The 55,744-nt window shown below is 68.9% G+C and carries 50 protein-coding genes and 8 pseudogenes (1 of these 58 cut by a window edge); 26 read left to right on the forward strand and 32 right to left on the reverse strand.

All coding sequences use genetic code 11. The annotated features are described in order from the left end of the window. Positions 1-219: hypothetical protein (locus tag ACZ6BB_RS39975; RefSeq protein WP_471620016.1), on the reverse strand; the 219-nt coding region annotated here is incomplete at its 3' end. A gap of 95 nt (positions 220-314) precedes the next feature. Between ACZ6BB_RS39975 and ACZ6BB_RS39980 the strand changes: the two genes are divergently transcribed. Then, entirely contained in the window at positions 315-1,067 is a 753-nt protein-coding gene (locus ACZ6BB_RS39980) for an NAD-dependent epimerase/dehydratase family protein (RefSeq protein WP_471620017.1), read from the forward strand. Here ACZ6BB_RS39980 and ACZ6BB_RS39985 read toward each other — a convergent pair. The 3 genes and pseudogenes from ACZ6BB_RS39985 to ACZ6BB_RS39995 all read right to left on the reverse strand — a co-directional run bounded on the left by ACZ6BB_RS39985 (position 1,057) and on the right by ACZ6BB_RS39995 (position 3,684). Then, positions 1,057-1,566, reverse strand: coding sequence for a transposase (locus tag ACZ6BB_RS39985; protein WP_471620062.1), 510 nt, complete (start codon positions 1,564-1,566; stop codon positions 1,057-1,059). The genes ACZ6BB_RS39980 and ACZ6BB_RS39985 overlap by 11 nt on opposite strands. A 328-nt stretch (positions 1,567-1,894) precedes the next feature. Next, positions 1,895-2,344 (reverse strand): annotated as a pseudogene (locus tag ACZ6BB_RS39990) (IS110 family transposase); the annotation flags it as partial. A 455-nt stretch (positions 2,345-2,799) separates the two neighbouring features. Beyond that, a complete protein-coding gene (locus tag ACZ6BB_RS39995; protein WP_471620018.1) occupies positions 2,800-3,684 on the reverse strand; it encodes an SCO4651 family lipoprotein in 885 nt (294 codons plus the stop codon). Between the two features lie 468 nt (positions 3,685-4,152). Here ACZ6BB_RS39995 and ACZ6BB_RS40000 point away from each other — a divergent pair, with 468 nt between their 5' ends. Next, positions 4,153-4,935, forward strand: coding sequence for an IS5 family transposase (locus tag ACZ6BB_RS40000; RefSeq protein ID WP_471620063.1), 783 nt, complete (start codon positions 4,153-4,155; stop codon positions 4,933-4,935). On the opposite strand, the gene ACZ6BB_RS40005 is transcribed toward ACZ6BB_RS40000, so the two are convergent. Beyond that, complete coding sequence (locus tag ACZ6BB_RS40005) at positions 4,932-5,282, reverse strand: DUF2750 domain-containing protein (RefSeq protein WP_471620019.1); 351 nt, start codon at positions 5,280-5,282, stop codon at positions 4,932-4,934. The two genes, ACZ6BB_RS40000 and ACZ6BB_RS40005, sit on opposite strands and share 4 nt — an antisense overlap. Before the next feature lie 399 nt (positions 5,283-5,681). Here ACZ6BB_RS40005 and ACZ6BB_RS40010 point away from each other — a divergent pair. Then, positions 5,682-6,817 (forward strand): annotated as a pseudogene (locus tag ACZ6BB_RS40010) (IS30 family transposase). A gap of 191 nt (positions 6,818-7,008) precedes the next feature. Further along, positions 7,009-7,545 carry a 2'-5' RNA ligase family protein gene (locus tag ACZ6BB_RS40015; protein WP_471620020.1) on the forward strand — a complete coding sequence of 179 codons (537 nt, stop codon included), beginning with the start codon at positions 7,009-7,011 and terminating at the stop codon, positions 7,543-7,545. Between the two features lie 12 nt (positions 7,546-7,557). Here ACZ6BB_RS40015 and ACZ6BB_RS40020 read toward each other — a convergent pair whose 3' ends face one another. Beyond that, complete coding sequence (locus ACZ6BB_RS40020) at positions 7,558-8,010, reverse strand: group II intron maturase-specific domain-containing protein (protein WP_471620021.1); 453 nt, start codon at positions 8,008-8,010, stop codon at positions 7,558-7,560. Positions 8,011-8,191: 181 nt separating this feature from the next. On the opposite strand from ACZ6BB_RS40020, the gene ACZ6BB_RS40025 reads away from it, so the two are divergent. Both ACZ6BB_RS40025 and ACZ6BB_RS40030 read left to right on the forward strand, forming a co-directional pair. Then, on the forward strand, positions 8,192-8,797 hold the full coding sequence (locus ACZ6BB_RS40025; protein ID WP_471620022.1) for an ArsR/SmtB family transcription factor: 606 nt from the start codon (positions 8,192-8,194) through the stop codon (positions 8,795-8,797). Next, positions 8,794-10,107: an MFS transporter gene (locus ACZ6BB_RS40030; protein ID WP_471620023.1), complete on the forward strand. Its 1,314-nt coding sequence runs from the start codon at positions 8,794-8,796 to the stop codon at positions 10,105-10,107. The genes ACZ6BB_RS40025 and ACZ6BB_RS40030 overlap by 4 nt, the downstream gene beginning before the upstream one ends. Before the next feature lie 925 nt (positions 10,108-11,032). Here the strand turns inward: ACZ6BB_RS40030 and ACZ6BB_RS40035 are convergent. Then, a complete protein-coding gene (locus ACZ6BB_RS40035; protein ID WP_471620024.1) occupies positions 11,033-11,329 on the reverse strand; it encodes a YaaC family protein in 297 nt (98 codons plus the stop codon). A 70-nt stretch (positions 11,330-11,399) separates the two neighbouring features. Further along, a complete protein-coding gene (locus ACZ6BB_RS40040) occupies positions 11,400-11,807 on the reverse strand; it encodes a hypothetical protein (RefSeq protein WP_471620025.1) in 408 nt (135 codons plus the stop codon). 587 nt (positions 11,808-12,394) lie between these two features. On the opposite strand from ACZ6BB_RS40040, the gene ACZ6BB_RS40045 reads away from it, so the two are divergent. Both ACZ6BB_RS40045 and ACZ6BB_RS40050 read left to right on the forward strand, forming a co-directional pair. Continuing rightward, positions 12,395-13,117 carry an RNA-binding protein gene (locus tag ACZ6BB_RS40045; protein ID WP_471620026.1) on the forward strand — a complete coding sequence of 241 codons (723 nt, stop codon included), beginning with the start codon at positions 12,395-12,397 and terminating at the stop codon, positions 13,115-13,117. A 34-nt stretch (positions 13,118-13,151) separates the two neighbouring features. Continuing rightward, positions 13,152-13,346, forward strand: coding sequence for a hypothetical protein (locus ACZ6BB_RS40050; RefSeq protein WP_471620027.1), 195 nt, complete (start codon positions 13,152-13,154; stop codon positions 13,344-13,346). 46 nt (positions 13,347-13,392) lie between these two features. On the opposite strand, the gene ACZ6BB_RS40055 is transcribed toward ACZ6BB_RS40050, so the two are convergent. Next, positions 13,393-14,028 (reverse strand): hypothetical protein, encoded by a 636-nt coding sequence (locus ACZ6BB_RS40055; protein WP_471620064.1) that lies wholly within the window; start codon positions 14,026-14,028, stop codon positions 13,393-13,395. A gap of 180 nt (positions 14,029-14,208) precedes the next feature. On the opposite strand from ACZ6BB_RS40055, the pseudogene ACZ6BB_RS40060 reads away from it, so the two are divergent. Next, a pseudogene (locus ACZ6BB_RS40060) lies at positions 14,209-14,378 on the forward strand (ADP-ribosylglycohydrolase family protein); the annotation flags it as partial. A gap of 616 nt (positions 14,379-14,994) precedes the next feature. Here ACZ6BB_RS40060 and ACZ6BB_RS40065 read toward each other — a convergent pair. The 5 genes and pseudogenes from ACZ6BB_RS40065 to ACZ6BB_RS40085 form a co-directional block, all read right to left on the reverse strand. Beyond that, positions 14,995-15,253 (reverse strand): annotated as a pseudogene (locus tag ACZ6BB_RS40065) (DUF4235 domain-containing protein). 3 nt (positions 15,254-15,256) lie between these two features. Then, a complete protein-coding gene (locus ACZ6BB_RS40070) occupies positions 15,257-15,742 on the reverse strand; it encodes a DUF3618 domain-containing protein (protein WP_471620028.1) in 486 nt (161 codons plus the stop codon). Continuing rightward, a complete protein-coding gene (locus ACZ6BB_RS40075; RefSeq protein WP_471620029.1) occupies positions 15,739-16,158 on the reverse strand; it encodes a phage holin family protein in 420 nt (139 codons plus the stop codon). The genes ACZ6BB_RS40070 and ACZ6BB_RS40075 overlap by 4 nt, the downstream gene beginning before the upstream one ends. 157 nt (positions 16,159-16,315) lie before the next feature. Continuing rightward, on the reverse strand, positions 16,316-16,861 hold the full coding sequence (locus ACZ6BB_RS40080; RefSeq protein WP_471620030.1) for a phosphatase PAP2 family protein: 546 nt from the start codon (positions 16,859-16,861) through the stop codon (positions 16,316-16,318). A 48-nt stretch (positions 16,862-16,909) separates the two neighbouring features. After that, positions 16,910-17,910: pseudogene (locus ACZ6BB_RS40085) on the reverse strand (replication-relaxation family protein). 255 nt (positions 17,911-18,165) lie between these two features. On the opposite strand from ACZ6BB_RS40085, the gene ACZ6BB_RS40090 reads away from it, so the two are divergent. After that, positions 18,166-18,645: a hypothetical protein gene (locus ACZ6BB_RS40090; protein WP_471620031.1), complete on the forward strand. Its 480-nt coding sequence runs from the start codon at positions 18,166-18,168 to the stop codon at positions 18,643-18,645. A 166-nt stretch (positions 18,646-18,811) separates the two neighbouring features. Here the strand turns inward: ACZ6BB_RS40090 and ACZ6BB_RS40095 are convergent, their stop codons facing one another. The 4 genes from ACZ6BB_RS40095 to ACZ6BB_RS40110 all read right to left on the reverse strand — a co-directional run bounded on the left by ACZ6BB_RS40095 (position 18,812) and on the right by ACZ6BB_RS40110 (position 21,163). Then, complete coding sequence (locus tag ACZ6BB_RS40095; RefSeq protein WP_471620032.1) at positions 18,812-19,030, reverse strand: transposase family protein; 219 nt, start codon at positions 19,028-19,030, stop codon at positions 18,812-18,814. Next, entirely contained in the window at positions 18,993-19,811 is an 819-nt protein-coding gene (locus tag ACZ6BB_RS40100) for a transposase family protein (RefSeq protein ID WP_471620033.1), read from the reverse strand. The genes ACZ6BB_RS40095 and ACZ6BB_RS40100 overlap by 38 nt, the downstream gene beginning before the upstream one ends. Then, positions 19,747-20,778 carry a hypothetical protein gene (locus ACZ6BB_RS40105; protein WP_471620034.1) on the reverse strand — a complete coding sequence of 344 codons (1,032 nt, stop codon included), beginning with the start codon at positions 20,776-20,778 and terminating at the stop codon, positions 19,747-19,749. The genes ACZ6BB_RS40100 and ACZ6BB_RS40105 overlap by 65 nt, the downstream gene beginning before the upstream one ends. Positions 20,779-20,848: 70 nt before the next feature. Continuing rightward, positions 20,849-21,163, reverse strand: coding sequence for a hypothetical protein (locus ACZ6BB_RS40110; protein WP_471620035.1), 315 nt, complete (start codon positions 21,161-21,163; stop codon positions 20,849-20,851). Between the two features lie 391 nt (positions 21,164-21,554). Between ACZ6BB_RS40110 and ACZ6BB_RS40115 the strand changes: the two genes are divergently transcribed. Both ACZ6BB_RS40115 and ACZ6BB_RS40120 read left to right on the forward strand, forming a co-directional pair. After that, positions 21,555-23,510 (forward strand): APC family permease, encoded by a 1,956-nt coding sequence (locus ACZ6BB_RS40115; RefSeq protein ID WP_471620065.1) that lies wholly within the window; start codon positions 21,555-21,557, stop codon positions 23,508-23,510. A gap of 255 nt (positions 23,511-23,765) precedes the next feature. Next, positions 23,766-24,661, forward strand: a pseudogene (locus tag ACZ6BB_RS40120) (hemolysin family protein); the annotation flags it as partial. Between the two features lie 83 nt (positions 24,662-24,744). On the opposite strand, the gene ACZ6BB_RS40125 reads toward ACZ6BB_RS40120, so the two are convergent. After that, complete coding sequence (locus tag ACZ6BB_RS40125) at positions 24,745-24,921, reverse strand: hypothetical protein (protein WP_471620036.1); 177 nt, start codon at positions 24,919-24,921, stop codon at positions 24,745-24,747. 322 nt (positions 24,922-25,243) lie between these two features. Here ACZ6BB_RS40125 and ACZ6BB_RS40130 point away from each other — a divergent pair, with 322 nt between their 5' ends. Both ACZ6BB_RS40130 and ACZ6BB_RS40135 read left to right on the forward strand, forming a co-directional pair. Next, positions 25,244-26,425, forward strand: a complete 1,182-nt coding sequence (locus ACZ6BB_RS40130; RefSeq protein WP_471620037.1) for an FAD-dependent monooxygenase — start codon at positions 25,244-25,246, stop codon at positions 26,423-26,425. Between the two features lie 1,270 nt (positions 26,426-27,695). Further along, entirely contained in the window at positions 27,696-27,881 is a 186-nt protein-coding gene (locus ACZ6BB_RS40135; RefSeq protein ID WP_471620038.1) for a hypothetical protein, read from the forward strand. Positions 27,882-27,975: 94 nt separating this feature from the next. Here ACZ6BB_RS40135 and ACZ6BB_RS40140 read toward each other — a convergent pair. Continuing rightward, positions 27,976-28,715: pseudogene (locus ACZ6BB_RS40140) on the reverse strand (dienelactone hydrolase family protein). A 621-nt stretch (positions 28,716-29,336) separates the two neighbouring features. Continuing rightward, on the reverse strand, positions 29,337-29,783 hold the full coding sequence (locus ACZ6BB_RS40145) for an ATP-binding protein (RefSeq protein WP_471620039.1): 447 nt from the start codon (positions 29,781-29,783) through the stop codon (positions 29,337-29,339). A 210-nt stretch (positions 29,784-29,993) separates the two neighbouring features. On the opposite strand from ACZ6BB_RS40145, the gene ACZ6BB_RS40150 reads away from it, so the two are divergent. Next, on the forward strand, positions 29,994-30,356 hold the full coding sequence (locus ACZ6BB_RS40150) for an STAS domain-containing protein (RefSeq protein WP_471620040.1): 363 nt from the start codon (positions 29,994-29,996) through the stop codon (positions 30,354-30,356). Positions 30,357-30,749: 393 nt separating this feature from the next. Continuing rightward, positions 30,750-30,976: pseudogene (locus ACZ6BB_RS40155) on the forward strand (DJ-1/PfpI family protein); the annotation flags it as partial. Between the two features lie 114 nt (positions 30,977-31,090). On the opposite strand, the gene ACZ6BB_RS40160 reads toward ACZ6BB_RS40155, so the two are convergent. Beyond that, entirely contained in the window at positions 31,091-32,191 is a 1,101-nt protein-coding gene (locus ACZ6BB_RS40160) for an NAD(P)/FAD-dependent oxidoreductase (RefSeq protein ID WP_471620041.1), read from the reverse strand. 1,108 nt (positions 32,192-33,299) lie between these two features. Here ACZ6BB_RS40160 and ACZ6BB_RS40165 point away from each other — a divergent pair. Beyond that, positions 33,300-35,003, forward strand: a complete 1,704-nt coding sequence (locus ACZ6BB_RS40165; protein ID WP_471620042.1) for an RICIN domain-containing protein — start codon at positions 33,300-33,302, stop codon at positions 35,001-35,003. Positions 35,004-35,092: 89 nt separating this feature from the next. Here ACZ6BB_RS40165 and ACZ6BB_RS40170 read toward each other — a convergent pair whose 3' ends face one another. The 4 genes from ACZ6BB_RS40170 to ACZ6BB_RS40185 form a co-directional block, all read right to left on the reverse strand. Then, complete coding sequence (locus ACZ6BB_RS40170; RefSeq protein ID WP_471620066.1) at positions 35,093-37,486, reverse strand: non-reducing end alpha-L-arabinofuranosidase family hydrolase; 2,394 nt, start codon at positions 37,484-37,486, stop codon at positions 35,093-35,095. Positions 37,487-37,670: 184 nt separating this feature from the next. Then, positions 37,671-38,459, reverse strand: a complete 789-nt coding sequence (locus ACZ6BB_RS40175) for a hypothetical protein (RefSeq protein WP_471620043.1) — start codon at positions 38,457-38,459, stop codon at positions 37,671-37,673. Then, on the reverse strand, positions 38,456-38,989 hold the full coding sequence (locus ACZ6BB_RS40180; RefSeq protein WP_471620044.1) for a SigE family RNA polymerase sigma factor: 534 nt from the start codon (positions 38,987-38,989) through the stop codon (positions 38,456-38,458). The genes ACZ6BB_RS40175 and ACZ6BB_RS40180 overlap by 4 nt, the downstream gene beginning before the upstream one ends. A 1,061-nt stretch (positions 38,990-40,050) precedes the next feature. Then, positions 40,051-40,548 (reverse strand): MarR family winged helix-turn-helix transcriptional regulator, encoded by a 498-nt coding sequence (locus tag ACZ6BB_RS40185; protein ID WP_471620045.1) that lies wholly within the window; start codon positions 40,546-40,548, stop codon positions 40,051-40,053. Between the two features lie 87 nt (positions 40,549-40,635). Between ACZ6BB_RS40185 and ACZ6BB_RS40190 the strand changes: the two genes are divergently transcribed. Next, the gene (locus tag ACZ6BB_RS40190; protein ID WP_471620046.1) at positions 40,636-41,772 is read left to right on the forward strand and encodes an ABC transporter substrate-binding protein; all 1,137 of its coding nucleotides are present in this window, start codon (positions 40,636-40,638) and stop codon (positions 41,770-41,772) included. 482 nt (positions 41,773-42,254) lie between these two features. Here ACZ6BB_RS40190 and ACZ6BB_RS40195 read toward each other — a convergent pair whose 3' ends face one another. The 5 genes from ACZ6BB_RS40195 to ACZ6BB_RS40215 all read right to left on the reverse strand — a co-directional run bounded on the left by ACZ6BB_RS40195 (position 42,255) and on the right by ACZ6BB_RS40215 (position 46,911). Beyond that, on the reverse strand, positions 42,255-42,770 hold the full coding sequence (locus ACZ6BB_RS40195; protein ID WP_471620047.1) for a DoxX family protein: 516 nt from the start codon (positions 42,768-42,770) through the stop codon (positions 42,255-42,257). A gap of 149 nt (positions 42,771-42,919) precedes the next feature. Continuing rightward, positions 42,920-43,690, reverse strand: coding sequence for an SDR family NAD(P)-dependent oxidoreductase (locus ACZ6BB_RS40200; protein WP_471620048.1), 771 nt, complete (start codon positions 43,688-43,690; stop codon positions 42,920-42,922). Beyond that, positions 43,687-44,988: a histidinol dehydrogenase gene (hisD, locus tag ACZ6BB_RS40205; protein WP_471620049.1), complete on the reverse strand. Its 1,302-nt coding sequence runs from the start codon at positions 44,986-44,988 to the stop codon at positions 43,687-43,689. The genes ACZ6BB_RS40200 and hisD overlap by 4 nt, the downstream gene beginning before the upstream one ends. A gap of 28 nt (positions 44,989-45,016) precedes the next feature. After that, positions 45,017-45,952 carry a VOC family protein gene (locus ACZ6BB_RS40210; protein WP_471620050.1) on the reverse strand — a complete coding sequence of 312 codons (936 nt, stop codon included), beginning with the start codon at positions 45,950-45,952 and terminating at the stop codon, positions 45,017-45,019. After that, complete coding sequence (locus tag ACZ6BB_RS40215; RefSeq protein WP_471620051.1) at positions 45,949-46,911, reverse strand: fumarylacetoacetate hydrolase family protein; 963 nt, start codon at positions 46,909-46,911, stop codon at positions 45,949-45,951. Before ACZ6BB_RS40215 ends, ACZ6BB_RS40210 begins: the two co-directional genes overlap by 4 nt. 252 nt (positions 46,912-47,163) lie before the next feature. Between ACZ6BB_RS40215 and ACZ6BB_RS40220 the strand changes: the two genes are divergently transcribed. From ACZ6BB_RS40220 to ACZ6BB_RS40255, 8 genes are all read left to right on the forward strand, one after another. Next, the gene (locus ACZ6BB_RS40220) at positions 47,164-47,469 is read left to right on the forward strand and encodes an antibiotic biosynthesis monooxygenase family protein (RefSeq protein ID WP_471620052.1); all 306 of its coding nucleotides are present in this window, start codon (positions 47,164-47,166) and stop codon (positions 47,467-47,469) included. 37 nt (positions 47,470-47,506) lie between these two features. Then, on the forward strand, positions 47,507-48,631 hold the full coding sequence (locus tag ACZ6BB_RS40225) for an FAD-dependent monooxygenase (RefSeq protein ID WP_471620053.1): 1,125 nt from the start codon (positions 47,507-47,509) through the stop codon (positions 48,629-48,631). Beyond that, the gene (locus ACZ6BB_RS40230; protein ID WP_471620054.1) at positions 48,628-49,641 is read left to right on the forward strand and encodes an amidohydrolase family protein; all 1,014 of its coding nucleotides are present in this window, start codon (positions 48,628-48,630) and stop codon (positions 49,639-49,641) included. Before ACZ6BB_RS40225 ends, ACZ6BB_RS40230 begins: the two co-directional genes overlap by 4 nt. Further along, positions 49,638-50,606, forward strand: coding sequence for a cyclase family protein (locus tag ACZ6BB_RS40235; protein ID WP_471620055.1), 969 nt, complete (start codon positions 49,638-49,640; stop codon positions 50,604-50,606). Before ACZ6BB_RS40230 ends, ACZ6BB_RS40235 begins: the two co-directional genes overlap by 4 nt. An 8-nt stretch (positions 50,607-50,614) precedes the next feature. Further along, positions 50,615-51,985, forward strand: a complete 1,371-nt coding sequence (locus tag ACZ6BB_RS40240) for an FAD-binding oxidoreductase (RefSeq protein ID WP_471620056.1) — start codon at positions 50,615-50,617, stop codon at positions 51,983-51,985. 3 nt (positions 51,986-51,988) lie between these two features. After that, complete coding sequence (locus ACZ6BB_RS40245) at positions 51,989-52,945, forward strand: fumarylacetoacetate hydrolase family protein (RefSeq protein WP_471620057.1); 957 nt, start codon at positions 51,989-51,991, stop codon at positions 52,943-52,945. Between the two features lie 190 nt (positions 52,946-53,135). Further along, a complete protein-coding gene (locus ACZ6BB_RS40250; RefSeq protein ID WP_471620058.1) occupies positions 53,136-54,119 on the forward strand; it encodes a LysR family transcriptional regulator in 984 nt (327 codons plus the stop codon). A gap of 47 nt (positions 54,120-54,166) precedes the next feature. Continuing rightward, on the forward strand, positions 54,167-54,553 hold the full coding sequence (locus ACZ6BB_RS40255; protein ID WP_471620067.1) for an SDR family NAD(P)-dependent oxidoreductase: 387 nt from the start codon (positions 54,167-54,169) through the stop codon (positions 54,551-54,553). 126 nt (positions 54,554-54,679) lie between these two features. Here the strand turns inward: ACZ6BB_RS40255 and ACZ6BB_RS40260 are convergent, their stop codons facing one another. Continuing rightward, a protein-coding gene (locus tag ACZ6BB_RS40260) for an MFS transporter (protein WP_471620059.1) crosses the window boundary here: on the reverse strand, positions 54,680-55,744 show its 3' portion. 471 nt of this gene lie beyond the right edge of the window; the window shows 1,065 of its 1,536 coding nt (coding positions 472-1,536); its start codon lies off the right edge, out of view; it ends in the stop codon at positions 54,680-54,682.

A 55,744-nucleotide genomic window follows, 5' to 3' on the forward strand; every position in this document is an offset into this window, starting at 1 on the left:
GGCCCTTCTTCCATGCCTGCCGACCGGCCAACTCACCCGAACCAGCATGCTGTTCGAACCCCGCCGACCACGCGAGCGGATAGCGAACAGCCAGTAAGAAGTCAAGGTATTGCGGCACATGACGTTGGTGACGCAGTGTTGGCGCTCGTTGGAATCCCCCTCAGGAGGTACCCAGACCTGCTCACGCCAGTTCCCCACCGTCTTGATGGGGTGGATCACGGACCGCGATGATGCGAGGGTTGTCGAAACCTGGGGGAGGCGCAGTGGGTCTGGGGACGGTGGCGGTAACAGGCGCGGCGGGGATCATCGGTTCCGTGGTGCGCGAGGCGTTGCAGCGCGAGGCGGGGCGCTTGATCCTGCTCGACCGCGTGCCGTTGCGGCCCAAAGCCGAGAACGAGGACGTCCGCACTGTCGACCTCCGGGACGCGGCCGCCGTGGAGGCGGCGCTTGCGGGGGCCGATCGCGTGCTTCACCTGGGCGGTGTGCCGGACGAAGCGCCACTTCCGGATCTGCTCGAAGCCAACGTGCTCGGCACCCACCACGTCCTGGAGGCGGCGCGGCGCACGGGAATCGAGCGGGTGGTGCTGGCCAGCAGTAACCGCGTGACCGGCTTCTACCCCACGGGACATCTCACCGGTCCGCAGGAGCCGGTACGCCCCGACGGCCTGTACGGGGTGAGCAAGGCGGCCGTCGAGGCCCTCGGGCAGCTGTATGCCGATAAGTTCGGCCTGTCTGTGATCTGCCTGCGCATCGGCAGCTTCGAGCAAGCGCCCACCGAGCCCCGGCATCTGGCGACCTGGCTGAGCCCACGCGACGCCGTCGGCTACATCCGGGCCGCACTGACCGCTCCGCCGTCCACCCGCTTCGCCACGGTGTACGCCGTCTCCGCCAATACCCGCCGCTTCTGGGAACTTCCCAACTCAGCGGTACTGGCCTACGTCCCCGTCGACGACGCCCAACTCCACGCCGAGGACATCCCAGGAACAGACCTTCCGGCCGACCCCGCCGCACCCCAGGCCGGCCCCTATGCCCTGCCCGAGTTCACCCTTAAGCACCTCAGGCCCTGACCCGCACACCCGCGGTCGGGGCAGGGGAGAACAGGAGTGGTGCGAAGGCGCACTCCTCATCGAAGAGCTGCCGGGCCTTCAGGCAGTGATGGAGCTGTCCGAGGAAGCGGTTGAGCAGGTGGCGCTGGGCGGCATTGTGCCAGTCACCGTGTTCGCGGCGACGTCGGTAGTGGGCGTTCGCTCCGGGTGAAGCCTGGAGAGCTGAGAAGGCCCAGAGGAAACCCGCATGCATGAGCCGGTTGTTCTTGACGAAGCGGCGGCCGACGAAGCGTTTCTTGCCGGATGCACGGGTGATGGGAGCGGAGCCGGCGTAGGACTTGAGCGCTCTGGCGTCGGCGAAGCGGGTCCGGTCGTCGCCGATCTCGGCGAGGACGCGGGCTGCGAGCTGCGAGCTGGGGACCGAGGCCGGGGAAGCTGAGCAGGATCTCGCTGTCGACGTGCTGATGGAATGCGGCTTCGGTGGCCGTGGCGAGATCGTCCGCGGCCTGGCAGGCGGCATCCACCTGCTTGAGCAGCGCCAGCAACTGCTGGCCGAAGGCGTTCTCGACGGCCGGGAGGTGGTGGGCGTACTCACTGCGGAAGACAGTCCGCAGGCGCTCGGCCTCGGTGTCGAAGGACCGGGTGCGCCCGCTGCGTTTAAGGGCGGCCCGGATCTGGGCGAGGGTGAGCCGGGCCGACTTCGCCGGAGTCGGTGCCAGAGTGAGGATCACCCGGGCATCTGCCCTGGTCAGGCCGCCTTCCTTGCCCTGGAAAACGTGCAGGGCTGCGGGGTGGTACTCGCGCAGCAGCGAGCGGACCTGGTTGGCAACCTGCTGGCGGCTCCAGACGGCGTCCTGCTGGGCTCGGGCCAGCACCGCGATGGCCTGGGCGAGTTCACTGTCGGCGGGCAGCGGCCGGTGGGCGTGCATGTCGGTGCGCAGGATGTTCGCCAGTACCAGAGCGTCGCCGGGGTCGGACTTCTTGAGGCTGACGCCGTACCGGTACGCGGTAGCGGGCCGCAGCGAGCGGATTGATCGCGAAGATCTGGCGGCTGCCGGTGCGCAGGGCGGCCACGAGCAGGCCGTGGCTGGTCTCGATGGCCACAGGTATCGGGTCTCCGGGCTGTCGCCGTGTTCGGCCAGGAGGTCCAGGAGCTTGTTGTAACCGGCCGCGTCGTCGCTGATGCGGGCCTTCGCGAGCTGGGTGCCGGTGTCGTCGACGTCGGCGACGTCGTGGTGACGCTCCGCCCAGTCGATGCCGCAGAACACGGTCAAGCCATCCTCCTCAGATCCATTCATTTGTGCAGGTCACGAGCACATGCGGGTCACGCGGCGCCCTAATCCCAGGACTCACAGGTCCGCCATCTCAGCAGCCGTTCGCGACACCAGCACACCCCAGGGGCTCGATCTGTCTGCAGAGCTCACGGGCTCGCGGATGGAACAAGAGGTCAACCCTGGGGCAGGCTCGCGCCATGACGGTCAACGTCCGGCCGACCGCCGTGAGTTTCGCGGTGATCAGGGAGGCGCCGGGCTGTGCCGCTCTTGTCAGAGGCCTCGAAGGGCCCGGGGAAACGAAGGCGTCAGCCCGGCGCCCGCGTCATCACCGCGAAGCACGGACGGTGGCGGGCTCCGTGACGGTGGCGAAGGTGCCAGGCCTCGCCGCTCTAACGGGAGGACTCGCGGGTCCGGCGCGGTTCACACAGGGTCGGCCCCGAGCCATTGTCGGGGCCGCCACCGTCAGTCCTACGTTCGGATCAACTCTGCCGCTGTCCCTGCCGCATGGCCTCGTCCGTCATGTCGGTCACCTGGCCTGCCGGCGGTGCCTCGGCGTCGACCTCGGTGCCGAAGTCGGAGTAGTTCATCACCATGGTCATCTTGACCTGCTCGGGCGAGGCGCTGTTGTCCGCCTTCGCGCCGGCCCCGGCCGGAGCCTTGACCGTCATGTCGATCTGCTGGCGGCGCAGCCAGCCGTCGTCGTCGAGCCAGACGTGCATCGGCAGCTTCGGGCCGACCTGCTCGCGCAGCTGAGCGCCGCCCGGCAGTTCGGCGACGTTCACCGAGACCCGGTAGCGGGTGGTCTCGACATCGTCGACCTTCTCGGTACCAACCTCGGTGACGTCCTTGTCGGTGATCGCCTTGGCGTACGCGGCGGACTGGGCCGGGTCGCCGATCTGCTGGCCGCTCACTCCCTGCGCCTGCGCGGCCTTCTTCAGGTCGATCTTCATCCAGGGCTTGCCGCCCTGGGCCTTCTGCCCGGGCACCTTCTGATACAGCACCTGGTCGACGACACGCTGCTCGATGCTCTTACCCTCGGCGGTGACGGTCATGACGCTTTCACCCTCTTGGAAGTCGAGCGCGCCCTGGCCGTCCGTGGTGATCGACTGGCCCTTCGCGGACACCTTCATGTCGATCGTGATCTTGGCCGTCTCAGCCTCGGCCGTCTTGTCGTAGGCGGCCCGTACCGCGGTGGTGCCGTCCTCCTGGGCGCCCGCACTTCGGCTTGCGCCGGACGAGGAGCCGGCCTTGTCCGACGCCGGTTCACTGTCATTTCCACAGCCCGCCACAACGATGCTGCCCATCACCGCAGCCGTCCCGATCGCCGCGGCTTTCATCCTCCTGTTGTGCATGCGAATACCCATCCCCTCATCGACCGTCGGCCGACTTCTGCAGACCGACTTTCTGTCGTCCCGAATTCCCAAGACACAGGTGAACACGCCTGTCGCCTACGCGCCTTGGCGAGAAAATGCGGGTATGGCGAGGTGTAGGCGGGCTCTCTGAGACAACAAGCCGTTCAGCGCGAATGGACCTTGTGATCGGGGGAAACGTGCGCGCATTCCGGCAGTGGATGGTCATCACGGCCATCGCCGGAATCCGGAATCCATTCCAGCATTTGGAGTTCTGTATTCCGGATCGGTGATCTCACTGAGTCAGTAGCCAGAACTCGCCGTGCTCGCGCACCGGATGCGGATGCGGGTGTAGCCGGTCGACGGCTCGGTGGCGTCCGAGGCGGGGAGGCCCCGTGTCCCGCTTCGCCGGTTCGGGCCAGCGGGGGCACGGGTGGGGCAACCCGGGCCGCCCTCGATCGGGACCTGAACTGGTCAGGTCCGCTGGGAGCCAGGGGGAACCGCGGTCTCCCGCATGCACGGACCCGGCATCCGGGACGCAAGCGGCATCCGGACCGGCTAGTGTTCCAGGGCATCCTGTTCGTCCTGCACACCGGGATCGCCTGGGAACACCTGGAGATCGGCTTCGGGTCGGACATGACCTGCTGGCTCCGCCTGGCCGAGTGGACCGAGGCCGGCGTGTGGCCCCGGCTGCACGAGGTCCTCCTGGCCAAGCTTCGCAGCGCGAACGGCCTGGACTTCTCCCCCGCGGCGGTCGATGGCTCCCACATCCGGGCGTTGAAGGGGGAGCCAAGACCGGACGAAGCCCTGTCGACCGGGGCAGGGCGGGCAGCAAACACCCACCTGATCACCGACGCCGCCGGCATCCCACTCGCCGCCACCTTGACCGGCGGCAACCGCAACGACGTCACCCAGCTGATCCCGCTCCTCCAGGCCGTGCCGCCGGTGCGGGGTAAGCGCGGCCGGCCTCGGCGCCGCCCGGACGTGGTGCTGGGCGACCGCGGCTACGACCACGACAAGTACCGCCGCCAGGTCTGGGACCTCGGCGTGAAACCACTGATCGCCCGTCGCGGCACCGAGCACGGCTCCGGGCTCGGCAGCCAACGCTGGGTCGTGGAGCGCGCGTTCGCCCACCTGCACTGGTTCCGCCGCCTGCGGATCCGCTGGGAGATACGCGACGACATCCACGAAGCCTTCCTCACCCTCGGATGCGCACTCATCTGCTGGCGGCGACTGCGCTCCGTGTTGAGCGGCGCCGTGGGCTAGTCACCCGCCGCCAGTCGGTTGAGAACTTCCATCGGGGTGAAGCTCCAGCCGACGAGGCGCGGTCCGCTCCAGTTGATGCCGATCATGTATCCCTCTCGGGCGGCTTCAGGAAGATCGCGATCGCGCCAGGCATCCAGGGACATGGATTCAACACGTAGCCCATGCCCCCAGATCTTCGCCGCCCTCTGGGCCCGAGCTGAGGTCGACCAGTAGGGAAGACTTCGCGTGCCATCCGCGGAGGGGGGAGCCGGGCTTCCCTCGTCATCCCGAACAAACCAGACCACTCCGCTCTGACGGGCATCTCGGAAGAATGCTGCCGCTTGCGAACCGCTCTGACTCATGCCCATGAGCCTAGCGTTCCCCGTTACTCATTTCGTTAGTGGTTCTTAGTCCTGGCGCACCTGCGATGCTGAGACACCTACACCCAGCTGGCCACCGGGTTCGACATCAGCCTCAGCACCGTCTACTGGTACGTGAGCGAGGCCGTTGAACTGCTGGCCACGCTCAAGACCTGGCGACTCCTACGCAAGCTGCGGTGCAGCACCACCCGCATCACCAGCGCTGTTCAGGCCGTTGGCTTCGAACGAGACCATTTGCCCCAGGGGAACGCTTGGGTCCTATAGGTCGTTGCAACACCCGTCCTGAGGGATGTTGCGATGACCAAGCCGCGTCGGACCCATAAGAAGCGTGGACCCGCCCCGTTGGCGGAGAAACGTGATCAATACCTTCGGCTCATGGCGCAGTGAATGAGCGACTCGGCCGCGTGCCGCGAGGTGGGTATCAACCGGAGGACCGGGACCCGATGGAGGTACGGGCGCAAGGACACCGACCGGACGGGACGCGAACGGTTCTACCCGCCGATCGCCGCGGAGCGGACTTCCGACGTCTCGCCGCGTTACCTGTCGGAGGACGAGCGGATCACCATTGCCGACCTGCTGCGGGCCAAGAAGTCCCCGCGCGCGATCGCCCGTGAGCTCGGCCGCGCCCCCGCCACGATCAGCCGTGAGGTACGGCGCAACCGCGACCCCCTCGCGGGCAAATACCACCCGTTCAAGGCTCAGCGGCGAGCTGCCGTGCGCCCACGCCCGTTCGAAGGAGAGCAAGATACGGCGCGATCCGGAGCTGAAGCAGTTCATCCAGCAGCACCTGGACCGGCGCTGGAGCCCGGAGCAGATCAGCCAGGTCCTGCGCGCTGCGTTCCCGGACGAGCCGGACCGCCACCTGGCGCACGAGACCGTCTACCAGGCGATCTGCCTGCCACACCGCGGCGGCCCTGGAACGCAAGGCCGGCGTGCTGCGTTCCGGGCGGCGAGCCCGTCGCCGCCGTCGCCGTGTTGATGAGCGCGCCACCCGCTTCATCGACCCGGGCACTCTGATCAACCAGCGCCCGGCCGAAGCCACGGGCCGTCAGGTCGCCGGTCATGGGGAGGGCGACCTCATTGTCGGTCAGGGCAATCGCTCGGCGATCCGCACCCTGGTCGACCGCACCACCCGCTACGTCAAGCTCGTGCACCTGCCCGACGGACGAAGCGCCGAGCACGTCCGCGACGCCCTCGTGCACGCCTTCGCCGAGCTGCCAGCCGAGTTGGCGCGCTCGCTGACCTGGGATCAGGGCAGCGAGATGGGACGGCACGACGAGTTCACCCGCGCCACCAACATCCCGATCTACTTCTGTGAGCGGGCCAGCCCTTGGCAGCGCGGCTCGAACGAGAACACCGACGGACTGCTGCGGCAGTACTTCCCCAAGGGCACCGATCTGTCGATCTACAGCGCAGAGGACCCTGCCTTCGTCGCCGCCGAACTCAACGACCGCCCCCGCAAGCCCCTCGGCTGGCAGACGCCCTCGGAACTGTTCGCCAGGCTCGTCGCAACGCTGGAATGATCACGTGTTGCGACGCTCGCTGGAATCCGCCACGAGTTCGCTGGCCCGGATTAGCGATCTTGGGTGCTCGTTGTGAACGAGTCGATTGGCCCCACCTGAGCGAGGATCGCGTTGGGTGTCGACCGCCGGTTCAACCGCCCGCGATCGTAATCGGGTCGCTGTCGTTCTGGGCTCGCTGATACATATGTGCGATGGCAGGCGACGACTCCGGTGCGTTTCAGGCAGGGCAGTCGGGGCTCATCGTGAGGGTCCCCGAGGCGGAACCTGCTGTTCGAGCGTGGCGTGACCGGCTGGATCCCTCAGCCCGTGCGGGTGTTCCGGCCCATGTGACCGTCCTCTTCCCGTTTCTCGACGAGAGCCGCATCGACGACGGTGCTTGTGCTGCCATCGGAGAAGTGATCGGGCGTCACCGGCCCTTCGAGGCCCGGTTCGAGCACTGCGGGCGATTCCCGGGGATCTTGTATCTCGTCCCCGACCCGGACTTCCCGTTCCGCCGGCTGACCGAGGCGATCTCGGACCGGTGGCCGGAGGCCCCGCCGTTCGGCGGGCAGTTCGACGAGGTCGTCCCGCATCTGACCATCGCCCAGGGGCATGACGATGCCGTGCTGGAGGAGGCCGAGGCCGACCTTCGCGGCCGGCTTCCCGTCACTGCCCGCGTGTCGTCGGTCGATCTGATGGTCCACGACGGATCAAGGTGGCAGCAGCGGGCGTCGTTCGCGCTCCGGTGATTCCTCTGCCGGTCATCGGTCAGCCGCCGACCTGCCGGGCTGGCGGCGGCGCAACTGTTTCCAGGTCAGTCGGGGATGCTTGTAGCGAATCCAGAGAAGCAGCCTCCACCACCCATACCAACCGAGGTAGGAGAACGTCTTCTTGGACACGCCGTAACGGAAATAGGCAGCCCAGCCCCGTAGGACCGGGTTGACCGTCCGCAGCACCTCCTCCAACGAGTGCGATGTCGTATTCCGCCCCGTCAGCTTCTTGACCTTGTGCATCACCGACGCCAATGTCTGCTTGGACGGAATGGTGAGCACGACGCGACGGCTGTCGCCGAAGGGCCTCCGCTGGATGTGGAAGCCCAGGAAGACGAATCCGTCGGCGATGTGGGTGATGTGGGTCTTCTCGACCGAGACTCTACGAATCCGGCATCCCAGTCGGAGGATTGCTCGCACCTTCAAAGCCGCACCCGCCACCATCTACTGCTACATCACGCTCAAAGCCGCGAAATGAAGCTCCCGTCGAATGCTTCCTCGTGACCGACTTGCCCCTCCGGCGGCCCACCGAGCCGGCAGCGCACTCCAAGCCGCAGTGGAATTGGCAGAGTCTTCTCTGCAGAGATTCCTGTGCAGAGAAGACTCTGCAACCTACGCTGTTGGCATGCCCAACGAATCCGAACGCACATCACAGCCCGCCAAATCCGCCCGGCGCCTCAATGCGCGCAGCCTGCGGGGGCTGGCCCATCCGCTGCGCATGAACATCTTTGAGCTGCTCAGTCTGGACGGCCCCGCCACCGCCACCAGACTCGCCGAACGCCTCGGGGAGAACACCGGCACCATCAGTTGGCACGTGCGCCACCTCGCGGAACACGGCTTCATCGAGGAGGAAACCGGACGGGGCACGCAGCGCGAGCGCTGGTGGAGAAGGGTCGACGTCACCAATGAGCTGAACACTGCCGATTTCCGCGACGATCCCGACACCCGGGGCGCGCTGTCGGTCTACCTGCACGAACTGGTGCAGCAACACTTCAGCCGGGTCGTGAACTACATCAGCGAGGACTGGGACGACAGGTGGAGGACCGCCGGCACCGTCGCGGACTGGAGTGACCTGCGGATGACTCCGAAGCAACTGGAGGCGCTCAACCGGGAGCTGATGGCCGTCATCGCACGCCACACCCCTGCGCCGGACGCCGAGCCCGCCCCGGACGCGCTCCCTGTCGTCGTGCAGCTCCAGTCCTTCCCCCGCAAGGAGCGTGGGACCGCATGAGCCATGGCATACGCGGTGGCCTCCTGCGCCGCCATCGCGATTTCCGCCTGCTGTGGTGCGGCGAAACCGTCGGCAAGTTCGGCGCGTCCGTCACCGGGGTGACGATGCCGCTGGTCGCCGTCTCCACCCTGCACGCCAGCACGTTCGAGGTCGGCCTGCTGAGCGCCGCCGCCTGGGTACCTTGGCTAGTCATCGGTCTCCCGATCGGTGCCTGGGTGGACCGGCTGCGGCGCAGACCAATCATGCTAGCCGCCGCCGCAGTCTCCTTCTTACTCTTCGCCGGCGTCCCGGTCACCGCATGGTCCGGCTGGCTGAGTATCGGACCACTGCTGACCGTCGCCCTGCTGACAGGCACGGCAGCCGTGTTCTTCCAGACCGCCTACAGCGCCTATCTCCCCAGCCTCCTGGAACCCGATGACCAGCCCGAAGGCAACGCCAAACTGCACGGCAGCGCATCCGCCGCGCAGATTGCCGGGCTCGGCTCCGGCGGCCTGATCGCACAGTTGGCAGGTGCGGTGAACGGGATGTTCGCCAACGCCGCGACATTCCTCGTCTCCCTTCTCTGCCTCGCAGGCATCCGGCATCGCGAGCCACGCGTCACCAGAACCGAACATCGCCCCAGTTCGGTGGCCAGTGAAGTCCGCGAAGGCCTGCGGCTGATCGCCGTCGACCCCTGGTTTCGCACGTTCACCCTCTTCGGGGCCGCCTCCAACCTGGCCCTTATGGGATACCAGTCGATCCAGGTGGTCTTCCTGGTCCGGAGCGTCGGCCTGAGCCCAGGGACGGTCGGCGCACTCATCGCGGCCACCAGTGCCGGAGGCGTGGCCGGGGCATTCGCCGCACGCCGGGTCGCTCACCGGATCGGCACGGCCCGCGCGACACTGCTGTTCGAACTGGGACTTCCCATGCTCGCTCTGCTCATCCCGCTGACCGTCGGCGGAGCCGGGATCCTGCTCTTTGTGGCAGGCGGCTTCAGCGTCTCCGCGGGCGTCGTGGCCGGCAACATCATCAAGGCGAGCTTCCAGCAGCGCTACTGCCCGCCGGATCTCCTCGGTCGCCTCACCGCAAGTACAGCATTCCTCAGCTATGGAACGATCCCCATCGGAGCACTGCTCGGCGGCGCGCTCGGAACCGCACTCGGCCTCCGCACCGCCATGGCCATCACGACAGCGGGGGTCCCGCTCGCCGCACTGATCCTGCTCTTCTCCCCCATCCGGCGATCCCGGGACCTGCCGACGTCCCGCCAGCCAACGAGTAATTCCAAACTTCCGCTGGATTCTGATGGCGAGCCGGTCCTACCACGTCACTGAACACGACCGAACCTACGATCGCCCCCCGAGCGCCAGAACCTCCCGTCGGATCTCACGGGAGACTTCACACCCCGTGGACACGAAGAACTGAGACACAGCCGCCCACTCACAGTTGGCGAACACGAAGAACTGAGACGCCGGCCTCGGACCGTCTCACCACACGATGCATCATGCCTGCCAAAGCACTGGCCGAGAGCTGGATCCAATGAGACAGGACACTGATCCCCCGTGTGCTTACGCATGGCAACGCCTCTGGCGCGGGGCGAGTGCCGGTTACCGTGTGGTCAGGCATCACGTCGGTGCATTGCCCACCAACCGGCCACGAGCGCGGCTGCAAGCACCTGAGTCCTGTCATTGTCCCGCTCGCTGCTCGCTCAGCCGAACTCACCCTGGAGGCAGTACCGATGACCACCCGCCAGACACCCAGGGCAGGCAACACCCGCGCCGATCGCCGCTACGCTGAAACGCCACCCTGGGCTCGGGCAGAAGCCCCGCAGGGACGCTCTCAGGCAGAGAGCAGCAGGACCGCCGACCGCGAGGCGCGCGCCACCCCCACGCGGACGACACCACGCAGGTGTCCGCCGTCTCTGTTCCTCCGCCTCGTAGGAGACTCCCGATGGCTCGGGACCCGCACCTGCACTCCCCCGGACCCGCCCGACCCGAACCGCCCGGCCCGCCCAGCGCGGGGCTGCCGTTGGATGCCCCGCTGCTGTCGGTGCACGCCGCCGTGGTGTTCCTGGCGGCCGTCATCATCGGCCTCGTCGTGGGCGGGCTCATGTTCCTCCACGAGAAGTCTGTGCCTGCGGCCGTCGCGACGGGGTTGGTGACCGCTGGAGGCAGCGTTCCCATGCTGCACAAGCTGATCGGCCGACCGGCGGTGGGGCCGGGCTGGTCTGTCTGCCGGCCCCACCGCATGGCCCCTGGATCAGGTGCTCACTTCGGTGATGGCGTCCGCGATCAGGACGGGAAGGTGATCGATGGCGTGTTCCAGGAGCCGCTCGATCGGGACCGCGAACTTGCTGTTGTCGAGGTTGATGAGCGCGCCCCAGGCTGCGGGTTCGTAGCGGGCGAGCATGGACAGGGTGTACAGCACGGCCCACCAGGCCATCAACGGGTGCAGTTCCCGCTTCAGCGAGCCCAGGACAGGCAGCAAGCACCGGCTCCCGGCGTAGCCGCGGGTCAGGGTCCGCAGGTGAGCGAGCCGTTCTGCTGTCGTCGCCATTCCGTCGAATCCAGTGCCCACGCCCTCGGGCATGAGCCAGTTCATCCTGACAGCCGCGTTGGGAAGCCGGTCAGGTCAGCAGGGTCACCGAGTAGTCAAAGGTGGTCCCGGTGACGGTGTACGTGGCCGTCTGACCGTTGTCGCAGTAGGAAACGTAGGAGCTGCCGAACTCCTTGGTCCCGCCGACCGCCTGGATGTACGGACGGACGTCGGTGCCCTCCGCAAATGAGGTGGTGGACAGGTCGATGACCCTGGCCTGGTTGATCGGGTACTGGTCGGTCGGGGCCGACTGTTCGCCGGTTCGGGCGGTGGCGGCCCAGGACAGGACGAAGCCCGCGTTGTTGACGACGGCCACCTTCTGCACGCAGGGCTGGGCCTGTGCGGGCGCCGCCGCCGCGGTGACCGAGGGCAGGACGGCCATGGCCGTCACGCTCGCCAGGACAGCGGCCGCCCGGCGACGCATCCGGGTCCGGTTCATGATCGAAACTCCCTCCAGGCCGGGGCCGTCCCGGCCAGCGACCGCCGAGTTACCCGACGCACCATCAGGAAACCTCTGTTGTCCATGAGTTGCCGTTCGCCTTGAGTGATCAAGGAGTCCGAACTCATGCTGCTGGTGTCCTTGTTCTTCGTCCTGCGGCCAGGGCCCCTGGGGTGAGCGGGCGTCATGGCGGAGTTGCCAGCCAGTTCGACGCTTCGTCGGCGACCGTCCACGCCGACCAGCGTCCTCGACCGCGTGGTCCTGCCGGACGTAGTGCAGGTACGGCACGCCGATCCGGACCAGCCGCTGCACGACGGGCCCGTCCGGTCGAGCAGCCAGCTCATCCGCGACGACCGACATGATCTCCACGGCCGTGGGGCCGACCGGGTGCACGTGCATCTGGCTCTGGCACACATGGTCGCCGAATTCGCGCAGCCACTGGTCGAGCCGGGCCGGCGCCGGTGCGCAAAGCCACTAGCCCACGCTTTTGTGGGTGAGTGGCCCGCGTTCCGGTGATGTGTAGGCGGGATCTGCATCTGATGGCACGAATTATGCTGAGGCCCCGCCTCATCAGCTCAGGGAGCTTCGTGCCGCCGTCCTTCGCTCATCAGATTACCAAGTACAGCCCCGCCGACCGTGACGAGCGCGGGCACTACACGGGTGCTGAGGACACGGTGAGCGACCACGGACCGGTCGAGGCGGCCTACTTGGAAGCGATCGCCGCCTTCGCACGGGAAGCGGGCATCGACACACTGGAGATCCGTGAACCCGCGGTCACCGGCTTCGTCAACTTCGGCCTGGAAGAACCGCTTGACGGCCATGGCCTCGCCGGCCTGTTCCCGCCGGACCTGACTGGCTACTACGACGGCGCCGAAGTTTCACTGTCTGTAGCGCTGGAGCTGGTGCGGACCATGCTTCGCGACGAGGGTGCTTGGTGCCGGTTGGAGCGCGAGGACACGTTCACCATCCACGTCGGGTGGGACCAGTACGTGTACGTCAGCAGCGACCGACCCTGCGACGCAGCGGTCGCCCGGACACGTGAACTCGGCCTGTTTGCACAACCGATCAGCGCCTCCCCCTACGCGGCTGATCTTGAGGAACCTGAAGTGACCGAGGCTGCCGACGAGGACTTCTGGGAACGAGTCCGCGTCGAACTCGCGTCGCAACAGACGCTGCTCCTGGAAGAGGCCTACGTCCGTAACGCGACCCGTTGGCACCGCCTCACCGCGAGCAATCTCGACCCGGTACGCGCTGGGCTCGGTCCTCGCGCGCTCCTGACGATCTGGGCCGGACCTCAACCCCGAGGTTGACGAGGTCCTTGCTGCGCTGCCCGCGGACGCCTCCATGGACTTCGTCTGGGAGGCACCAAACGGAACGATCCGCCACGTCACCGTCGACGAAACCGATCACCAACGGCTCGCCTCCCTGGTCGCGGGCGCGAAAGCAGCCTGCTCTCTGCCCCTGATTCTCGACGAGCGCCACCCGCTGTTCCATGCCGCCTTGCCGGATAGCGACGGCGTGCTGCGCGCCAGGTGGTGACCAGGCCACCGCTGACGCCGTGGCTGAAGTGGCAGTCCCGGCCGTCCTACGACTCTGGTGGGACGGCCGGACCGGGCAGGTCGAGAACGCGGGCGAGAGCGGTTGTGACGGGAGCGCAGTAGTCAGGCAAGTGCCCGGATGCCCAGTCGGCTGCCAGTGCGAGGAAGTCAGCCAAGTCGCGCTCGGCGCCGGCGAGTAGGTGGTGGAGCTCGGTGATGGGCAGTGTGATCACCGGACTGTCGCGCTGCTCTGCGTTGACAGTGAGTCTGACGATGCCGCCGAAGCGCTCCGCAAGCGGTGACACGGGATCGTGGCCGAATCCAAGCGGGTTGCCGTCGTCGGCGAACCGATGCCAGTCGCGCCAGCTCTCCAGCCCGTCACAGCAGCCAGGCAGGAAGGTGACGCTCGTGGAGGTGTCGATGACTCGCAGACCGCCCGGGGCGACGATGTCGTCCTCAAGCGTGAGCAGTCCGCGCAAGAAAGAGCCGAGAGCGTTGGCTGGCCGTGGTAGGTGATCGTCATCCGAGTCGACCTCGTTGTAGTCGGCGATGCGCATCACGACCGCCCCTACTTCGGCGGGTGAGAGCTCACCGCTGAGGCGCAGGAAGCTGAACGGCTCGAAGTCAGCGACAGGCCAAAGATCGAAGCCGTCAGGTGCGTACATCTCCAGCACGGGCTGCATCGTGATCACTCTGGGAAGTGTTCCGTACCCGCCGCCCGTATCGCCTCCCGATTACGCCGAGCTTCCTCGTCGCGGCCGACCGGGCTGAGCACCTTCGGCTGTGCTGCCCTGCGCAAAAGGAGGTGTACGCCGAGATCTGGGACAGGACAGCCGGCGGCGCGGCGCGGATAACCTGCGCGAATGAAGTGGATTCAGCGGGGCGTTGGCGCGATCGTCGGCTCAGCGGTGGGTGACGCTCTGGGTGCCCCCTTCGAGTTTGGCCCCCAGGGAGCCTTCTCCAGCGGTGGGCGGCATCAGAGCCGAAGGACATCGGCTTGCAGACCGAAGACGTCCTGACCGACGGCATGCCCGCCGCATGACCGGATGCCGAGGCAGACACATCCAGTGGTCGGGGGTGAGCGCGTGGCCTCCTCAGGTTGCCGCAGCGCAGTCCCTGCCCCTACCGGTTACGCATGCTGGCGGTCCGCGACCGAAGCGGTGTCCAAAGCTTCGCGTACGTCGCCGGGCAGTGCCCTGTCGGCCTGCAGCGCGGCCCCGCACGGATGGCCGGCGCGGTGGCTTACCGGCTGCGGGGCCGGGAGTCGTCGGGCTGGTGGAGGGAGAGAGGACGCAGCCGGTTCCATCCCCGGCTCAGGTGCTCCTCGGCTTCACGCAGCACGCAATCGGCACTGCCATCCTGCGTCTGACCATGCTCGGGTGCGCCGTTGAGCCGGGCGGCGGGCCGAGACGAGTCTGGGGCGGGGCGATGCAACGGCAGGAAGAGCGAGCTGCTGCGATGCCTCCATCGCGTGCGGGGAGTCGCCCACCAGCGCGCCAGCAGAACGAGAGCGGTAACGGCTGCCGCGGCGGACCCGAGAGAGGGGGTATGCGGTCACAGGGGTGCGTTTCTTCCCAGAGCCCACCTCCCGTCGACGTCTGCCCAGGTCGGGGTGAGGCGCGGACATCGACGGGAGTCGACGGAAAGGGTCAGCCGGGCCACGTTCCGGTCAGGCGGCGGGCGCCAGCGGCGCCCGCCCGGTCGACGGCGGCCTTGACGCCGACGAAGATCGCTCCCTGCATGACTGCCGCCGGCATCGTCTTTCGCGCCAGGTGCGGGTCCTCATCAGTGGCATCAGGGGCGTCCTCGTCATGGCCGAGCTTCTTTGAACAGCCCGCCCACGAGCACACCGCTGAGCGCGCCGAGAGCCAGGCCGACCGGCTTGTAGGCGAATTTCGATGCCTTCACGGGCTACCTCCTGCCCCGACGGCGCAGCAACAGCCAGGCGACGACCGCTGCACTGCCGGCCGCGATCAGCATGGTGCGGTTGTCTCGGGCGGCCTGGGCGCCCTGGTGGGCCTTGTCGCGAACGGGTTGGGGCGCCTTGTCCTGCCACACCTGACCGGCCTGATCCGCTTTGGCTTTCACCTGCTGTGCGGCCGCGGCGGCCTTGTCCTTGACCGGTTCGGGCAGCTTGTCCTGCACCAGGTGCGCGGCCTCGGCGGCCTTCATCTTGACCTGTCCGGTCAGCTCCGCGGCCTTGGCACCCGCCTGCTCCGTCATCACGCCCGCCTGCACCTTCACTGCGGTCGCCTTCTCCTGCGCGCGGGACTTGACGTCCGTCTTTGCGGCCAGTTCCTCCACCGTCTCCCCCAGCGCGTGGCGTGTCTGCTCGACCTGCTCCCGCAACTGCTCGGGGCTGGCGGCGGTGGGCTCCTCTTTGGGTGACTGGGTCATCGCTGTGCACTCTCCTTGATTTCAGCCACGTCGGCCTCGACACTGGCGAGGGTCTGCTCGGGGGCAGGCGGCGCGGCCTGGCTGACCTCTTTCTTACCCGTCAAAGCCAAAACGGCCGTGACGACACCGAGGACGGCGGTGACAATCAACGCCGCCGCCCACACCGGCAAGGGAACCGCGAGAGCCGCGATCGCCGTGGCGATCAGGGCCTGCAGCGTCAGGAAGCCGGCCAGACCGGCCCCGCCGAAGAGGCCGCCGCCCTTGCCGTACCGCTTGCCCTTCTCCTTCATTTCCGCCTGCGCCAGCCGCAACTCGCCCCGCACCAGCTCCGTGAGCTGATGAGAGGCGCGTTGGACCAGATCACCGACTGGCTCGGAGGAGCCGCTCGGGGGTCGGTAGGAATCCTGGGTACTCATGACGGATTACCCTCCTTTCGCAGCTGCCGCTGGTAGTAGCGCCCCAGATAGGGCGTCGCTTCCGTATCGGGATTGACCGGAGCGCACGTCCGTTCCGGGTACCCCGGTTACGGGTGCCCCACCCAGCAGACCTGCGGCATTCGCTGTCCTCGTGCTGTCAGCTCAGCAGGCGCGCTGTCAGGCGCGGAGCGCGGTGCACCAGCGCGGCCGCCGCCAGGCCGATGACCGCGCCGACGGCGACGTCGGAGGGATAGTGGGCGCCGGTGTGCACGCGTTCGGCAGCCACCAGGACGGCCGGCACCGCACACACCGCTCCCGCCCACGGCCACACCGCTGCCACCGCGGCGCTGAACGCCACCCCTGCAGCGGTGTGGCCAGACGGAAACGAAGACGAGTCGGGCCGCTCATGGACCTCCTCGTGCGAGATCCACTCCTTCGGCGGCCGACGCCGACTCCACACCTGCTTGACCACACCATTCGACGCCAGCTCCGCCACGGCCATGCTCGTCAGACCGGCCGCCGCGGCCCTGCGCCCCCGCCATCCCAGAGTGGACATCGCCACGGCGGTGCCCCACCACAGCTTGGTGTGCTCGGCACAGTCCTCCACCGCGGGCAGCACCCGCCGTACGCAGTCAGACCGCCACCCCGCCACCCACCGCGTCAACCGGTGATCACCCTCACGGACATCCGCCAGCACTCTCATGACCTGCGCCTTCCCGACCCGAGCGGCACATAACGCGGCAGCGTGGCCTCATTCGAGGCGTTGCCGGTCTTCCTCGCTCCACTTACGGGTGTCGCGGGGCGGGACATAGGGCTCTTCGTCCTCGGGCAGACCACCGGCGACGGCGCGCTGGCCAGGGAACGGCCCGGCGTAGGTCTCCTGCCAGTGGGAGCGCGGGGCCCGGGCGGCGTTCCCGCGTCCGCTCGCGGGCGCATTGCGGTAGGCGTCGTAGCGTTCCAGCTGGCGACCAGGCGGGCGTCGGACATCGTGCGGTCGATCTCCACGAACGCGCTGGAGCTGTCGTTCAGGAGCACCACGCCGTCGGGCACCAGGTTGCCGGCCGGAGTGGGGTGGGCGACTTCCACCTGCCAGTCGGCGTGGTCGGCCGCCTCCGCCTCATGGAAGGCGACGACGGTGTCGACCAGCGCGAGGCCGTGTTCCCGCAGGCCCGTCTTGCTGGCGGCGATGCGCTTACCGGTGGTCCGGTCGGCCGTCGGTGCGAGTTCGCCGGAGGCGGCGGCTTCGGCGAGGCCCGCCGGGGTGCAGTACCAGTAGCTCTGCTGGGCGCGGTTGGTCCGGCCGACCAGGGCCGGGGATTCGGCGAGCAGGTTGTGCAGCGCGCGTCGGACGTGGTCGGTGTCCTGCTGGTGCGGCAGCAGCAGTGCCTTGAGCTGGCGGGGTGTGGCCAGGCGCAGCTGGGCGAGGGTGAGCAGGACCTCACCGCGGATGTCCGCGCCGGCCTTCGCCGCCTCCTTCCGGGCCCGGGACGTTTCTCCAGGCGCATCAGTGCTGGGAGAAGAGGAGTTGCAACCGGCTGGGACGGGGCGGCAAGGGGGCTGATCAGCGACAACGGTCAGACGGCGGCTCGGAGCTGCGGGGCTGGGAGCGTGGCTTGCCGCAGGGCTCGTCGCAGGGCTCGCTGTCGCAGCACTGTCCGACCCGGTCGGCGGCGTCGGCGGGACGGGCGGGAGGGTGCGGTGGTCATCGCGTCCTCGGGATTCTCCGGTCGTACGCGGCCGGGTCGGTGACAAGTCCGGTCCGCACGCGCGAGGCGTACGGGCCGCAGCCACCGTGAGAGAGCACCCCTTGTCCGCGACTTGACGGCCACCGCTCCAGGCTGTCCGTTATGACCCTTGACCACTCCTTGACGAGACGGTTCGTCCGTGACTGACGTCACGAGCAGTGCCCCGCCACGGCTCCGAAATCTGTCCACAGGCCAGGGGCTGCACCGTAGGGGTACGGCCGGGTGCAGCAGGTGCCCAGCGTGCGAACAGTGAGGAAGCGTCATGGAGACGACGTCGACGGTGCCCTGGTTTGCCCCGGAGCAGATCGCGCGGGCCGCCGACTACGTGGAGCTGGTCTGGCCGTACCAGGACAGCGAGCAGGACAGGGCCGCGCTCGCGGAGTTCCACGCCGACGGCCAGGAGCTGGCGGTGCTGGTCGGCGAGTTCGGCGAGCTACTGCCGGCCGACTACATCAGCGTCGTGCCCGATGAGCACACCGACTGCGAGTCCTGGCACGTCCTCGGGCAGTTGGTGGCCGTGGCACGCCGGTACCTCAAGCGCTGGTGCCCGGCCGGTGGCGGGGCGCAGGCCGCCTGGATCGCGGCAAGGTTCCTGATCGAGTGCATGCAAGAGGTCGACCAGGTCTCCCAGTTCCTGGCCGACGTCCGCGGCAACGTCGGCCGCGGATACGGGCTGACCACGGTCTGGGATTCCGGCACAGCGGTCGGCGACGTCGTCCTCGATGTCGCCGACCGCACCTGAGTGCGCACCGGTGCGATGTGTCGCGCACAAGGCAACGCACTTCCCCACCAGCGGTGCGCACCAGTGAGCCTCCACCAACCAAAGTCGCAGGTCGAAGTGCTGGTGTGCCGGTCTGTCGGGGTGCTCACACTGGTCGTGGGCGGCAGTCTGGGGGGAAGGCCGTCCGTCAGCGTGCGACTTCGAGCTTCGTCAGGACGAGCAGGGCACGCAGAAGGCGGGTTGCGCGGGCGGGGTCGGTGCGGAGCTTGGTGAGGGTCCGCCAGTGCTTCAGGTGGGCGAATCCATGCTCGACCGGCGCGCGTCCGACGGCGAGGACGCGGTTGGCGTTCTTCTCGCCGGGGGTGAGCTTATGGGTGCGGCTGGCGGTGAAGCCGGTAACGATCACGGGGGCGTACCTCGTTGTCCAGGCCGCGGAAGCCGAGGTCAGCGAGAGCACCGAGGCCGGCGGCGCGCAGGTGCGCCAGGATGTGGTCGTGGCGGGCGGCGGTGATGTCGTGGGTGCGGCCGCGCCGGGCGGCGGGTATCCAGATCAGACGGCCGTTTTCGTCGGTGAGGGCGAGGAAGTGCAGGCCGTGATGCCGTTGTTTGCCGGAGTAGTTGCGGCGGTATCGGCTCTTCCGGTGCGGCGCTGGGTGGGGATGAGGGTGCCGTCGATCAGGACCACCTCTCCGCCCCGCTTGGTGACCTTCTTCAGGGCGCGATCCAGGCGCGGTGCCTGCCCGGCGAGCAGGGTGATCAGTTCGTCGCGCCAGCGGCGGACGGTGGACTCGGAGACGTTGTTGCCGCCGGCCATATCGGCCAGGCGCTGGTCGTGACGCAGCTCGGCCAGGACGATCACCGCGATCTTCCCGGGCGACAGGGTCCGCCACCAGGACCGTATCGCCTTCAGGTGGCGTCGGAGCACGCCGGCGAGGTGGCTGACCGTGCTCTTGGACAGCGGCAGTCGGCACTGGCAGACAAGCGGGGCAGGTGTCCTCGGCGCGTTCTTTGGTTTTCGTCACACCATTCCAACAGCCGCCAGGCGCACCGTGGTTGCGCCTGCATCGCGCTTCCTCAGGTGGCTCTGTCCACTCTGATTCGAGAACACTTGGGCTCGCCGAACTACTGGATGCTCCAGCGGTGCGGATGCTGGGGATCGTCGGGGCAGTGGAATACGTTGAGCTCACCCCAGCGTCCCACAGTGACCTCCGTGGGGGTGGCGCAACGGTGAGTGGGCAGGTTCTGGTCCTCCAGCGGTTTCCAGCTGCCGCTGCCGCCGTCCCATTCCGAGCTGTCGATGGTCAGCAGCAGGTGCATCGGTGTCGTGCAGGTCAGGCAGTCCATGGGGTACGGGTCGGTCGCGTGCCAGGAGGCGAAGCCGCCCACGCGCCAGCCGGGCGGGATGGACAGGTCGTACTGGTAGCCGAGCGGCTCTGTCGTGGTTTCGTCCGCCGTCTGCTCGGCTTCCTCCTCAAGGGCTTCCTCCCAGGCGTCGATCCGGGCGCATAGTTCCTCGGGCAGAAGGCCGGCGAACGGGTAGGTGACCACCTGCTCCGGGTGCAGCACACAGGGCTCGGGCACGAAGCCGTCGGATCCGACGACCAGCGGCTGCGGCGGCGCGGTCAGCGCCTCAATGACCTCCCACGACCGCCGCCAGCGCAGGTGCAGTGCCAGGTCGTACCGGCCCGGGCCGTGCGCGTTGAAGGGGCACCAGAACACTTGGAGCAGATCGCAGTCGCCCGGCCCCGCCGGCAGGTCGGGCACATCCCGCCGGTACAGCTGCGCGAGGCCGATCATCGGCAGCGGATCGGTCTCGGACGCACCGGGGATCCGATGCTCCCGGTGCAGCTCACCCAGCAACTCCCGTTCCTCGTCCGTCGGGCCGGGAGCCTCCTTGCGCGACCATGCGGAAGCCAGAACCTGCCGATAGCGGCGGATGTCGGCCGGGCGTCGACCACGCCCACGGCCGTGAACCTCGCCGCACACCGGCCACGGCTCGTCCGCCGGCCACAGCATAGGACCGCCCACGGAACTGGCCGACAGGTCTGGTCTGCCCGGCCGCGGATGGAGTCGAGTCGTCGTCCCCCGAAAGGCGGCCAGTTCCGGGAAGAGCGCCTCGACATCGAGAGGGCGCGGGGGCGTGGTCCTCGTCATGGACGCGACCTTAGACGCCTGACAACACCGGTCAGCAAGCCCCCCGGCGGCTACCCCGCCCGCACGCTGCTCACAGGCGGGTGGTGAACCGGCCGTCGGGCAGTTTCCGTAGCCAGCCGCGGTCAGCCAGTCTGACCAGCCTCCCACGCAACGGTTCCATCTTGGACCGTACGCTGACGTCCACTCCAAGCATCTCGCCGACCTGCCGCGTCATGACCGGTCCGGCGGCCTGTCGCATGGCGGCGAGGATGCGGTGGTAGTCCGGCCGGAGCACGATCTCCTCCACACCGGGCCCGCGGTGCGGGATCAGCATCACCGTCCGTCCGCCCACCTGCCCGGGCATCGGCGCGGCCGAGGCACGCTCGTCGGCAAGCTGCTCGCTCACCCGCCCAAGGACCCTTTCGGCGACAGCGAGTTCGTCCCGCTCGGTCCCGCATCTCCGCCAGCTGCTTGACCAGCTGTTCTTCGAGTTCGTCCAGTTCCGCACGCCGCGCGGTGATCCGTTCCAGCAGCTCGGGATCCAACATGCACAGGACCGTAAAAGGCCAAGACAGCCGCCCCCGACCACGGTGAGCACCCCGTGAGCCGCTCACACCAGCCCTTTGAGCTGCGACTTCAAGTTGGCGGAGGCTCACTCAGGTGCATCTCAGTACCGGATGAGGGATCCGGTGCCGCATACGCGATGATCGTTGGTGCCCTTGGCAGCTCCGGGTGCCATTTCAGTGATCAAGCAGCGGAAGGACAACGGGGACATGAGTGAGGCGAGTCGGCCGGTGATGCCGGAGACGGTGGACAGTCCCGCCTTGCGGGCCGAGCCGACAGGCAGGGCGGCGCGGTGGCTGCTGCGTCACCGAGTGCAGCCGGTGGGACCCGCGGCCGGCGAGAGTCATGCCGAGCCCCATGCCTGGTGGAAGGTGATGTGCCTGACCGGCGTCGACTACTTCTCCAGCCTGGCCTACGTCCCGGCGATCGCCGCCCTGGCCGCAGGAGCCGTCTCACCTCTGGCGACACTGCTGATCGTGGCGTTGACGCTGCTGGGGATGCTGCCGATGTACCGCAGGGTGGCCAGGGAGAGCCCGCACGGGGCGGGGTCGGTGGCGATGCTGGAAGACCTGCTGCCGTTTTGGTGGGGCAAGCTGTTCGTGCTGGTCCTGCTCGGCTTCGTGGCCACCTCATGGATCATCACCATCACCCTGTCCACGGCGGACGCCTCGGTGCACGTGGTGGAAAACCCCTTCTTCCCCTCGGTACTGCACGGCCATGAGGTCGCCCTGACGGTGGCGCTGCTGCTGATCCTCGGCGGAGTGTTCCTGCTGGGCTTCAGCGAAGCGGTCAAGGTGGCCATCCCCCTGGTCGCTGTCTTCCTGGCCCTGAATGCCGTCGTCATCGGCGTCGGCGTGGCCCATGTGCTGACCGATCCCGAGGCCTGGTCGGCGTGGACCGGCTCCCTCACCGACCTGGGCGGTTTTGGTGATCTGGCCGGCCCCGCCCTGCTGGCATTTCCCTTGCTGGTGCTGGGCCTGTCCGGCTTCGAGACCGGGGTGAGCATGATGCCGCTGGTGGCCGCCGACGGCGCCGACGACGAACAGCGGCTTCAGGCCCGCATCCGCAACACCCGCAAGCTCCTCACCGTCGCCGCGCTCATCATGAGCGTCTACCTGCTGGCCGCCAGCTTCGTCACCACCGTCCTCATCCCCGAGGACGAGTTCGAGCCCGGAGGCGCCGCCAACGGCCGCGCCCTGGCCTGGCTCGCGCACGAGCACGTCGGTGAGGCGTTCGGCACCGTCTACGACATCAGCACCATCCTGATCCTGTGGTTCGCCGGCGCCTCCGCCATGGCAGGACTGATCAACATCGTGCCCCGCTACCTGCCCGCCTACGGCATGGCCCCCGATTGGGGACGCGCCGTGCGCCCGGTCGTCCTCGTCTACACCGCCCTGTGCATCATCATCACCATCACTTTCGACGCCGACGTCGACAAGCAGGCCGGCGCCTACGCCACCGGCATCCTGGCGATGATGGTCTCCGGCGCCTTCGCCGTCACCGTCTTCGTCGCCCGTCATCGACGGCGCGCGGCCACCACCGGATTCGCTGCGCTCACCGCGGTCCTGCTCTACGCGCTGATCGCCAACATCATCGACAAGCCGGACGGCATCGCCATCTCCGGCTTCTTCATCCTCGGCATCATCGCCGTGTCACTGGTCTCCCGCGTATCGCGCACGACCGAGCTGCGTGCCGACCGTCTCGTCTTCGACGAGACCGCCCGCCGGTTCATCGCCGACACCCTCGCCCACGACGAGTCCATCAACATCATCGCCCACCGCCGCGAGGCCGGTGACGCCGCCGAGTACAGCGCCAAGGAACGCGAACAGCGCGGCACCAACCCGGTACCGGGCCCGGCCGACGTGCTCTTCCTGGAGATCGACGTCGTCGACCCGTCCGACTTCAGCGACACCCTCACCGTCCACGGCGTCGAAGTCGACGGCCACCGCATCCTGCGCGCCCTGGCCCCGGCCGCGCCCAACGCCATAGCCGCCATCCTGCTGGCCCTGCGGGACGGCACCGGTGTGCGGCCACACTGCTACTTCGCCTGGGCAGAGGGCAGCCCCCTGGTGCACATGATCCGCTACTTCCTTCTCGGCCGAGGCGACACCGCACCCGTCACCCGCGAGATCATCCGCAGCAACGAACCCGACCCCGACCGCCGCCCCGGCATCCACGTCGGCGACTGAGCCCGTCCCTCCGCAGCTCTGCGCAGCGACGACCAAAAGGGGAACAGAGAAGTCCGGAAACGCACCGTGGCCAGCCGCCCCCGAACGGGCTTTACCGTTCCTTTACCAGGGAGACTTCCTCTCCCGCCGAAGACGTTCCGCCCCCGCGCACGGGGGCGGGTGAGTGATGAAGGAGCAGCAGACCCGCAATGGGTGAACCTCCCAGTACGAGCCGTGCCATACCCCGCCCGACGAGCTGCGAGTGGGGGTGGCACGGTGACCGAGTTGCTGCTGCTCCTGCTCGCCCTGGGGCTGACGCTCGCATGTGTGGTGTTCGTCGCGGCCGAGTTCTCCCTGACCACGGTCGAGCGTGCTGACCTCGACGTGCCGCCGAGGCTGGAGAGCGTGGCGCCGACAGCGCCCTGAAGGCCGTCAGGCGGCTGACCTTCCAGCTCTCGGGCGCCCAGCTGGGCATCACCGTGACTTCGCTGGTGATCGGCATGCTGGCCGAGCCGTCCCTGGCCGGTCTGCTGCGCGGCCCGCTGACCGCGATCGGCCTGGGCGCTGCGGCCTCCACGATCGCCACCGTCCTGGGCGTTTGCCGTGTCCACGGTGGTGCTGATGGTGGTCGGAGAGCTGGTACCGAAGAACTGGGCGATCTCCCGGCCGCTGGCCGTGGCCAAGGTCGTCGCGCGACCCCGCAGCGTGGCCTCACCGCAGCCTTCGGACCCTTCATCGAGCACTTGAACAGCACCGCGAACCGGTTCGTGCGCCGCTTCGGCCTGGAGCCGGCCGAGGAACTCGCTCACGCCCGCAGCCCGGAGGAGCTGGTGGCCCGGGCCCGGCACTCCGCCGCCCAGGGCGCCCTGGAGGAGGACTCCGCCGAGCTGTTCGTGCGCACCCTGCACCTCGGAGAGCTGACGGCCGAGAACGTCATGACCCCCAGGGTGGACGTCAAGGCCCTCGAAGCCCACGCCAGCGCGGCGGACACGGTCAACCTCACCCACGCCACCGGCCTGTCCCGCTTCCCCGTCTACCGCGACAGCCTGGACGAGGACAAGCGGCCGGCCACGCAGGTCACCGACCTGATCACGCCGCCGCTGCTGGTGCCCGACAGCCTGCCCGTCGACACCCTCCTCGCCCGGCTGCGCGCGGAAAGGTCGAATCTTGTCGCCGCCTGTGCCGCCGGCGCCGACTAGTACGGCAACCGTGCTTGAGTAGGTTTCAGACCGGCGCGTGGTCGAGGAGACAGGCTCTAGCAGGGGCCTTTGTCCTGGCCCGTGCCGCACACCGGGCCGGGGTCGTCAGCGATGCAGATGAGGAAGAACAACCAGGCTATGAGGGCGACCGCGATGCCGATGCGCCAGAGCGTTTCCGTACGACGCTTGTGGTGTTGGTCGTGGTCGTCCCGCTTGTCACTGTCGCTGCTCATGACTTCCCCCGGATCGTAAGCCCGTTCAACACGGTAGCGGCGGTCACTGCTCTGCGCGACGTCGCCGAGGAGAGCGCGCGTCTGCGTCATGTCCGGTTCGCCCAGAAGGATCGCGCGACGGCCTCCGTCACACCTGCGGTTTGTCCACGCCACGCTCGGCCTGGCGCCGAGCGGGGCAGCTCCGTCATGGTCGCCTACGGGTGGGGCTACCGTGATCCCGGCGTGTAACGCGCAGCCCGTACTGACATGCCCTGACTCTACGATTCAGAGGCAGGGCTCTGCGGCTGTAGAGGGTGCTCGAACCGAACGGAAGTGGTGTTCCATGCCGAAACGTCACGCGGTGGTGGCCGGGGCCGGAATCGGCGGCCTCACCGCCGCCGTAGCACTGCACCGCCGCGGCTGGCACGTCACCGTCTGCGAACGCGCCCCCGAACCCCCGGCCACCGGCGCCGGCATCGGCCTCGCCCCCAACGCCCTGCGCGCACTCGACACCATCGGAGTCGACGCCGCCCGCGCCGCCGGCAGCGCCGTACCCACGACGATGGGCGTACGCCGCTCCGACGGCCAGTGGCTCACACGGACCGACACCGCCGACATCGCAGCCCGCTACGGCATGCCCCCGATCGCCGTCCCGCGCCCGGCCTTCACCGCCGCCCTGGCCGCCTCCCTGCCGCCGGAGGCCCTCCGCTACGGCACCGCCGTGACCGCCGTCGACGACGCCGGGGGCCGCCCGACCGTCCGTACGGCAGTCGGCCCGAACCTGCCCGCCGATTTGGTCGTCGCCGCCGACGGCATCCACAGCCCGCTGCGCCGCGCGTATTTCCCCGCCCACCCCGGCCTGCACTACATCGGCGAGACCGCCTGGCGGACCATCGTGGACGCCCCGGACCTCCGGATACCGGCCATGAGCGAGACCTGGGGGCGAGGCGAGCGGTTCGGCGTCACCCCGCTCTCCGACGGCCGTTTTTACCTCTACGCCACCGCGGTCCTCCCGCCCGGCACCCGGTCGGCCGACCCCCGCGCCGAACTCCGGCGCCGCTTCGGCTCGTGGCACGACCCGATACCGGCCCTGCTGGACCGCGTCGGCCGCCTCGACCCGGCCGACGTCCTCCAGAACGACCTCTACGACCTGGCCGCCCCGCTCCCCACCCTGCACCACGGCCGCATCGCCTGGCTGGGCGACGCCGCCCACGCCATGGCCCCCAACCTCGGCCAGGGCGGCTGCCAGGCCATCGAGGACGCGGTGCTCCTCGCGCACCTGCTTCCCGCCGGAGACGGCGGAGACAGCACAGACTCCGTCCCCGCCTCCCTCGCCGCGTACACCGCCGCCCGCCACGGGCGTACCGACGCCGTGCGCGTGCGCGCCCGCCGGGTCGGCCGCCTGGGCGCCCTGCGTAACCCGCTCGTAGTGGCGGCCCGCGACCTCGCTGTCCGTGCCACCCCTGCCCGCCTGGCCCTGCGCGCCATGGACGACCTCTTCAACGGCTTCCGCCTCCCCGGGTAGCAGGGACCGCGAGTCTCTGTCGTCAAAGTCCCGCTGGGCCGCGCGGCCCAGCACCGCTGCTCGCTTCGTTGTCGGACCGCCCAACCGCGTCCAGGTACGAGCGGACCTCCGCCTTGCGATGCATGCACCGGACAACACGTGCCCTACCGGGCGACTTTGACGACCCGGCGGGACCTTCACCGCCAAGCTGCTTCAGCGCGGTGGTCGGCAACATCCCCGAGTCATCCCCGCAGGCGCGGCAACGGCCTTCGCGTACGAGGCCGAGGCCACGCCCAGGGGGCATGCCCGCAGCCGCGGAAGGGATCCAGTGGTGATCTCGCGTGATCGACTGTCGCCAGTTCTCGGCCCTGGCCGGCCTGTTGGTGACCTTGCGTGGTCGCCGGGTGCAGATCGGCTCCAGGTGCCGCTGGCCTGGGGTCGCCAGCTTCGTGGTGGTGACGTGGTGGTAGCCGAGGGCGTCGGCCACGACGGGTGCGCGGGCATATCCAAGACATGCTGGCGGATCGCGGCGCCTCGACCGGCGACGGTGGGGATGCCGAGATCGTCGACGAGGGCCGAGAGCGCTTCGGGGTGCATCGACTGACCGACACGGCGGCCGGGGAACAGCCAGCGGAAGCCAGGGTTCGTCGCGGTGCGCATGTTGGGGCGGTTGGCGATGTAGTCGAGCAGGAGAGCGCCGGGACCGGGGAGGTCGGTTCACCGAGCCGCACGAATACCCGGTCGGCGTCGTCCACGGTGAGCCGGACGATGCGGGTGAGCGGCTGCGCGTAGCAGTGGGTCAGAGAAACCATCCTCGGCGGCTGGGCGACGCGTCGTCGCCCAGCTCTGTACGGCCGCCAGCAACCCGTTGGAGATCCTGCGCGCCCGTACCCGGCTCGACGGCGCCCTGCACAATCACCGGTGTGGTCGACCACCGACCCGGCCGAGGCGCTGCTCTGGTACGAGGCACTCGAAGGAACGGGTGTCGGGGGAATCATGGCGAAGCCACTGCGGGGTGCCTGCAAGGCAGGCCGCGTGTGGTTGAAGCTGAGGCACGCGGAGACGGTCGGTGCCACCGTGGTCGGCTTCACTGGCATTCCCGGCATCCGAAGGCGCTCGCCGTGCGGCGGCCCGGCGGACGCGTCTCGCTGTCCCAGCGGCCGACCACGGCCCTCGCCTCCACCATCGGTCCACGCCTGCTCCCCCAGGCCGGTCGCGCGTTCACGAAGGCCGGGTCGTGGCCGTCGACTCCCCGTCCGTTGAAGCACTGTGGAACGACGTGGAGAGGCGCGTGCGTGCGGCGTTCACCGCGGTGCGCGCCGGTACTCCGTTCGCCGACCCGCTTCACGTGGACGTGCTGCGCGACCTGGTCGTGCTCCACTACGTCCGGTCGTTCCACTGCCGCGATGTGCACACCGACTCTCCTGAGGTTCGGGCAGCGCACATCGCCGCCATCAACCGATGGCCCCCACGGTGAGGGCGAGCAGCTGCCCGCCCTCACACCAGCTTCGAAACACCCTCACGGCTCCGGAGCCGGGTACTTCGGAGGCTTGGTTCTGCGCCGGAGCGCCTCAGCTCCTGGTCAGGGTGCGCCCGAGAAGGGGCAGCAGGCGGTCCCAGTGGCGCTGCAGTGCGGCGGCGTTGAAGGCATCGGTGTCAGACATGGTGAAGCCATGAACGGTGCCGGGATAGATCTCGGAGGTGTAGCCGACACCCGCCGCATCCAGGGCCTTGTTGAGCTCGCCGAGAGCCTCGGGCGTCAAGTCGCTCTCGGCATGGCCAAAGTGGACCTCGGCGGAGAGCTGGGAAAAGCTGTCGGTGCCGTCGACTCCCACCGGACCGTGGAATGCGGCGACGGCGGCCACCTGGCCGGGGTGGGCCGAGGCGGTGCGCGTCGCCAGGAGGCCACCGATGCAATAGCCGGTCACCGCGACCGGTCCGGCGCTGACCTGGGGCTGAGCAGTGAGGAACCTGAGGTATGCGTCAGCATCTCGCAGGACACGGTCGGCGGTGTGCGCCTCGATGAGTGGCATCAGCTGAGCGAAGACTGCGGGCCGGGCCTCTTCTCCGATGTGCTCGGGAAGTTCAATCACCGGTGCCGTGCCGTGCCGTGCCGGTAGAAGACGTTGGGGACGAGCACGTAGTACCCGTGCCCGGCCAGTTCGCGGGCCATTTCTCGCAGCACGGGCCGGATGCCGAAGCCGTCCGCGTACATCAGCACCCCTGGGTGCTGCTCGCCGTGGACGGGGAAGGCGGCAAAAGCGTCGGCCCGGCCGTCCGGAGTGGGAATCTGCAGCGACTTGGTGGGCATGAATTCTCCTGTCGTGGTTGATGTGTCGAACCTGTGATCAACACGACGGAGGCGGAGCCCGCGCGGCAGCGCACGATCCTCGATCGAACAGCGGGCCCGCACCGGCCCGTACGGCGCTCAGAAGAGCACCGGGTCACCAATCCGTGTGTGGCGCAATGCCGTCCCGGTGGTCATGTCTGCAACATAGCCCACCCAACGAAGCCGCCGCCAACACCGTGAAACCACAATGCAGTTCGCAAGAATGATCTCGGCCAACACCTCTCTCCCGAACCCGCTCGACGCGCTGCCCGGCACCCGTACCGATCTTGAGGCTGCACAGTTCTTGAGGCTGCACAGTCCTCACTGCACCGTGAAACATCTCCTCGCCTCAACACCAGGACTTGACAGAGAATCCGCCAGGTGGGGCAGCCGGGAGACGCTGAACGTCACGCTGGTGGAACCCGAGCCGGTGGTGGAAGTCGGCGTCGACGTCGCCCACGACACCTCCGGCCGGTGGCGACACCCCGCACGCCGGCACCGTGCCCGCCCAGACCTCTCCCCCGCCGACGTCGCCCCCCTGTTGCCCGGCGCTTCACGGCGGACATCAGGGAAGACGGCGGGGTCAAGGGAGCACGCCGGCTCCTACTGGGGGCGGTGTCCGGTGATGTCCCCGCCAGGGTCGTCGGGCAGGGCGATGCGGGCGGTGATGCGTTTACCGACCGGCTCTCGCTGGACCTCGAAGCCTTGGGCGACGGCCATGACGATCTCCAGGCCGTGCTGCCCGACTCTGCCCGCATCAGTGGCCCGGGCCACCGGCAGGATCGGATCGCTGTCCCAGACGACTACTTCCACCAGGTCCCCGGCGATGCGCAGTTCCATCAGCACGGGGCCGGGAGCGTACTTGAGGGTGTTGGTGACGAGTTCGCTGACCACCAGCTGGGTCAGGTCCATCGCGCGTGCGGACACCGGCAGGCCGTGCTCGGCCTGGACGCGGGTGAGGAAGTCCACCGCGCGGTGACGCGCCTCGGCGATGCAGGATCCCTCTCCATCCAGGGCGACAGTGTCCTGTATCGGAGGGGGGCCAGGCATCACGCTGCCCTCACCATCGGGGACTGATTTCTCCAGATCCACCTTTTCCCCCGTTCACCGCCTGCGCTTACCCCGACTCTTGCCCCCATGCCCCTCGAGCTCGATTACGCAGAGGGCCGAACAGGTGTTCACCGTAGTATCGGGGCAGGCTGCCCACGCGCATAGTGTCGGGGCCCGAGCCCCCCATCAGCGAGCGCAGTCGAGGAAACGGTGACAGACACCCACGGAGCAGCCCGGCCCGGCCTGTCGGTCGACCACACCGCCGTCGACGACGTTCGGGTGGTCACGCTGCGCGGCGAGATCGACCACACGGTCAAGAACAAGCTCACCGAGGCCCTGCTGTCCTACGGCAGCGTGACACGGCCGCGGACCGTGGTGGACGTCAGCGGCGTGACCTTCATGGACTCCAGCGGCATCAACGTCCTCATCGCCGCCCACCAGAGCCTGAGTGACGCTCAGGGATGGCTGCGTATCGCCGGCGCCCACGCCTCGGTGCTGCGGGTCCTGGAGCTCGTCGGCCTCGACCAGGTCATCGGCTGCCATCCCACCGTCGAACAGGCCCTGGCCCCCTGACCCACGCCCCGGCCGCGTCGCTCTACCCGACTTCCGCGTCCGGGGCATTCCGCCGGCGTGCGCGCCGCTGCACGACCGCGTCCAGCTTCCGCCCCACCGGCTCCGGCAGCGACTCCCCCAGCGCCCGGGCGATCACCTCCCAGCCACCGTGTGCAGCTTGGGGTTGCCGCTGGGAGAGCGGTTGGCCTTGTAACTCTTCCACCCGTCGGCGTCAGCGACATGCTGCTGGTCCTCCAGAAGTTCGGCAGCGACGCCGGCTCGCCGCCCGCGGCCGGGAACGTCCCGTCCTCGTTCTGGGGGGAGACCTGAACGCCTCGGCGGCAAGCACGACTGCACCAGTCCGCGCCCTCCCCACATCCCGCGCGCCTCCGCCGACGGCTACGAGGCCCTGCGCCCGGCGGCACCATGAACAAGGACGCCGTCGGCTTCGTCAAGGCCTCCGTGAACTCGGGGAAGCCCGTGGCCACGATCTGCCACGGCCCGTGGACCACGGTGGAGGCCGATGTCGTGCGCGGACGCCGACTCACCTCGTGGCCGAGCCCCGCACGCATCTACGTACGGCAGGAGCCGAGGTCGCCGACAAGGAGGTCGTCATCGACGGCCGGTTCACCTCGAGCCGGCCGCGCTCCTGGGCCGGCGGCGAGAGCTGCGTCCCAGGCACCTGCAGGCGGTGGCGACGCGGCCGGGGGCGTACTGCAGGGCGTCCAGCGACATGGTCCCAACTGCTGGGGCGTTCACCGGGGCTGGCCGAGTGCTGCCGCCGGACGCAGATTCTCCTCGAGTTCTTCGGCCATGGCCGCGCCGGCCAATGCCCGTCCCAGGCGAGGCGCCTGTTTGAAGAGGTTGTGCCCGGCGGCGAAAAAGATTCTGTCGGCTTCCCAGACCGCTATGCCGTCTTCGTTCCACGGCAGGCTTGTCACCCAGCAGTGCAGGTGCTCGACGGGCTCGGGGTCGAGGCGGGGCAATGCGCGGGAGACGTACGCGCGGGCGCGGTCGCTGAGTGCGGCCAGTGCTTCGGGGTCCACGACGCTGCCGTCCTCCCGCACCTCGACCGTTTGGCTGAGGCCCACCGCATATCGGCTGTTGCCCGGGTAGGGGGCTGCGTAGACGCCAACCTCCCCGAAGTCGCCGCTGCTGTCCTGCAGACAGGCGACCCGTTCAGGGGGCGCTCCCCTGACCTGGAAGGTGAGGCGGACGTGGGCTGCCGACCGTATGGGGAGCGAAAGCCCCACGTTGCGCGCCAGCCGCGCGGTACCCAAGCCCGCGCATACCACGACGCTTGCGTACTCTTCGCGGCCGACGGCGCTGAGCACCTCCACCGTGCCGCGGCCCGTGGGATGCAGCGAGAGGACCTCGTCGGTGACCACTGACTCACCCAGCGCATCGGCCAGGCACTCGACCGCGACACGGGTGCGGATGGCACCGCCGGCCTCATCGAGCATCGCGGGACCGCGGTAGTCCGCGAGCAGCGGCATGCTGGCCTGAAGCTCGGCGCTGTCCACGGTCCGGACGGGTATGCCGCCGGCATCCTGCAGAATGCGAAGTCTCCCAGGAACGGGACCGCCCAGGGCGACCACTCCATCCGGGGAGATCAGTTCGGCACCCAACCGGTCGGCCCACTCGTCCCAGACGGCGCGGCCCTGCCGGGTGAATTCAACCAGGCGGGCGTCGTCGTGCGCGTGACGGAATATGCGGGACTCGCCACCGGATTGCCCCTTGCCTGGAACGCCGCTTTCGTAGACCCGCGCCGTCGTTCCGCGCTCGGCCAGTGCATAGGCGGTGCAGAGTCCGACGATGCCGGCTCCTACCACGGCCACCTCGGGAACCCGGTCCATTCGATCGCCTCACTTCGCGTCCCCGAAGCTGTCCCCTACGGAGCCGGGGTTAGGTTCATCTGTCGCCGCCGCGTACTGGTGGGTGACTGGAACCGATGGGCGGCACTGCCAGGCTCTACGCGATACGGCGGCGGAACCGCCTCTTCTCCAGCCTCACACCGGTTTGAAATATGTCAACCGGCCACCTCGGATGGCGGCCCTGACCGGCCGGCGGAGAGTCGCGGGGGCGAACGCCCTGGCCGAAGCCCGGGAGGTATCCGAGCAGGACTGGCCGGGCTGGCGATTCCGTGGCTGTCCAGACCGGCGGGCAGCAGCAGAGTTTCCGCTCGATCAAGGTGTCGACCCGCCGGACATTGGCAGGACTCATGGATCCGTCGCCCCGCATTCAGCGGGCACGCACCGCCCTCCTCGGGAGGCTGCTGGCATGAGCGGACGGAGAAAGGCGCGCTGGTCGGGCAACGCGCACCATGGGATCTTGCCGTTCTCGGGGGCCGCCCGCGAAGTCCCATTCGAGGGGGAGGCAGGGTACGCCCTCTACCCTCGCAAGCCGCACGCGACGCCGACGGCCCGGGACGCACTGCATGCGGCGCTGACCGACTGCCTCATGGCCGACGGCGAGAGCCTGCCGCCCACGGACCGCTCCCCGCCTGGGACACATACGGCATCGACGACACCTCGATGACCACGCCGATCGCCTGGGCGATCACGGTGTACAAGCTGACGGTCTCCTGGAGCCGACGACCAACCGTTGCAGCTCGCTGTTCTTTCGTGGACGGGCGGGGACGGCGCCGCTTTTCCTCCACGCCGTTGAGCTTCAGGGTGACCGTCCGGCCCGCAGAAAAAGTTCTGTGGATCTTCGCGGCAACCTTTTTCGGCCTCTCTGACCACTCAGTGGTGTCCGGCCAAGTGGTCCGGTCACATGCAACAGTTGAAAGAGAGCACAGGCATGTCCCTGGAACGAGAGCGCAGACATGTCCCCGGTCCGCCCACGTCATCGGTGGCGTCCCGCGGCGGCGGACACCGTGCCGACGGCGGTGCGCGCGATGGTCGTCCGAAGCATCGTGGTCGTCGGTTGCTCGCGCGTCGGGGCCTCTGGGGAGGTCTCGCCATGGTGATCGTGGCCGGCTCGGCCGTCGTGGTCAGCCAGGCTTCGGCGGATCAGAAGAAGACCCCGGATCTGAAGAAGTGGTACGTGCTGGTCAACCGCAACAGCGGCAAGGTGCTGGACGACCGCGGCTCTGCCAAGAACGACGGCGCCGCGGTGGTGCAGTGGACGCGCCACGGCGGGGCCAACCAGCAGTGGCGGTTCATCGACGCGGGTGACGGCTACTACCGGCTGAAGAACCGGACCTCCGGCAAGGTGCTGGACGACCTCGGCTGGTCGAAAACCGCCGGCTCCGCCATCGTGCAGTGGAAAGACCTGAACGCCACCAACCAGCAGTTCAAACTGGCCAAGTCGTCGAACGGCTACCTGCGTCTGGTCAACCGCTTCAGCGGCATGGCTGTCGGTGTCCACAAGGCCGTCAAGGCCAACGGGGGCAACGTTGTCCAGAACCGCGACCGGAGCGGCGCCGATCAGCAGTGGAAGCTCGTCGCGGTCGGGAACGTCAGCGGCGGCGGTACGCCCACCACGCCGAGCAGCAGCGCTCCCGCGAGCCCGACTCCGAGCGCCCCGCGCCCGTCGTCCTCGCCTTCGTCCGCGTCTCCGTCGCCCACGAGCGGTGGCGGCAGCTCGGCGAAGAGTTTCCTGGGCAGTGACAAAGTGATCATCGGCGGCTCGATGACCGACGCCTCGGCGAACGCCGCGCCGTTCGACGCGCGCTACGCCTATGTGCACAGCCAGCCCGCGCCCTCGTCGGACTACTACACGGCAGCGAAGTGCAAGGACGGATGGTCGAACTGGTGGGGCTGCTGGAACGGCAGCACCACGGCGCCCGGCACGTACGTGACCTGGCGGGACGAGGTGGCGTCCCAGGCGACGTACAAGGGCAGCTCGCGTCCGCAGAAGATGCTGTGGACCTGGTACTCGTTGCGCGACCTCGGCGATGCGGCGGGCGAGGGCGACGGTCCGGGTGAGGTCAAGGCCATCAACCGGGTCGACCTGCTCACCCGGTACCTGAACGACTACCGTTTCTTCCTCCAGAAGATCGGCACGTCGCACGACGCGATCGACCTCGAGCCCGACTTCTGGGGCTACGTCCGGTCGCTCGGCGATCCGCACAAGGTTGCCGCGCAGGTCTCGGCCGCGAATCCGAAGGATTGCGGATCACAGGAGAACAGCGCTGCCGGACTCTCCCGCTGCCTGATCTCGATGGCCCACAAGTACGCGCCGAACACCGCCGCGGGGCTCCACCTCACCTGCTGGGACTGGCAGAACAACACCCAGGGATGCGTCAAGGACTACGCGAGCCTCGGGGCGCAGAACGCCGACTTCCTGGTCTCCGACGTGTCGGACCGCGACGCGGGCTGGTACGCACAGCCGGCCCACGGCGGCCGTGACACCTTCTGGACCGACCAGACGGCCGCTGACACGCTGAAGTTCTACAAGACGATGGCCGAGTCCGTGGGCAAGCCGGTGGTCCTGTGGCAGATCCCCGTGGGCAACAAGGCTCAGAACAACACCCTCAACCACTACAAGGACGACAAGGTGGACTGGTTCTTCGGACACATGGACCAGGTGGCGAACGCCCATGTCGCCGGCCTGTTCTTCGGTCCGGGGCAGCAGGAACAGACCACGGTCGAGTCCGACGGCGGAAACGTGATCAACAAGACGATCGCCTATCACAACTCGGGTGGTACAGCGCTTAAGTAGCACTGCAGCACTCGAGTAGGTGAAGATACCGAAAGGCGCCCCCATCTCTTCGATGGGGGCGCCTTTCGTCGTCTTCGTCGGGCTGTGGGTCAGCGCTTCAGGGTAAGGACACCCGGCCGGTACGGCAGCTTCACGTAATCGGTGCCGTCCGATGAGGGGTTCCTGCCCTGGTAGAGGAACTGCAGGTTGCAGGGGTCGATGGTCATGGTCTGGTCGGGGTTGTTGCGGACCAGGTCACCGTGGCTGATGTCGTTGGTCCAGGTGGCACCGCTGTTGGCCTTGCCCGCGAAGGGGCTGGACTCGCTGCCGGCCTGCTCGGCCCACGGGCCGTTCAGGCTGGAGGCCGTGAACGAGCGGAAGTAGCGCCCGTTCGCACCCATCGCCTCGACGATCATGAGGTACTGGTTCTTGCCCTGGACCTTGTAGACCTCCGGCGCCTCGAACAGCTTCGCCTTCGTGTCACTCATGACCGTGGTGTACGAGGAGCCGAAGCTGCCCGGGAAGTTCCCGAGCGGCATGGTCGACTTGTAGATCTTGCCATTGTCATCGGCGAAGAACAGGTACATGTTCTTGTCGTCGGCGATCACGGTCGGGTCGATCGGGGTGCCTTCCGAGCCGGCGGGGAGGCTGCCGGTGAACAGCTCCTTCGGCGCGGACCAGCCATTGGGGTCGGTGGGGTCGCTGGACGTGCGGTAGCTGAAGGGCCAGGGGGTACCCCACCCGTTCGAGACCAGCACCCAGATCTTCTTGGGCGCGAAGTAGAACAGTTTGGGCGCCACCGCGGACCCGCTGATCTTGGTCTGGGTGGCCGTCGCCATGTCCGACCAGTTCGTGAACGGACGGAAGGTCATCGCGCCCCACGCCGATCCGGTGGAAGTGGTCGCGTAGACCAGGTGCTTGCCGTTGTACGTCACGGTGGTGAAGTCCTTCAGCGCGACCGACCCGTTCGCCGGCTGCGCCAGCGGGCCCGTCGAGGTCCACCGGTACGTCGACGGAAGAGCACAGGTGTCGCTCTTCGGCGCCGCGGCCGGCTGGAAGTTCCAGCGCTGGTTGGCGCCGCCCTTGGAGTCCCAGATCTGGACGGCAGTGCCGTTGGCGGTCCGGCCGCCGGGGATCTCCAGTGCCCGGCCGCTTGCGACGTTGGTCAGCGTGTAGGTGCCGTCGCTGTGGCGGTGGGCCTTCCAGTGCTGGTGGGCGCCGCCGTTGGCGTCCCAGACCGTCAACTTCGTCCCGTTGGCCGTCCGGTTCAACGGCTCGTCCAGTACCCGGCCGCTGGCGATGTTGGTCAGGGTGTAGGAGTCGTCGCTGTTCCGGCTCGCCCGCCACTGCTGGTTGGAGGCGCCGCTGGCGTCCCACACCTGGAGCGGGGTGCCGTTGGCTTTCTGTCCCGCGGGCACGTCGAGAACGCGTCCGGCGGCCGCGTTGGAGAGCGTGTAGACGGTGCCGGAGGTGATGCCCCCGGCCTGCGTGCTGCCGCTGCTGCCGCTGCTGCCGCCCAGGGCGGTGCGCACCGCGTCGTAGGCAGGCTTCTTGTTGCCGCTGTTGTCGAACAGCAGCGCGTTCTCACCGGTGCGCCAGGAGTCGCTGTCGCGGATACCCCACACCGTGATGCCCGTGCAGCGAGCGACATTCATGCACGCCTTGACGGCGTTGGTGTACGCGGTGGCGGACGCCTGGGCGATGTCGAGCTCGGTGATCTGCACGTCCACGCCGAGCGCGGCGAAGTTGGACAGGGTGGTCTGGAAGCTGGCCGGCGGGCCGCTCGCGCCGAAGTGGCTCTGGAGGCCGACGCAGTCGATGGGCACACCGCGGGACTTGAAGTCCTTGACCATCTTGTAGACGCCCTGGGTCTTGGCGTCGGACCAGTTCTCGATGTTGTAGTCGTTGTAGCAGAGCTTGGCGGAGGGGTCGGCGGTCCGGGCGGTGCGGAAGGCCTCCTCGATGAAGCCGTCGCCCAGGATGTCCTGGAACGCGGAGCTGCGGTGCCGGCCGCTGCCGCCGTCGGCGAAGGCCTCGTTGACCACGTCCCAGGCGTAGATCTTGCCCTTGAAGTGGTGCATCTCGGTGGTGATGTGGTTCTTCATCACCGTGCGCAGGGTGCCGGCGTCGGTGATCGACTTGACCCAGCCCGGCAGTTGGGAGTGCCACACCAGGGTGTGGCCGCGCAGGCGCTGGCCGTGCGCGGTGGCGTGGCTGACGATCGAGTCGGCGGCGGCGAAGTTGAACGACCCGCGGGAGGGCTCGATGGCGTCCCACTTCATCTCGTTCTCCGGGGTGATCATCTTGAATTCCCGGTCGAGAATGCTGGTGTAGGCCGAGTCGCGGAGCCTGCTCGCGGGCACTGCCGTGCCGAAGTAGCGGCCGCTGCCGGCCGCCGCGTCGGCGGCCGTGGCCGGTGTGGCGGCCTCCGGCGTGCGTGCGGCCAGGGCGACCAGTGGTACGGCGGCGCCCGCGGCGGCGAGGACCACGGCGGCGGCGAGCACGCGGCGGGTCGCCGGACGGCGACGATGAGAACGGTTCTGATCTGACAACGGTATGTCCTTCTGGCACAGCGGGCCCTGAACCGGCCCCGGTACCCACCAGTTGCCGCCACGCTCACCAAAGGTTGCCGCGATCAAGGGAAGCCATTCTCACGGCCGCCGTCGGCGCCCTGCCGCACAGCCGCGTTCACCGCGTCGGGACGAACCCTCCCCGGACCGACGCGGAGCCGCCTGAACCCTGTGCGTCGACGCGGTAGCCGTCGCCCGCGGCACTGCGCTCGCCTGCGCCGCCGTTGTTGAACTGGACGGCGAACTCATGGGTCCCGGCCGGCACGGTCAGGCCCGGCTTGAGGACCCAGCGGTAGACCAGCGCGCCGCCGGCCTCCTGGACGGTGACGGTGAAGTCATCACTCGGCAGGGTCTGCCAGGTGCCGGTGCTCTTCGCTCCGCCGGTTTGTACGATCCGGATCTCGACCGTGAGCGAGGTGAGCGGCTGCGTTGTCTTGAGGACGAGGTCGCTCTGTGTCCAGTAGACAGTGCTCTTCGAATTCAGCGAGCCGGCCGACCACAGCGGCCCCTCCTGGTTCTCGCCGGCGGTCGGCGAGGGACTGGTGGCCGACGGAGTCGGGCGCGAGCTGCCCGGGGTGGTGGTCCGGGGCGGCGCGACAGGGGTGGGGCGGGCCGATGTCGGGTGCGGGGAGCTGACGGTCGGGGACGGGGCGGCAGGCGTGGTCACGGTGGGCGACGGCGACGGGGTCGCGACGATCGCGCCGACGGCGAGGCCGCCGGTCGTCAGGATGCCGCCGGCGGCGAGCCCGGCGAGGGCGACCCTGGTCCCGGACCGGGCGAACGGTCGCGCGCGGTGACGGACGGCGGGGCCGGCCATGCCGCGTTCCACCCGGGCCAGCATCCGCGCGCGGTCGGGCCGGTGGGCCTCGGCGGCCTCGCGCAGCCGACGGTCGATGTCCTCGTTCACCGGTTCCTCCTCCTCCCTGACACCAGGTCCCCGGCCGCGTGTGCGCCCAGTAGCTTTTCCAGCTCGGCCATTCCCTTCGAGGTCTGGCTCTTCACCGTTCCGACCGATATGCCCAGCGCTGCCGCCGTGTCCTTCTCCGACAGGTCGAGGGCGTGCCGCAGCACCACGCAGGCGCGCTTGCGGAAGGGCAGCCGGGCGAGCGCCGCGCGGACGTCCAGCACGGCCGCCATGTCCGGCCCCTCCACCTTCTCGGGGCTGCGGGACCAGAACAGTGTGATCCGGCGTCGCTCCCGCACCGTGCTGCGGATGCGCCCCCGCGCCAGGTTGGCCACCACACCGCGGGCGTAGGCGAGCGGGTGGTCGGCCTGCCGCAACCGGTCCCAGCGCTGCCACAGGGCGACCAGGGCATCCGCCGCGAGGTCGTCCGCCGCATCGGTCTCGCCGGTCAGCAGGTGTGCCAGACGGGCGAGCTCGGCATAGTGGCGTTCGAAGAATTCGTGGAACTCCGCGGACGCGTCATCGAGGACCATCCCCCGGTCGCCCTCTCCTTGCCATGATGTACGCATTAGTTGCACGTTCAACAACGGGGAGCGCAGCCTAACAGTGCCCAGCCCGGGATGCGAACGACGGTCGTGCATGGTTGCGGGGCGGTGCAGGCCGGTCGGCGGGCTGGTCAAGGCCGGGCGAACCGGACGCCGGTCGGCTGCGCGACGTCCGGCTGCACGGCGGCGACGAGCAGCGCCAAGGGATTACCCGTGACCATTCCGCGCCTGCGCCACGGTTGCGGCGCGGCGTGCTTCGTTGCCCTCATGCCCGTCCATCCGGTAGTTCGAGTCGGCCTTCCGGCCCCTAGTTGCCGCAGAGGACGAGAAGGTTGCCGCCGCGTACTCCTCCGACGGCCTCGACGCCGGCGGACACGGACGTCGCTCGGTCATCCTCGCCCCCGAAGCTCGACACCCCACCGCAGTACGATCGCCCCACTCAGCCGTCAACCCCACCTACCGACATCGAACTCCGGGCACCTCTTGCCTATTTCAGTGCTGTGTCCGTCAAGCCCCCTGTATTACAGCGAGCAGCCCGTCGCTCGCGCGCGACGCGCTGGGGCGACGGAGGTGGTCGAGAGAGTCATCGCGTCCCGCACCGTGTCACCTGGCGGAACGCCATCGACTAGAGGCTGGTCGCCGGAGGGTTTGTCCGTCTTGTCGAGCCTGTTGACGAAGTGGTCGCGAATCGCGGCTTGTCGTTGATGACGCGAGGTGCCACGGCCTGGAACCCCGGGGCATGCGCATCCAGAAGGCCCGCCGCCCGGGCCCTGACCCTGGCTCTGGCTCTGGCTCTGGCGAGGCAGTTCCGGCCGGCGCGCGGCCAGCGCGGTGGCAGACCAGCAGGATTAGATCGGGAGACCTCCCGTCGGCGCCGGCGCGACATCATCGAGCGCTGTGTCGACCGGCTCCATGCGTGAACACCTCTCGGCAGGTCGAAGGGCGACAACCGTGGCGCAGCCAGTCGGCCGGCGCAGCGCCGACGTCGGACGGCAGCGGCATGTGAGCGCTCCAGGATCGCCTTCTCCCAGTCGGCAGACCGGTGCGCGCTATCTGCGCCGCCAAGGGAGCTCAGCCTGATAGTCGTCCTCGTGGGTGAGACCCTTGATGACGGCCTCGCCGATCTCTGCGAACTGGCGGACCTGGTCAGGCGTGAGGTGGTCGAACATCGCCCGGCGCGCCGCCGCGATGTGACCGGGGGCTGCGGCGGCGAGGACGGCGAGGCCTTCGTCGGTGAGCACGGCGAGTTGGCCGCGCTGGTCCGTCGGGTCGTCGGTGCGTCTCGCCCAGCCGCGTTTTTCCAGCGCCGATAGTGCGTGCGAGAGCCGGCTGCGGGTGACCTTCAGGTGCTCGGCGAGGTCGCTCATCCGCAGCGACCGGTCGGGGGCCACGGACAACCGGCTGAGCAGGTTGTACGTCGCGTGTGACAGGCCGGCGGCCCGTTGCAGCTGCCGCTCCAGGTAGTCGCCCAGCAGCGTTGACAGGTCGATGTATGCCAGCCAGGCGCGCATCTCCTCCTCGGAGAGCCAGGGGGTGTCGTTCACCACATCAGCATATCCGAAGGTTTGTACTCTCAAACAAATCGGACTATCGTCGAACCGGATGTTTGAGAGCTCAAACTCTTGGGAGGTGTCATGAGGTTCACCAGGAAGGCCGGGACCGCGCTGGCGGCGGCCGTCGTGGCGGTGGCGGCAGGCACGAGCTACGGCGTCGCCGAGGCGAGCACGAAGGCAACGGCCGGCGCGTCGGGCGAGCAGGCAAAGTTGCAGGCGCTCTACCGCCAGGCTGAGGCCGATGGCGGCGAAGTGACCGTCTACATGGGCGGCGACAAGCCGGGACAGTGGGATTTCATCGCCAAGGCGTTCGCCGCGCAGTTCCCCGGCGTCAAGATCCATCTGGTCACCGATCTGAGCAAGATCCACGACGCTCGGATCGACAACCAGATCGCCACCCACGACCAAGTGGCTGACGTGGCCGTGCTGCAGACCGTGCAGGACTTCGACCGCTGGAAGAGCGCCGGCCAGTTGCTGAAGTACCGGCCCATCGGCTCCGACGAGGTCTTCGACAACGCCAAGGACTCGCAGGGCTACTGGACCGGCGTGTTCTACGGCGCTTTCGCCGACATGGTGAACACCAAGGTGGCCGGGTCGGATCCGTCGGCGTTCACCGCGGCCGATCTACTGAAGCCGGAGTTCAAGAAGAAGCTGATCTTCACGTACCCGAACGATGACGACGCCGTCCTTTACGACTTCAAGCTGACCGTCGACAAGTACGGTTGGTCCTGGCTTCGTTCCCTGGTCGCACAGAACCCCGTCTTCGTGCGCGGCACGCCGTTTTCGGCCGGGCCCGTGGCGGCCGGAGACTACCTGGCGACGCTCGGCACGGCGGGCGATCCGACGCCGAACGCGACCATGATCTTCCCGGCGAACGACCCGTTCAACACCTGGGTGCAGCACGGTGCGATCTTCAAGAACGCTCCGCACAAGGCCGCCGCGAAGCTGTTCCTGAGCTGGCTGACGTCGCGGACGGCCCAGCAACAGCTGATCGCTCCGTGGACCTGGTCGGTGCGCAAGGACGTCGCCCCACCAGCCGGGCTGCGGCCGCTGGCCACGTATCACCAGACCGATGTGGCCGGGTTTGAGGCGTTCATGGGCGACAGGGAAGCGGTGGAGCGGTTCCGCTCGCAGGTGCAGCTCTACGTCGGCCAGGTCGTCGGTCCGAACCCGGCCGACCCGACCAACACCCTCGGATTGACTCCCGGCAAGTTCTGACCGGACCTGGTTCCGGGTGGGCGCCGACCACAGGGCTGGCGTTCATCGCCGTGGCGGGCCCACGTAGAGTGGACTCTTCAGCCGCCGGGGTAGCAGGTCGGCGCCGATCTCGCTCGGGACCGGTGAGTTCACCATGGACTATGCCGAGCCGCCGCACGATCGCGAGCCTGTGACTACGATCGCGTGGCGGCTTGCGCACCTGATCGATGTGTTCGGGATCCCGAGGAGTCCGACGCCATCGTCGCCCCCTGAATGCGGTTGGCGCATCCACGCTGCCACCGCAAGAGGAAGACCGCTGTCAAAAACTCGCGAACACAGTCACCCCGATACAGCGGGTGCTGCCGATCCTGATCGACAAACGCTGCCAGAACTCACTTGCAAAGCCAACCGCCGCCTCTTACGAAGCGGCGGTCACCCTCGCGTAGTTCCCGCTCTGCGCAAGATCCGCCTGAAGCTCTGGTCCGCCGGCAACGGCTCTCGCGTCAGACCCTCCCGCTGGTCCCGACCTTCAGGGGCTGAGACGGCTTCGACCGCACGGCTTGTTCCTTGCGATCGAGCCCCAGCAGGGAGTCGAGCGACAGGGTGCCCGGTCCAAGCACCAGTACCGCAAGAAGCGCGGCGAGCATGAGGATGTCCACCTCCGCTCCGCCCGAGCCCTTCGGACCGAGGACGCCCAGGTGGAGGGCGTCGAGCTTGACCAGGACCGCGGTGCCCAGCATTTCCAGGCTGAGGAGCGCCGCGGCGACACGGGTCAGCAGTCCGAGCACGAGCAGGCCACCGCAGGCGAGTTCCATGGACGGCACCAGCCAGCGCAGCACCGAGGTGAAGGGCAGACCGGTCGGCCGCAGGAGGAAGTTCTCGAAGTTGTCGAGACCGAGAACGTTGATCTTGAAGAGGCTGTGCAGGATCATCAGCCAGCCGATCGTCGTCCGCACGACGACCATCAGCGGATCGTTGAGCCTGCTGAGCCGGTTCGCGGCTGAGGTGTAGAGACGCATCATTGAGTCCTTCGAACAGGTGGGTATGGAGAGGAGGGTCTGCGTCGGGCAAGTGGTGTGAGGAGGTCCTGCGCTTGCCTCGATCACGGGGTGCCGCGTGACCGGCACACATACGTCCGGCGGCCGGAGACATGACGTGCCATCTCTGGCTAGGCCGGTGCGATCATCCCTGCCGACAGGTCGATGTCGGCTCCGCACAGCCCCGGCATGGCCAGCATGGCTACCAGGGCCTGGGCGACCTCGTCCTCCTCGACCAGCCGGCCCAGCGCTGCCCGTGAGGCGAAGTCCCGCTCGGCTTCCTCGACGGTGCCGCCCGTCAATTCGGCCGTCAGCCGGAAGTTGCGGTCCATTCGGGGGCCCCGGACCGGCCCGGGCGAGAGGGAGTTGACGGCGACGCCCTGCGGGCCGACCTCTCCCGCCAGCGTCCGGGTCAGACCCAGCAGCGCCATCTTGGAGGCTGTGTACGGGGTGCGGTTCAGCAGAGGGCGTTTGCCGCTCACGGAGGCCACGTTGACGATGTCACCGCGACCCGCTGCCAGCATGGGCGGCAGGAAGGCCCGGCACATCAGATAGACGCCGCGGACGTTGGCGGCGAACACGTTGTCCCACTCGTCCGGTTCGATGTCGACGAGGGGACGCACCGGGCCGGCCACACCCGCGTTGTTGACGAGCAACGACACGTCCTCGTCGGCGAGCTCGGCCGCGAGCGCACGCACCGAATCAGGGTCGGAGATGTCGCACACGGCCGTACGAGCCTGACCGCCTTCCTTCTCCGCCCGAGCCGCTGCCTCCGCGAGTGCCTGCTCGGTGCGGCCGACGAGGACCACCCGGGCCCCGGCCGCCGCCAGGGCGAGTGCGAAGGCCCGCCCCAGCGGCCCTCCGCCACCTGTGACCAGCGCCGTACGGCCGTCGAGACTCATACCGTGTTCCAGGCAAGCTCGTCGCCCGCCGCCTTCGCGGCCCGGACGTCACCGGAGCGCGCGTGCCCCTCGAACAGCTCCACCCGCGCGGCCCGCCCGCACAGCCGGCCGAGCAGGGTCTGCGCGTCGGTGTCGGTGACCTCCTGGTACGTGACGGTCTTCAGGTACTTACCGACCCACAGGCCGCCGGTGTAGCGGGCCGCGCCACGCGTCGGCAGGACGTGGTTGGTACCGATCACCTTGTCGCCGAAAGACACGCAGGTGCCCTCGCCGAGGAACAGAGCACCGTACTGCGTCATGCGCTCCAGCGCGAGTCTCGGCTCGGCGGTGAGTACCTCCACGTGCTCGAACGCGAACTCGTCGGCGAGCGCGTACAGTTCGTCGACCGAGTCGACGACGTGCACCTGGCCGTGATCCCGCCAGGCGGGCTCGGCGAAGTCCCGGGTGGGCATGGTCGGCAGCAGCCGCTCCACCTCGGCGATGGTCCGCTCGGCGAGCTCGCGGGATGTCGTGATGAGCACGGCGGGCGAGTCCGGGCCGTGTTCGGCCTGGGAGAGCAGGTCAACGGCGCATACGAAGGGGTCGGCGTGCTCGTCCGCCAGCACCAGGATCTCGGTGGGACCGGCGAACAGGTCGATGCCGATCTCGCCGAACAGCTGCCGCTTGGCCTCGGCGACATACGCGTTGCCGGGGCCGGCGATCAGGTTGACCGGCGCCATGGTGTCCGTGCCGACGGCCATCGCGGCCACCGCTTGGACGCCGCCCAGCAGCCAGATCTCGTCCGCGCCCGCCAGGTGCATGGCGGCGACGGTGGCGGCCGGGATCTCGCCGCGGATCGGGGGCGTACAGGCGACGACCCGGGGCACGCCGGCCACCTTGGCGGTGACGATGGTCATGTGGGCGGAGGCGGTGAGCGGGTAGCGGCCACCGGGGACATAGGCGCCCGCGGCCTGCACGGGGATGTGCTTCTGGCCGAGCCTGACGCCAGGCAGGGTCTCCACCTCGAACTCCGTCATCGAGTCCAGCTGTCGGCGGGCGAAGGTGCGAACCTGCTCCTGGACGAAGCGGATGTCGTCGATGACCTGCTGCGGCACCGACGCGACGATCTTCTCGACCTCCTCCTCGCTCAGCCGGAAGGAACCGGGGCTCCACTTGTCGAACTTCTCGGAGTACTCACGCACGGCCTTGTCGCCGCGCTCGCGGATGTCCGCGATGACGCCGGCAACGGTCTCGCGGACCTGCCCGAGGGAGGCGGTCACCTCGGCCTTGGGGACGGCGTGCTTCAGGATCTCTGCCACAACTACGGCCTTTCTGAGAAGAGTCGGATCACACGGGCGGTGCTTCGAAGAGCACGTCGGGGTCGTTGAACTGCTCCTTGGCGACCGACTCGCTCATCGGGTCGGCGGTGCCCCACTGGTCCTGGGTGACCGGGTCGTCGACGTCGTGCCGGCCCGGGTGCCACAGGTCCTCCTCGAGGACGGCGAGCTCGGTGGTGTACTCCACGGTGTTGCCGTGCGGGTCGTGGAAGTAGGAGAAGGTGTTGTCGCCCGCGAGGTGCCGGCCCGGCCCCCAGGTCAGGCGCGTCCCGGCGCGCAGGGCCCGCCCGGTGCCGCGCATGTACTCCTCCACCCCGCGCATCTCGAACGACGCGTGGTGCAGGGAGACATGAGGCCCACGGGCGATGGCGAAGGAGTGGTGCAGGGGGCTGCACCGCAGGAAGTACATGAGGTCGCCCATGTGCGTGGAGTACAGGGTGTCGGTGAGCCGGAAACCGAGGTGCTCGATGTAGAAGTCCCGCAGCCCCTCGGGATCCCGGGAGTTGACGACGCAGTGCGAGAGGCGGACCGGAATCGCCTCACGTTCCTCGATCTTCCGGTGATCGCGGACGGCGACATCCGCGGAGACCTCGACGACCCGGCCGTCCGGGTCGAAGAAGCGGATGCCGTAGCCGCCGCCCGGTGTGTCCAAGGCTCGCGGCTCATGCACGAGCTGGACGCCCGCACGCCCGAGCCGTACCGCCAGTTCGTCCACGGCCTCCGGCGAGACAGCCCCGAAGGCCACCAGATCCATCCGCTTCCGCTCGTCCTTGCGGATGCGGACGACGTACTGCTCGGGGCTGCCCTCGGCGGCGAAGAACGCGAGACCGCTGTCGCCGGCGACCTCGGTCAGGCCCCAGGTGGTGCCGTAGAAGTCTCGCTGGACATCGAAGTCCGGCACGGCCAGATCGACATGGCGCAGATGGGTGATGGGCTGGAAGGTCACTGTCCGCTCCTGACGGTGTTGCGCTGCAGGCCCAGGCCCGTGATCTCGGACTCCACGACGTCGCCGGGCTTGAGGAAGACGCCCCAGTGCGCGCCGTTGCCGGCCGGTGAGCCGGTGAGCAGGAGGTCACCGGGGTGCAGGGTGGTGGTCGTGGAGACGTACGCGATGAGCCGCGGGATGTCGAAGATCATGTCCTTGGTGGACTCGTCCTGACGGACGACGCCGTTGTGCCGCAGGGTGATCCGCAGGTCGTTCGGGTCACCGACGAAGGCGGCCGGGACAAGGAAGGGCCCGGTCGGCAGGAAGGTGTCGGCGTTCTTGGCGGTGAACCAGTCCGTGCCGATGGCCTTCAGGTCGGGCCGGTAGAGGCGGTCACGGGTGGTGAGATCGTTGCAGACGGTGTAGGCGGCGACGTACGACATCGCGTCCTCGACGGCGATGTTCCTGCCCGGCCTGCCGATGACCAGGGCGAGCTCCAGCTCCCAGTCGTGCTGCTCGCCGTGCGCCGGCAGCACGATGTCGTCGTACGGCCCGCACATGGCACGCGGCGAACCGAGGAAGACGTAGGGCACCCCGCTGCGGATCCGCTCGTCCATCATGCTCTCGGCATCCGCGCGGGCCTCCTCGGGCGTGGCGCCGTGCACGCTCTCCTTCTCCGCGGCGACCAGGTCCACCACGTGCTTGCGGTAGTTGGCGCCGCTCTGCAGGATCTGGCCCGGCTCGATCGGGGGCAGCACATGCAGGGCGGTCAGGGGGTGCCAGGGACCGTCGGCGGACCGGGCGAGTTCGTCCAGGCGGGGCAGCCAGTTGTCCCAGTCCTCGACGAGGGCGCGTACGGACGGCACCCGGTCGGACAGGTCGCGCACGCGCGCCCCGCTGACAAGGCCGGGGAAGGCGCCCGCACTGTTGCGGAACGTGCCGAGCGCGAAGGGTCCGGTGAGGGTGAGTGGATCGGGCACAGGCGACTCTCCTCGTACGGGTGGGGTCGCCTTCGACGCTAGGCACCACGGAGGGACGGCGGAAATGGCCGTTCGCGATGCCTGCCATCATCGGGCCGCCCCCGCTGCCTGCAACGATGTGCGGCCCCACCGCGCGGCGGCTCCATCGGCGTACGGGATGGATGACGTCCTCCTTGCCGATGCCTCGATCCGTTGACCCCCGTACCGCCGCCGATCAGGCTCGGAGCTCCCCAACCACCCCGAGGAGCACACGTGGTAGTCGAGCATGCCGAGCTGACCGTGGAGGCCGGCCGGGAAGACGAGTTCCAGGAGGTCTTCGGCAAGGCCCGTGAGCTGCTCGCCGAGGCAGACGGGTTCCGCTGGGCCGAGCTGCTGCGCTGCGAGGAGCGGCCGCGGACGTTTCTCCTGCTGGCCGGCTGGGAGTCGGTCGAGGCGCACACGGCCGGCTTCCGGGAGTCGGAGCGCTTCGCGCGCTGGCGCGCCCTTGTCGGGCCGTTCTTCACCGAGCCGCCGGCCGTCGAGCACTACCACGAACTCGGCCCGCGTTTCAGCGGCTGACCGCTGCCCCCTTCTTCTACGTTCGCAAGGATCGCTCATGCCCGTACACAAGGTGCTCGTCGTCGGCGGCGGCATCACTGGAAGCGTGCTCGCCCTCGCGCTCGCCCAGCGCGGTGCCGACGTCGAGCTCGTCGAGATCTCCCCCCAATGGTTCGGTGTGGGCCACGGCATCACCCTCCAGGGCAACGCTCTCAAGGCGCTGCGCTCGGTGGGCGTGCTGGACCGGGTGCTGGCGCGGGCGGTGCCGTTCGACGTCCTTCGGCTCCGGCGTGCGGACGGCGAGCTCATCACGGAGCTGCCCACCCCCCACACCGGTGGGCCGGACCTGCCCGCGACGGCGGGGGCCCTGCGCCGCGACCTGCAGGACGCGTTGTGTGACGCCGTGTACGCGCACGGCGTCACCGTCCGTCTCGGTCTGAGCGTCGAGCGCCTCGACCAGTCGCCCCGACACGTCGACGTGGCCTTCACGGACGGCTCCACCGGCCGCTACGACCTGGTGGTGGGCGCCGACGGCATCAACTCGGCCATGCGCTCTCTGATCGGGATCGTGGAGAAACCGCGCCCGGTCGGCATGTCGATCTTCCGTGTCGTCGCCGACCGCCCCGCCGAGATGGACTGCGCGGAGGTGTACTACGGCGGCCCCCGCTACAAGGCCGGCTACAGCCCGATCTCCCCCGCTCAGTGCTACGCCTACCTGCTCGACGAGAACCTGGACGCATCCCTGGTCGGGCCGCGCGCCTCCCTCTCCCTCCTGCGCGAGCGCGGCGCCGGCTACGGCGGTACCTGGGGCAAGATCATCGCGTCCCTGCCCGACGAGACCGCCGTCGACTACCGCTGGATCGAGGCGATTCTGGTCGACGGGCCGTGGCACCGGGGCCGCACGCTCGTCATCGGCGACGCCGCGCACGCCTGCCCGCCGCTGATCGCGCAGGGCGCGGCCATGTGCATGGAGGACGCCGTGCTCCTGGCCGAGCTGGTCACCGGGGAGGAGCCGTTGGAGAAGGCCCTCGACCACTTCATGTCCCGTCGGCTGCCACGTGTGCGGACGGTACTGGAGAACTCGCTGCAGCTGGCCAAGTGGGAGATCGACCCCGACACGCCGGGTGCCGATCCCGCGCGGATCATGTCGGAGACGCTCGACTCGCTGACGGCGGCGGCATGACCACGGCGAGCACCCCTGTCGTCGATGTCCACGGCCACCTGGCCGTGCCCGCCGCCGACGCCCTGTGCGCGGGGCAGTCCGGCCTGGCCGCCGAACTGGCTGCCGAGCAACGCGCCCACAGCGCTCAGTCGCTGGCCGCCAACAGGGCTCAGCTCCAGTCGCTCGGGCCAAGGCTCACGGACGTGGGCTCGCGCCTCGCCGATCTCGACGCGATGGGCGTCGACATCCAGGTGGTCGGCCCGATGCCGATGCACCACTACTGGGCGGACGCGGACCTCGCCGCACGGCTGGCCCGCACGGTCGACCAGACGGTCGCGGAGCACTGCGCCGAGGCGCCCGAGCGGCTGTACGGCCTTGGTACGGTGCCGCTCCAGCATCCGGACCTGGCGGTGGCGCTGCTGGACGAGGCGGTCACCGAGTACGGGTTGTACGGCATCAGCGTCTCCACGACCGTGAACGGCCGGGAGCTGGCCGACCCGGCCCACGACGAGGTGTGGCGGAAGGCCGAGGAAGTCGGCGCGGTGGTCTTCGTGCACCCATGGGGGTGCTCACTCGGCGAGCGGCTCGCCACGCAGTACCTCGGGAACACGGTCGGACAGCCGGTCGAGACCACCGTGGCCCTCTCCCATCTGATCTTCACAGGCGCTCTGGACCGCTTCCCCCGGCTGAAGCTCGTCGCCGCGCACGGCGGCGGCTATCTGCCGACGTACATCGGGCGCTCCGACCACGCCTGGCACGTACGGCCGGACGTTCGCGGGTGCGCCGAGCCGCCGAGCGCCTATCTGCGGCGGATGTGGTTCGACGCGCTCGTCTACACCCCGCGCGCTCTGCGCCACCTGGTCGAGGAGGTGGGCGCCGACCGGGTCGTCCTCGGCACGGACCACCCCTTCGACATGGGCGTCGACGATCCGGTGGCCCGGCTGGACGCCGCCGGGCTGCCGGAGGCCGAACGTGCCGCGATCGCCGGGGGCAACGCTATCGATCTGCTGCTGAAAGGACGCACCCGATGAGCCTCGGTCCCATGGAGGAAGAGCTCGCCAAGGCCCGTTCCGCCTACCGCAACTGGGGCCGCTGGGGCGAGGAAGACGTACTGGGCACCCTCAACTTCATCGACGACGCGATCCGCGCCCACGCGGCGGGACTGGTCCGCCGGGGCCGGTCGCTCTCACTCGCCCTGGAGTGCAACGAGAACGGCCCGCAGCGTGGATTCCGCGGCCGGATCAACCCGGTCCACTACATGAAGGACACCGGCTCCGACGCGGCCGCCGGCACGCAGGGCTTCCCGCACGGGTTCGGCGGCGCCGACGACCACGTGGTCATGCCTCTCCAGGCCTCCACCCAGTGGGACGGGCTCGGCCACATCTACGACAACAAGCAGGCGTGGAACGGCCGTCCGTGCACCATCGTGAGCGGCGACGGCGACTCGGTCACCGGCATCGAGCACATGAGGGAAGCCTTCACAGGGCGCGGTGTCCTGCTGGACGTGGGCCGCGCGGTCGGCGACGAGCACGGGGAACTCCCCGACGGATTCCCCATCCTGGAGGAGCATTTGCGCGCCACCATCGAGGCGCAGGGCGCGACCTCCACCGTCCGCCGCGGCGACCTCGTCCTCGTGCGCACGGGCCAGCTGGGCCGCGTGAGGCGGCTGGGCGAGTGGGGCGGCTACGCGGCCGGTGACGCCCCTGGCCTCTCCTTCACCACCCTCGGCTGGCTGCACCGCACCGAGATAGGGGCGATCGCCTCCGACACCTGGGGACTGGAGGTACGTCCCTACGAATTCGCCGAGCTGGCCATGTCCCCGCTGCACCAGATCGCGATCCCGAACATGGGCCTTCCGCTGGGCGAGATGTGGGACCTGGAGGCACTGGCCGAGGACTGCGCGGCCGACGGCGTCTACGAGTTCCTGCTGGTCGCCGCTCCGCTGCCGGTCACCGGCGCGGTCGGCGCGCCCGTCAACCCGATCGCGATCAAGTGAGCAGCCCAGTGAACACCAACCGATTCTCCGGCACTCTCCACCTCCCTGGCGACGAGGACTTCGCGCAGGCGTGCTTCGGCAGGGTCTTCAACGCCCGCCGCCCGTACGACCGGACGCCCGCCGCCGTACTGAAGGCCGCCACCGAACAGGACGTCGTCGAGGGCGTACGACTGGCCCTGCGGCGTGGCTGGCAGGTCGCCGTCCGCTCCGGCGGACACAGCTGGGCGGCCTGGTCGGTACGGCAGGACGCGCTGCTGATCGATCTCGGGAACTTCCGCGAGATGGCGTACGACCCGCAGACCGGCATCGTGACAGCGACGCCCAGTGTGAAGGGCGGCGACGAACTCAACCCGTACCTCGCCGAGGCCGGGCGCTTCTTCAACGGCGGGCACTGCCCCTCCGTCGGCATCGGCGGCTTCCTGCTCCAGGGCGGTCAGGGCTGGAACGCGCGCGGCTGGGGCTGGGCGGCGGAGAACATCGTGGCGATCGACGTCGTCACGGCCGAGGGCGAACTCGTGCGTGCCGACGAGACGCAGAACAGTGACCTGCTCTGGGCGGCGCGTGGCGCCGGGCCCGGGTTCTTCGGTGTCGTCACGCGCTTCCATCTGCGCACCCGCCCCCTGCCGAGGCACCTGGCGCACACCGTTCACGCCTACCCGCTGGACCTCTTCGACGAGGTCATGACCTGGCTGCAGGGCATGCACCACACGGTGTCGGACCTGGTGGAGATCGTCGCCGTCACGCAGACGCCACCGGGCGCGGAGGAACCGGTGCTCCTGGTCACGGGCGTGTCGATGACCGACACCCCCGAGCAGGCCGCCGATGCCCTGGCCCCGCTGCACGCCAACCCGTACGCCGACCGGGCCCTGTTCCGCGTCGAAGCGCAGCCCACCACGCTGGCCGAGCAACTCGCGGGTCAGCGCACCGCCAACCCCGAGGGCCACCGCTACCTCGTCGACAACGCCTGGGTGACCGGGCCCGCCGAGGAGGTCGTCCCGGCGATGCGCAGGGCGTTCACCGAGCATCCCACCCGGCAGACCTTCACCATCTGGTTCTCCATGGCGCCGATGCGTGAACTGCCCGACATGGCTTTCTCGTTGCAGTCGGAGATCTACTGCGCGACGTACGTGATCCACGACGAGCCGGAGCGGGACGCGGAGCTGCGGGCCTGGTTGGACGAGGCGATGAGGGCACTGCAGCCGGTGACCGTGGGCCAGTACCTCGGGGACTCCGACCTGACCGTACGGCAGTTGAAGTTCATGGGTGACGAGCAGTGGCGCAGGCTCCAGGAGATCCGCGACGTACGCGATCCCAAGGGCCTGTTCGTGGGCTACCTGAGCGCAGGGTCTGTCACCAACACCAACCACTGGGAGCAGTGAGGCATGCGTTTCGCGACATACGAGTACGAGGGCGTGGAGCGCGCCGGTGTGGTCCGGGACGGGGTGGTGCACCCGCTTCCCGAGCAAGTCACCGTCCTGGCGCTGGTCGAGCAGGAGGTCTTGTACGCCGCGGGGGCCGAAGCGCTCAGCGCAGCCAGCGAGCTGACGGTGGATCAGGTGCGGCTTCTGCCGCCGCTGAAGCCGCCGTCCATCCGGGACTTCGTCGGTTTCGAGGCACACATCGAGGGGGTGTCCAAATCGCTGGACGGCCTGGAGCACGTTCCGCAGGAGTGGTACCGGGCGCCGAACTTCTACTTCACCAACCCGCACGCGGCATACGGCGCGCACGACGACGTACCCGTTCCCGCGGGCTGTTCGGTTCTCGACTTCGAGCTGGAGGTCGGGGCGGTCATCGGTCGCAGCGGACGCGACCTCACGCCCGAGCAGGCGCGCGAGCATATCGTCGGCTACCTCGTCTTCAACGACTGGTCGGCGCGCGACCTGCAGAAACCGGAGAAGAACCTGGGCCTCGGCTTCTCCAAGGGCAAGGACTTCGCGAACACGCTCGGCCCGTACCTGGTCACCGCCGACGAGGTGGAGGACAGGCGCGACCCGGACGGCTTCCTGGACCTGGAGATGACCGTCACCCTCAACGGCGAGCTGATCGGCCGGGACACCCTCGCCAACGTCTCCTGGACTTTCGAGGAGATGATCGCCTACGCCAGCCGGGACGCCTGGGTACACCCCGGGGACGTCCTCGGCTCGGGCACGTGCGGTTGGGGCGCGCTCGCGGAGCACTGGGGACGCCTGGGGGAGCGCACCCCGCCGCCGCTCACGCCCGGCGATGAGGTGGAGCTGACCGTGGAGCGGCTGGGGACGCTGCGCAACCAGGTCGTTCCGGGGCGCGCGGACGTCTACCTCCCGCGAGCGAGGAAGCGGGGGCGGACGCCCCGGCCCTAGCACGTCGAGCCATGTGGGGCCAGTGCCCAGCTGTTCGGGCACTGGCCCCTTGACGTGCGGGTATGGCTTCGCCGAATGGCTCTCATCGCATCTTGGTGAAGGTTCGACCCAACTCTTTTCCAGACCGCAATATGGTGGTTACGCTCCCGATTCACCGATGCTTCAAAGACGTGGCCGGAAGGGGACATCCGTGAGCCTGGGAGCGATCGACCTCAATCTTCTGGTGGCACTGGAAGCGCTCCTGGAGGAGAAGAACGTCACCCACGCCGGTGTGCGCCTGTGCACCAGCCAGTCGGGGATGAGCGGCTCGCTGGCCCGGCTGCGCCGGCACTTCAACGACGAGCTGCTGGTGCGGGTAGGCCGCGAGTACGAGCTGACGCCGCTCGCCGAACGGCTGCTGCCGCTCGTCCAGGCGTCCCTGCACAAGGCGGAGGAGGCGCTGTCGCTGACCCGGCACTTCGATCCGGAGCACAGTCGGCAGCGCTTCTCGGTGGTGATGTCGGACTACGTGATGACGGTGTTCGTGGAGCCGCTGCTGCGGGTGATCGCGCAGGAGGCGCCAGGCGTCCGCATCGACTTCCATCCCATCGTGGACGGGCAGCTGGAGACAGAGACGCACCTGCGGTGCCACGACCTGATGATCGCGCCGCTCGGTTACCAGCTCCCAGGGGTGAGCGAGGCCGTGATGCACGACCGGTTCGTCTGTCTGGTCGACCCGGACAACCCGCGACTCGTGGATGGGCGGCTCGGCCTGCGGGACCTCGCGGAGATGCCACACGCCGCGTGCTCGATCGGCAGGGGCAACACGCCCGTCGGCCGTCAGCTGGAGACCCTCGGCATCACCCCGAAGGTGCAGGTCAGCACACCTGGCTTCAGCGTCCTGCCGTTCCTGGTCAGCGGCACCGATCTGGTCACTCTGGTGCCGGAACGGCTCGCCCGCCGCTATGAAGGCTTCGCGCGCTGTGTCGCCGTCCCGACACCGTTCCCTGACGTACCGCTGGTCGAGGCGATGCACTGGCACAACAACCGGCACGCGGACCCCGCGCACCGCTGGCTGCGCGAGACCGTACGCAAGGTCGGCGCCTCGCTGGACGAGCCGCTGGACCAGGAGATCACCGCCGTTGATGCCACCCATGCCGAACATCCGTTTCCGGAGCTCAGCTCGGTTTTCTAGCGTGGTACGGGAGACATCCCGTATCCCCTGGAGGAGCCGTGAGCCCCATGCGCCTGGCAGGCCGTACCGTCGTCATCACCGGAGCCGCACAGGGGCAGGGAGCCGCCGAGGTGACGGCCGCGGCCCAGGAGGGCGCGCGGGTGGTGGCCACCGGTGTGCTGGACGAGGCGGGCGAGAAGCTGGCCGCGTCCCTGCGCGCCGACGATCTCGACGTGTGCTTCCGGCACCTGGACGTGACGTCGCCCGAGGACTGGTCGGCGCTGGCGTCGTCGCTGGAGGCCGTGCACGGGCTGGTGAACAACGCGGGCATCCCCATGCGAGCCCGCCTGGGCGAGGTCGACCTCACCGACTGGAACCGGGCCTTCACGGTGAACACCACCGGCGCGCTGCTGGGCATCCAGGCACTCGCCCCGCTCATGCCCGTCGGGGAGTGAACGAAAACGGACGCCGGACGAAGGTCGGGCGCGCACGGGTGAGCGTGCGCGCCGCGGACATGGCGTCACCGCACATGTGAGGAGGCCAGGGCTTCGGCCCTGGCCTCTTCTTCGCTACGTTGCCCGCTACACGGACACGGTCATCTGGATCGCCGGCTCGCCCACGCCGACCGCGGAGCGGGCGGTGCTCTTGCGGACCAGCAGCAGGGTGACCAGCGCGCCGAGCAGGGAGGCGCAGCCGCAGACGATCACACCGAGGGCCATGCCGTGGGCGAGGGCGGTCTGGGCGGCGGCCTTGGCGCTGTCGCTGCCGACGTTGACCACGGCGAGCGGTCCCGCCGCCTGCTGTATGGCGGCGTCCTTGCCGCTGAGATTGCCCATCAGCGCCGAGGAGGCGGCGCCCATCGCGATCGTGCTGATCACGGCGGGGCCGAGTCCCTGTCCGAACTCGCGCACCAGGCTGGTGGCGCCGCTGGCCATGCCGGTCATGTGGATGGGCACAGCGTTCACGGCGGCGGACGTCAACGAGGACACGACGCAGATGAAGCCGACGCCGAGCAGCAGCACCGGGCCGAGGAAGGCCGTGAGGGAGGTCGTGGTGACGGGCAGCGCGGCGATCCAGAACTGTCCCGCGGCCATCGGCAGGAGACCGCCCATCAGCAGCCAGCGCGGCTCGATGCGGGTGAGCATCTTGCTGAGCACCGGCGCCAGCAGCAGCGGGATCAGCTGGAGGATCACCAGCGGCAAGCCGGCACGCAGCGCGCTCAGGTGCATCACGGCGCCGAGCCGGATGGAGACGACGTACGCGGTGCCGATGAAGCCGAACATCCCGGCCAGCGCGACGACGGCCGCCGCCGAGAACGACGGGATGCGCAGCAGGTCCAGGTTGAACATGGGCGAGGCGGCACGCTTCTCGGCAGCGATGAAGGCGACGAGCGCCGCCGTGGCCAGGGCGAGCGCGCCGACGATCGCCGGGCTGCTCCAGCCTCGCTCGCCGCCCTCGATGATGCCCCAGAGCAGGGCGGTGAGGCCGACCGCGATGCTGATCTGGCCCGGCCAGTCGAGCGCGCGACCCTCGGGGGCCTTGGAGTCGGTGACGAGGAGCCAGCACGTGACGCCGACGGCCAGTCCGAGAACGACCGGCGGCACGAACGCCCAGCGGAAGTCGGCGATCGTGGCGAGCACACCGGA

This window comes from Streptomyces sp. NPDC041108, from assembly GCF_055592645.1.

Coding starts and splice junctions, on each gene's coding strand:
- ACZ6BB_RS39985 (WP_471620062.1), bottom strand. CDS start 1,566: ATGCCGCCTGCCAGGCCGCGGACGATCTCGCCACGGCCACCGAAGCCG.
- ACZ6BB_RS39995 (WP_471620018.1), bottom strand. CDS start 3,684: ATGGGTATTCGCATGCACAACAGGAGGATGAAAGCCGCGGCGATCGGG.
- ACZ6BB_RS40005 (WP_471620019.1), bottom strand. CDS start 5,282: ATGGGCATGAGTCAGAGCGGTTCGCAAGCGGCAGCATTCTTCCGAGAT.
- ACZ6BB_RS40015 (WP_471620020.1), top strand. CDS start 7,009: ATGGCAGGCGACGACTCCGGTGCGTTTCAGGCAGGGCAGTCGGGGCTC.
- ACZ6BB_RS40020 (WP_471620021.1), bottom strand. CDS start 8,010: ATGGTGGCGGGTGCGGCTTTGAAGGTGCGAGCAATCCTCCGACTGGGA.
- ACZ6BB_RS40025 (WP_471620022.1), top strand. CDS start 8,192: ATGCCCAACGAATCCGAACGCACATCACAGCCCGCCAAATCCGCCCGG.
- ACZ6BB_RS40030 (WP_471620023.1), top strand. CDS start 8,794: ATGAGCCATGGCATACGCGGTGGCCTCCTGCGCCGCCATCGCGATTTC.
- ACZ6BB_RS40035 (WP_471620024.1), bottom strand. CDS start 11,329: ATGGCGACGACAGCAGAACGGCTCGCTCACCTGCGGACCCTGACCCGC.
- ACZ6BB_RS40040 (WP_471620025.1), bottom strand. CDS start 11,807: ATGAACCGGACCCGGATGCGTCGCCGGGCGGCCGCTGTCCTGGCGAGC.
- ACZ6BB_RS40050 (WP_471620027.1), top strand. CDS start 13,152: ATGGACTTCGTCTGGGAGGCACCAAACGGAACGATCCGCCACGTCACC.
- ACZ6BB_RS40055 (WP_471620064.1), bottom strand. CDS start 14,028: ATGCAGCCCGTGCTGGAGATGTACGCACCTGACGGCTTCGATCTTTGG.
- ACZ6BB_RS40070 (WP_471620028.1), bottom strand. CDS start 15,742: ATGACCCAGTCACCCAAAGAGGAGCCCACCGCCGCCAGCCCCGAGCAG.
- ACZ6BB_RS40075 (WP_471620029.1), bottom strand. CDS start 16,158: ATGAGTACCCAGGATTCCTACCGACCCCCGAGCGGCTCCTCCGAGCCA.
- ACZ6BB_RS40080 (WP_471620030.1), bottom strand. CDS start 16,861: ATGAGAGTGCTGGCGGATGTCCGTGAGGGTGATCACCGGTTGACGCGG.
- ACZ6BB_RS40090 (WP_471620031.1), top strand. CDS start 18,166: ATGGAGACGACGTCGACGGTGCCCTGGTTTGCCCCGGAGCAGATCGCG.
- ACZ6BB_RS40105 (WP_471620034.1), bottom strand. CDS start 20,778: ATGACGAGGACCACGCCCCCGCGCCCTCTCGATGTCGAGGCGCTCTTC.
- ACZ6BB_RS40115 (WP_471620065.1), top strand. CDS start 21,555: ATGCCGGAGACGGTGGACAGTCCCGCCTTGCGGGCCGAGCCGACAGGC.
- ACZ6BB_RS40125 (WP_471620036.1), bottom strand. CDS start 24,921: ATGAGCAGCGACAGTGACAAGCGGGACGACCACGACCAACACCACAAG.
- ACZ6BB_RS40130 (WP_471620037.1), top strand. CDS start 25,244: ATGCCGAAACGTCACGCGGTGGTGGCCGGGGCCGGAATCGGCGGCCTC.
- ACZ6BB_RS40145 (WP_471620039.1), bottom strand. CDS start 29,783: ATGCCTGGCCCCCCTCCGATACAGGACACTGTCGCCCTGGATGGAGAG.
- ACZ6BB_RS40160 (WP_471620041.1), bottom strand. CDS start 32,191: ATGGACCGGGTTCCCGAGGTGGCCGTGGTAGGAGCCGGCATCGTCGGA.
- ACZ6BB_RS40165 (WP_471620042.1), top strand. CDS start 33,300: ATGGTGATCGTGGCCGGCTCGGCCGTCGTGGTCAGCCAGGCTTCGGCG.
- ACZ6BB_RS40180 (WP_471620044.1), bottom strand. CDS start 38,989: ATGGTCCTCGATGACGCGTCCGCGGAGTTCCACGAATTCTTCGAACGC.
- ACZ6BB_RS40190 (WP_471620046.1), top strand. CDS start 40,636: ATGAGGTTCACCAGGAAGGCCGGGACCGCGCTGGCGGCGGCCGTCGTG.
- ACZ6BB_RS40195 (WP_471620047.1), bottom strand. CDS start 42,770: ATGCGTCTCTACACCTCAGCCGCGAACCGGCTCAGCAGGCTCAACGAT.
- ACZ6BB_RS40200 (WP_471620048.1), bottom strand. CDS start 43,690: ATGAGTCTCGACGGCCGTACGGCGCTGGTCACAGGTGGCGGAGGGCCG.
- ACZ6BB_RS40225 (WP_471620053.1), top strand. CDS start 47,507: ATGCCCGTACACAAGGTGCTCGTCGTCGGCGGCGGCATCACTGGAAGC.
- ACZ6BB_RS40230 (WP_471620054.1), top strand. CDS start 48,628: ATGACCACGGCGAGCACCCCTGTCGTCGATGTCCACGGCCACCTGGCC.
- ACZ6BB_RS40235 (WP_471620055.1), top strand. CDS start 49,638: ATGAGCCTCGGTCCCATGGAGGAAGAGCTCGCCAAGGCCCGTTCCGCC.
- ACZ6BB_RS40245 (WP_471620057.1), top strand. CDS start 51,989: ATGCGTTTCGCGACATACGAGTACGAGGGCGTGGAGCGCGCCGGTGTG.
- ACZ6BB_RS40255 (WP_471620067.1), top strand. CDS start 54,167: ATGCGCCTGGCAGGCCGTACCGTCGTCATCACCGGAGCCGCACAGGGG.